The following is a 55625-nucleotide window of genomic DNA, read 5'->3' on the forward strand; positions in this document are numbered from 1 at the left end:
GATGAAGCCCCAGGCGATGAAGGCCGCGATGTTCGGCATGACCATTCCCGAGAGGAAGGTGCCGAAGCGCTGGACGTCGACGCGCGGTGGAGCGCGCGTCCACGTCCAGCGCTTCGGCACCTTCCTCTCGGGAATGGTCATGCCGAACATCGCGGCCTTCATCGCCTGGGGCTTCATCACGGCCCTCTTCATCCAGACCGGATGGCTCCCGCTCCTCGGCATCGACGCCACCTGGGTCCAGCAGTTCGGCGGCTGGAGCACGGATCCCGACGTCGTCAATACCGGCCTCGTCGCCCCGATGATCACCTACCTCCTCCCGCTCCTCATCGCGAACACCGGCGGCCGCATGGTCTACGGCGCCCGCGGAGGCGTGGTCGGCACCATCGCGACCATGGGCGTCATCGTCGGCGCCGGCATCCCGATGTTCATCGGCGCCATGATCATGGGCCCGCTGTCGGCGTGGCTCATGAAGAAGGTCGACTCGATCTGGGACGGCAAGATCAAGCCCGGCTTCGAGATGCTGGTCAACAACTTCTCCGCCGGAATCCTCGGCCTCCTCCTCGCGCTCCTCGCCTTCGCGGGCGTCGCGCCGCTCGTGGTCGGCCTCTCGACCGCCCTCGGTGCGGGCGTGGAGTTCCTGGTCAACGCGGGCCTGCTCCCGCTGACCTCGCTCTTCATCGAGCCGGCGAAGATCCTCTTCCTGAACAACGCCATCAACCACGGCATCCTCACGCCGCTGGGCGTCCAGCAGGCGGAGGAGGCGGGCAAGTCCTACCTCTTCCTCCTCGAGGCCAACCCCGGCCCCGGCATGGGCGTGCTCCTGGCCTTCGCGTTCTTCGGCGTCGGCGCGGCCCGCGCCTCCGCTCCCGGTGCGGCGATCATCCACTTCATCGGCGGCATCCACGAGATCTACTTCCCGTACGTGCTGATGAAGCCGGCGCTGCTCGCGGCCGTCATCCTCGGCGGTGCGACCGGTGTCGCGACGAACGTCGCGTTCAACTCCGGCCTCCGCGCCCCCGCCTCGCCCGGCTCGATCATCGCGGTGCTCCTGCAGACCGCGAACGACAGCTTCCTCGGCGTCATCCTCTCGGTGATCCTCGCGACCGCCGTGTCGTTCCTGGTGGCCTCGGTCATCATCCGGTCCGGCCGCAAGCGCGACCTGGCCGCGGAGCAGGAGGGCGACGACAAGCTCGCCGCCGCCGTCGCCGCCAACGAGGCGAACAAGGGCAAGGAGAGCGCCGTCGGCTCGCTCATCAACGCCCGCGGCGCCAACGCTCCGCAGGACTCGGCCGGCGCCTCGACCGCGGGGGCCACGGCCACCGCGACCCAGGTCCGGAACATCGTCTTCGCCTGCGACGCCGGCATGGGCTCGTCCGCGATGGGCGCCTCGGTGCTGCGGAACAAGATGAAGAAGGCGGGCTTCGAGGACGTCACGGTCACCAACAAGGCGATCGCCGCTCTCGAGGACGACGTGGACCTGGTCATCACCCAGGCCGAGCTCACGGAGCGCGCCCGCCAGCGCACCCCGGGCGCGATCCACGTCTCCGTGGACAACTTCATGAACAGCCCGAAGTACGACGAGGTCGTCTCGCTGGTCGCGGAGCAGCACGGCAAGTAGTACGCCAACCATTCGGAGGGAACCCGTAGGGTGCGACAGGGCGGACACGCTCCGCTCGCCCCTGCGGGTTCCCTCGCTGTCAGCACCTCCACGGAAGGACGCACCCCATGAGCGACGTGCTCACCATCGGACAGATCGACGCCTCCGGCACCGCTACCACGAAGGAGGCCGCCATCAAGGAGGCCGCCGACATGCTGGTCGGCGTCGGCGCGGTCACCCCCGCCTACTACGAGGCCATGCTCGCCCGCGAGGCGACCGTCTCGACCTACATGGGCAACCTGCTCGCCATCCCGCACGGCACCAACGACGCGAAGGACGAGATCCGCTCCTCCGCCCTCTCGTTCGTGCGCTATGCGCAGCCGATCGACTGGGACGGCAACGAGGTGCGCTTCGTCGTCGGCATCGCCGGCGTCGACAACGAGCACCTCGAGATCCTCTCCAAGATCGCGATCATCTTCTCGGAGGAGGACGAGGTGCAGAAGCTCCTCGACGCCCCGGACGCGCAGTCGCTCTACAGCCTGCTGGGCGAGGTCAACTCCTGATGCCCACCGCCGTCCACTTCGGCGCCGGCAACATCGGCCGCGGCTTCGTCGGCCTGATCCTGCACGGCGCCGGCTACGAGCTCGTCTTCGCCGACGTCAACTCCGAGCTGATCGGCCGCCTCGGCGCTGCCGACAGCTACGAGGTGCACGAGGTGGGGGAGGAGGCGGCCACGCACGTCGTCGACCGCTTCCGCGCGATCGACTCGGCCGCCGACGAGGAGGCGCTCGTCCGCGAGATCGCCGCCGCCGACATCGTCACCACGGCCGTCGGCCCGAACATCCTGCGCTTCGTCGCCCCCGTGATCGCGAAGGGCCTCGCGGCCCGCGACGAGTCGGCGCCGCGGCTGGCGGTCATGGCCTGCGAGAACGCGATCAACGCCACGCGCCTCCTGCAGACCGAGGTCGCCGCGAACCTCGGCGCGGACGAGTGGGAGCGCCTGCGCACCCGCGCCGTCTTCGCCGACACCGCGGTGGACCGCATCGTCCCGAACCAGGACCCGGGCCAGGGCCTGGACGTGACGGTGGAGAGCTTCTTCGAGTGGGTCGTCGACCGCACTCCGTTCGAGGGCACCGAGCCGGAGATCCCGGGCGCGACCTGGGTCGACGACCTCGAGCCCTTCATCGAGCGGAAGCTCTTCACGGTGAACACCGGCCACGCGACGGCCGCCTACACCGGCTTCGCGGCCGGAGCGCACAAGCTCTCCGACGCGCTGGGGATGCCCGAGGTGCACGACGCGGTCAAGGCCGCGCTCGAGGACACCAAGGAGCTCATCGTGGCCAAGCACGGCTTCAGCGACGAGGAGCAGCAGGCCTACCTCGAGAAGACGCTGAAGCGCTTCGCCAACCCGTACCTGACCGACACGGTCGACCGGGTGGGACGCCAGCCGCTGCGGAAGCTGTCGCGGCACGAGCGCTTCATCGGACCGGCGGCCGAGCTCGCCGAGCGCGGGCGCACGCCGGAGGGCCTGCTCACCGCGATCGGCGCCGCGCTGCGCTTCGACGTGCCCGAGGACCCCCAGAGCGTGGAGCTCCACGAGAAGCTGGCCGCGCTCAGCCCGGAGGAGTTCGTGGCGGAGGTCACCGGCCTCACGGCCGAGCACCCGCTCTTCGACCGGGTCGTGGCGGTCGTCCGCGGCTAGTCCCGTGGCCGCACGGCGGTGAACGACGACGAGGTCCCCTGCTTCCGGCGGGGGACCTCGTCGTCTGCGGCGGCTCGGGTGGAGCGCTAGAACAGCCGCCAGCGGGTGAGCGGCCAGGCCACGGCGAAGACGCGTCCGGTGACCCTGTCGATCGGCACGGTCTTCACGCACGTGTCGATCGGCCCGCCGGCGCCGCGGCACTCGCCGAGCGAGTCGTTGGAGTTCGACCGGTGGTCGCCCAGGACGAAGAGGGAGCCCTCGGGGACGGTGTACTCGTCGAAGCAGCGGAGGGACGCGGGGCTCGTCGTGCAGTCGAGGGTCCCGGGGGTGAAGGGGAAGTCCTCGAACACGTAGGACTCGTCCAGCGGCTTCCCGTCGACCAGCACGTGCCCCTCGGCGTCGCAGCAGGAGACGGTGTGGCCGCCCTCGGCGATCAGCCTCTTGACGAGGAACTCCTCGTGGGAGGGGCCGATGCTGGTGACGTCGCCGAAGGTCTTCACGATCTCGGAGAGGGGGCTGCCGGCCTCGTCGCTCGCGCCCCAGTCGGCGTCGCGCGAGAAGACGACGATCTGCCCCTCCTCCGGCCCGCCCTGGAGGGCGAGGGTGCGGTCGACCAGGATGCGGTCGCCGAAGAACCCGCCGCCCTGGAGGGTGTTCTCCATCGAGCCGGTCGGCACCGTGTACACCTTCACGAAGAAGGTCTGCACCAGGGCGATGACCGCGATCGCCGCCAGGATCGTCACCACCGGGTGCGAGTACCAGCTCCGCCTCGCGGTCGCTGACCTCGTCGTGCGCGCCATGTGCTCTCCCTCCGGCTCGACGGAGCCAGCCTAGGCGGCGGCGGACGCGGGGCCCGGCAGGGGGCGCGCGTCGGGCGCGGAGGCGGAGGAGGGGGCGACACGCCCGAGGTGGCGGAACGGCCGCGATTCGCGTAGCATCGACCCTTGGTGTTTTGCGCGTGCTCCGGCATGCCCGCGAACCCCGATCCGGGCTCTCGCCCGGTGGTGGCTCGTCGCGGAAACATTCGCACGACCAGTACACACACTACTTCCGAACGACAGTGAGGCTATGGCCAAAAAAGACGGTGTCATCGAAATCGAAGGTGCGGTTGTCGAGGCGCTCCCCAACGCGATGTTCCGCGTGGAGCTGACCAACGGACACAAAGTTCTCGCCCATATCTCGGGCAAGATGCGTCAGCACTACATCCGGATCCTCCCCGAGGACCGGGTGATCGTGGAGCTGAGCCCCTACGACCTGACCCGCGGCCGGATCGTCTACCGCTACAAGTAGGCGTTCGCTCCGCTGACGTTCGCGACGTGCGTGTCCTGTAAGGAACGGCCCCGGCATCCGCCGGGAGCACGACGCCAGCGAAAACAAGGACAAGAACAATGAAGGTCAACCCCAGCGTCAAGCGCATCTGCGACCACTGCAAGATCATCCGCCGCCACGGCAACGTGATGGTCATCTGCAGCAGCAACCCCCGCCACAAGCAGCGCCAGGGCTAGTCCCGCTGCTTCCGCGAGGGAGCGCAGGGGCGGCGTGCCGCCCCCACTGCACAACTGAACACACCCGCAGCACCAGAAATCGCGCAGCACCCCGGCGACCCCGGGGTGGACGGCGAGGACACCTTCGGTCGGAGGCCGAGGCACCGGTGCTGCTTCACACCTCCACTCACTCACAGGAGAAGCCACAATGGCACGTCTGGCAGGAGTAGACATCCCGCGCGAGAAGCGCGTGGAGGTCGCACTGACCTACATCTACGGTGTCGGCCGCACTCGCGCGCTCAAGACCCTGAGCGACACCGGGATCGACGGCAACATCCGCGTCAAGGACCTCAGCGACGACCAGCTCGTCTCGCTCCGCGACTACATCGAGGGCAACTACAAGGTGGAGGGCGACCTCCGCCGCGAGGTCGCCGCCGACATCCGCCGCAAGGTCGAGATCGGCTCGTACGAGGGCCTCCGCCACCGTCGCGGCCTCCCGGTCCGTGGACAGCGCACCAAGACGAACGCGCGCACCCGCAAGGGACCCAAGCGCACCGTCGCCGGCAAGAAGAAGGCCGGCCGCAAGTAACGCGGGCGACACGGACCTAGAGGAGATACAGAATTGGCTACCCCCAAGTCGGCCGCGCGCAAGCCGCGCCGCAAGGAGAAGAAGAACATCGCTGTGGGCCAGGCCCACATCAAGTCGACGTTCAACAACACCATCGTCTCGATCACCGACCCCTCCGGGGCCGTCATCAGCTGGGCCTCGTCCGGTGGAGTCGGCTTCAAGGGCTCGCGCAAGTCGACGCCGTTCGCCGCCCAGCTCGCCGCCGAGTCGGCCGCGCGCCAGGCTCAGGAGCACGGCATGAAGAAGGTGGACGTCTTCGTCAAGGGCCCCGGCTCGGGTCGTGAGACCGCGATCCGCTCGCTCCAGGCCGCAGGCCTCGAGGTCGGCTCGATCAACGACGTCACCCCGCAGGCGCACAACGGCTGCCGCCCGCCCAAGCGTCGTCGCGTCTAAGCAGCACTCGCAGCCGTCGGTCGGCCGCACGAACCGCCTCCGGGCGGGGAGTGCGGCCGACCGGCGGATCGCGCATTTCTTTCACAACTCCACACCTCGCAAACGCACGTGTCATATAGCGGACACGTGATCGAAAGGAATCATCAGTGCTTATCGCACAGCGTCCGACGCTCACCGAGGAGAACATCTCGGAGTTCCGTTCCCGCTTCGTCATCGAGCCCCTCGAGCCCGGCTTCGGCTACACGCTCGGCAACTCGCTGCGTCGCACCCTGCTGTCCTCCATCCCCGGCGCCGCTGTCACCAGCATCCGGATCGACGGAGTCCTGCACGAGTTCACGACCGTTCCGGGCGTCCGCGAGGACGTCACCGAGATCATCCTGAACATCAAGGGACTCGTCGTCTCCTCCGAGCACGACGAGCCGATCACCGCCTACCTGCGCAAGCAGGGAGCCGGCCAGGTCACCGCCGCGGACATCTCGGCGCCGGCCGGTGTCGAGATCCACAACCCTGAGCTCGTCATCGCCACGCTGAACGACAAGGCGAAGTTCGAGCTCGAGCTCACGATCGAGCGCGGCCGCGGCTACGTCTCGGCGACCCAGAACCGCAGCGAGTTCTCCGAGGCCGGCCAGATCCCGGTCGACTCGATCTACTCGCCCGTGCTGAAGGTCACCTACCGCGTCGAGGCCACCCGTGCCGGCGAGCGCACCGACTTCGACCGCCTGGTCGTGGACGTGGAGACGAAGGCCGCGATCTCGCCGCGCGACGCCATCGCCTCCGCCGGACGCACGCTGACCGAGCTGTTCGGTCTCGCCCGCGAGCTGAACAACGCGGCCGAGGGCATCGAGATCGGCCCCGCGCCGGTCGACGCGGTCCTCTCGACCGAGCTGTCCATGCCCATCGAGGACCTCGACCTCTCGGTGCGCAGCTACAACTGCCTCAAGCGCGAGGGCATCAACAACGTCAATGAGCTCGTCGCCCTCTCGGAGACGCAGCTCATGAACATCCGCAACTTCGGTCAGAAGTCGGTGGATGAGGTCAAGGAGAAGCTGACGGAGCTCGGCCTGTCGCTCAAGGACTCGGTCCCCGGGTTCGACGGCGCCCACTTCTACAGCTACGACGACGAGAGCATCTAGGTCCTCCGCTCCGGAGCCCCGGCTCCTCGCGTCCGACCTGCTGACACCCCTTTAGTACTGGAGTAAACCCATGCCCAAGCCCACCAAGGGCCCCCGCCTCGGAGGCGGACCCGCACACGAGCGCCTGCTGCTGGCGAACCTGGCCGCGGCCCTGTTCACGCACAAGAGCATCAAGACGACCGAGACCAAGGCCAAGCGCCTTCGTCCGCTCGCCGAGCGCCTGGTGACCTTCGCCAAGCGCGGCGACCTGCACGCCCGCCGTCGCGTCCTCGCGACGATCGGCGACAAGTCGGTCGTCCACGAGCTCTTCACCGAGATCGCTCCGCTCGTCGCCGAGCGCGAGGGCGGCTACACCCGCATCACCAAGATCGGCCCCCGCAAGGGAGACAACGCGCCCATGGCCGTGATCGAGCTCGTCCTCGAGCCCGTCACGCCCAAGGCGAAGAAGTCGCGCACCGCCACGGCGCCCGTGTCCGCTCCGGTGGACGAGGCCCCCGCCGAGGAGACCCCCGTCGAGGAGGCGCCCGTGCAGGACGCTCCCGTCGAGGACGCCGCGCAGGACGCTCCTGTCGAGGAGACCGGCGCGACCAAGTAGTCACGCCCCCTCTGCCGAGAGCCCTCCGTCCCCTCCGGGGCGGGGGGCTCTCGTCGTTCCACGGGGCCGAGTGGCGCGAATCGTCGCTTACGATGGCACGGGTGCGCTCGTCGGGTGCGGCCGCGTCACGACCGGCGCTCCCGGGGTCCGCCCCGACGATCCTCGGAGGACTCCTGTGCGACTGCCCTCCTCGGCTGCTGCGGCGCTCCTCGCCCTGGCACTCGCGGGCGGAGTGAGCGGCTGCGCCTCCGGCGAGGTGATCGACGTGCCGGAGTCGGCGGGCCTCGCGAGCACGCCTCCGGTACCGTCGGCCGCACCGACCGTGCCCTCCGTGCCCTCCGTGCCGTCGAGCGAGGGCGTGGACTGCGCGACCGCTCTCCCCGCCTCCCTCGTCGAGCAGGAGGCCGGCTCGACGGCGGGCACCGTGTCGATCACCGCCGCGGAAGACACGTGCTCCTACGCCGTCGACGGCGGCGATCCGGTCGTCGTGCTGACGCTGCACCGCGGGCCCCTCGTCGAGACCTTCACCGGTGCGGGCGAGGCGCTCGGCGCCGTGCCGGTCTCGCTGGGCACGGCCGCCTACGGGGTGCAGGGCATCGCCTCCGCTCCCTCCGAGCTGGCCGTGCTCGCAGGCGGCGGGGAGGCGCGGATCGTCTCCTCGGTCGGCGAGCAGTCGACGCTGGTCGGCTGGGCGGTCTCGGCCCTGGCGACTGTCGACGTCCCGCTCGCGGTCGCCTGAGCCGCGACCACGGCGCGCTCTACACTCGTCTGATGCTCCACCGCGTCCGCCTCGACCTGGCCTACGACGGCTCGCACTTCTCCGGGTGGGCCAAACAGCCCGGCCTCCGCACCGTGCAGGGGGTGCTCGAGGAGTCGCTCGCCCTGGTGCTGCGCTCCGAGCAGCACCCGACCGTGACGGTCGCCGGGCGCACCGACGTCGGCGTGCACGCCAGCGCCCAGGTCGCCCACGTCGACCTCACCCCCGAGCAGTGGGGCCGCATCAGCACCGGCCGGCGCCGACCGGGGGAGGAGCCGTTCCCGCCCGCGTCGATCCTGGAGCGGCGGCTCCGCGGGATCCTCGGGCAGTACACCGACGTCTCGGTGCACCGGGTGACGGAGGCGCCGGAGGGGTTCGACGCGAGGTTCTCGGCGCGCTGGCGGCGGTACGAGTACCGGCTGGCCGACGCCTCCTCGATGCGCCACCCGCTCGACCGCACGTACACCACCTGGATCACCGACTCCCTCGACCTCGACGCGATGTCGGCCGCGGCCCGCTCGCTCCTGGGCCTGCACGACTACGCGTCGTTCTGCCGTGCCCGCGCAGGGGCCACCACCATCCGGAGCCTGCTCGACTTCACCTGGGAGCGAGACGCCGACGGAGTCCTGCACGCCCACCTGCGCGCGGACGCCTTCTGCCACAGCATGGTGCGGGCCCTCGTGGGGGCGTGCGTCGCGGTCGGCGCCGGGAAGCTCGAGGCGGGGGCGGTCCCGCTGCTCCGGGACGCCGCCAGACGGACCAACGCGTTCGCGGTGATGCCGGCACGCGGCCTCATCCTCCGCGAGGTCGACTACCCCGAGGACGACGCGCTCGCCGAGCGGGCCCTGCTCACCCGCGCGAAGCGCACCGTGCGGACCGAGGGGCGTGACCCGGAGGACTCGGAGTGAGGCGAGGGCGCGCGCCCGCGCCCCGCGACCCGTGGCGGCTCGGGTCGCACCTCCCGCTGCCGGAGCCCCTGCCGCCACGATCCGTGCTTGGCCGCACGAGGGCTTTGCTGTAATGTCGACCCTTGGTGTTTTCGGCCGTGTGCCGAGCGCCCGAAGTTGAGCCCTCCACCGGATCGGTTCGTCCCCCTCGAGGGTCGAACGGCCACGGAGCGGGATCCACGAACACCTCACTCCGACCAGAAAGCAGCACTCACGTGACTCGCACTTTTTCTCCGAAGCCGGCTGACGTCCAGCACGACTGGATCGTCATCGACGCGTCCGACGTCGTGCTCGGCCGTCTCGCCACCCACGCCGCGGCGCTCCTGCGCGGCAAGCACAAGGCCACCTTCGCGCCGCACATGGACATGGGCGACTTCGTCATCATCGTCAACGCGGAGAAGGTCGCCCTCACCGGCCAGAAGCTCCTCCAGAAGAAGGCCTACCGCCACTCCGGCTACCCGGGCGGCCTCTCGGCCACCACGTACGCCGAGCTCCTCGAGAAGAACCCGGTCCGCGCCGTCGAGAAGGCCATCCGCGGCATGCTCCCCAAGAACTCCCTCGGCCGCGCCCAGCTGCGCAAGCTGAAGGTCTACACGGGATCCGAGCACCCCCACGCGGCCCAGCAGCCGCAGGCGTACGCCTTCACCCAGGTCGCCCAGTAGGCTCCGGCCCTCCCCGACACCCCAGACTTCGAAGACAAAGGATCACCTACACCGTGGCGAAGATCGCAGACCAGATCGACGTGGCTCCCGAGAGCTACTCCACCGAAAGCCCGGCCACCGAGGCGTCCACGACGCCCCGCGCCGTCCTCAACGTCTCCGGCGCAGCCGTGGGCCGACGCAAGCAGGCCATCGCCCGCGTGCGCCTCGTCCCCGGCAACGGCGGCATGACCGTCAACGCCCGCGAGTTCGCGGAGTACTTCCCCAACAAGCTGCACCAGCAGCTGATCACCGACCCCTTCAAGGTGCTCGACCTGATCGGCTCCTACGACGTGGTCGCCAAGATCACCGGCGGCGGCCCCTCCGGTCAGGCCGGCGCGCTGCGCCTCGCCATCGCCCGTGCACTCAACGAGATCGACCGCGAGAACAACCGCGCGATCCTGAAGAAGGCGGGCTTCCTGACCCGCGACGCCCGCGTCATCGAGCGCAAGAAGGCCGGTCTCAAGAAGGCCCGCAAGGCGTCCCAGTTCTCGAAGCGCTAGTCGACGCGGCCTGACGGCCGCACGACCAGCAGCTCGAGAAGGGACTGCGCACCATGCCGCGCCTGTTCGGAACAGACGGCGTCCGTGGCCTCGCGAATCGCGAGGTCACGGCCGACCTGGCTCTCGGCCTCGCCCAGGCGGCCGCCCGTGTACTCGGAGCGGCCGCCCGGGCCGAGGGCCGTCGGCCCGTCGCCGTGCTCGCCCGCGACCCCCGCATCTCCGGTCAGTTCATCGGAGCCGCGGTCGCGGCGGGTCTCGCGAGCGCGGGAGTCGACGTGCTCGATGCGGGCGTCATCCCGACGCCCGCCACCGCCTACCTCATCGCCGACGAGAACGCCGACTTCGGCGTGATGATCTCGGCCTCGCACAACCCCGCCGCCGACAACGGCATCAAGTTCTTCGCCGCCGGCGGACGCAAGCTCCCGGACGAGCTCGAGAACCGCATCGAAGCGGCCCTCGGGGTCCCCCCGCTCACGCCGACCGGAGCCGACGTCGGCCGCATCACCCGCTTCTCCGACGCGGAGGACCGCTATGTTCTCCACCTGCTCGGATCCCTCGAGGGCACCCGTCTCGACGGCCTGCACGTGGTCATCGACTGCGCGCACGGCGCTGCCGCCGGCATCTCGCCTCAGGTGTTCACCGACGCCGGAGCGACCGTCACCGTCATCGGCAACGACCCCGACGGCCTCAACATCAACGACGGAGTGGGCTCCACCCACCTCGACAACGTCGCCGACGCCGTCCGCGCGGCCGGCGCCGACATCGGCATCGCCCACGACGGCGACGCCGACCGCTGCCTCGCAGTGGACGCCGAGGGCCGCATCGTCGACGGCGACCAGATCATGGCGATCCTCGCGACAGCCATGGCCCGCCGCGGCGCCCTCCGCGACGACGTCCTCGTGGCCACCGTCATGAGCAACCTCGGCCTCAAGCTCGCCATGCGCGCCGCCGGCATCCGCGTCATCGAGACCGCGGTCGGCGACCGCTACGTCCTCGAGGCGATGAACGACGGCGGCTACTCGCTCGGCGGGGAGCAGTCCGGCCACGTCATCATGAGCCGCTACGCCACTACCGGCGACGGCGTGCTCACCGGCCTCCAGCTCGCGGCCGAGATGGCCCGGACCGGACGCACGATCGCCGACCTGGCCGCAGTCATGTCCGTCTTCCCGCAGACCCTCCTCAACGTGCGCGGCGTCGACCGCGAGGGCGTCCGCGACGACGAGGTCATCGCCTCCGCCGTCGCCGACGCCACCGCCGAGCTCGGCAGCGACGGCCGCGTGCTCCTGCGCCCCTCCGGCACCGAGCCGATGGTGCGCGTCATGGTCGAGGCGAAGACGCAGGAGACGGCCGACCGCCTCGCCGAATCGCTCGCCGCGGTCGTGCTCGAGCGGCTGCGCTCTTAAGGAGCCGCTCCCTGCGCGGCTCCTCGCGGTCGGCCTGGAGAGGTGGTCGCGATGGGTGGAGCGGGGTGCGTTCGCCGCGCGGGAATCGCTTGGCACGCGATTCCCACGACGGCTCGTGGGTTGGGCCGCTCCCTGCGCGGCTCCTCGCGGTCGGCTTGGGGAGGTGGTCGCGATGGGTGGAGCGGGGGGCGTTCGCCGCGGGTGAATCGCTTGGCACGCGGCTGTGTTTGTTGCGGGGCCGCTCCCTGCGCGGCCCCTCGCGGTTGGCTTCGCGAGGTGGTTGCGATGGGTGGAGCGGGGCGCGTTCGCCGCGGGTGAATCGCTTGGCACGCGGCTGTGTTCGTTGCGGGGCCGCTCCCTGCGCGGCCCCTCGCGGTCGGCTTCGCGAGGTGGTTGCGATGGGTGGAGCGGGGCGCGTTCGCCGCGGGTGAATCGCTTGGCACGCGATTCCCGCGACGGCTGTGTTCGTTGCGGGGCCGCTCCCTGCGCGGCCCTTCGCGGTCGGCTTGTGGAGGTGGTCGCGCTGGGTTGAGCGGGTCGCGGTCGCCGCGCGTGAATCGCTTGGCACGCGATTCTCGCTGACGGCTGTGTTCGTTGGTGGGCTGCTACTTGCGCGGCCCCTCGCGGTCGGCTTCGCGAGGGGGTTGCGCGGGCGGAGCGTGTCGCGGTCGCCGCGCGGGAATCGCTTGGCACGCGATTCACGCTGACGGCTCGTGGGTGGTGGCGAGCCTGCGCCGATCGTGCGGTGAAGGGGTTCGAGGTCGGTGGCTGCGCGGTGCGCGCGGCGGCGAACAGCGACCGGGGGCGCGGTCAGATCTTGCGGAGGAGGACCGAGGAGACCGTGTGATCGGCCTGCTTGCGGAGGACCAGGCTCGCGCGGGAGCGGGTGGGGCGCACGTTCTGCAGCAGGTTCGGCTCGTTGATCGCGGCCCAGATGCTCCGCGCGCGCTCACGGGCCTCGTCCGGACTGAGCGCCGCGTAGCGGTGGAAGTAGGAGTTCGGATTCGCGAACGCGCCCTGCTGCAGGGTGAGGAAGCGCTCCTCGTACCAGCGCGCGATGTCGCTGGTCCGGGCGTCGACGTAGACGGTGAAGTCGAACAGGTCGCTCACCGCCAGGCCGTGACCGGGCACCGGCGGCTGCAGCACGTTCAGGCCCTCGACGATCAGCACGTCCGGCCGCCGCACGACGATCTCGGCGTCGGGGACGATGTCGTAGGACAGGTGCGAGTAGAACGGCGCGCGCACCTCCGCGGCCCCGCCCTTCACCTCCGAGACGAAGCGCAGCAGCGCTCGCCGGTCGTACGACTCGGGGAAGCCCTTGCGGCTCATCAGACCGCGGCGCTCCAGCTCGCGGTTGGGCAGCAGAAAGCCGTCGGTGGTCACCAGCTCGACGCGGGGCGTGTCCTCCCAGCGGGCGAGCAGCTCCCGAAGCAGGCGCGCGATCGTCGACTTGCCCACCGCGACCGACCCCGCGACGCCGATCACGAACGGAGTCGGCTGCGCGCGCTCCCCGAGGAACGTGCTCGTCGCGCGGTGCAGGTGCCGCGCGCCACCGGCGTACAGGCTCAGCAGGCGCGAGAGCGGCAGGTAGACCTCCGCGACCTCGGTGAGGCTCAGCCGGTCGCCCAGCCCCCGCAGCTGCACGACCTCGGTCTCCGACAGCGGCAGCTCCGTGGTGCGGGCGAGCTCGGCCCAGTCGGAGCGGACGATCTCGACGAAGGGGGAGGGGTGCGCGTCGCGCGCGGGATCGCGAGGAGACGACGGCATGGGGACCGATCCTAGCGTCCGCCCCGCCGGGTGCCCGACGCCGCGGGAGGCGCCTCCGCGCCGCTTAGAATCGAGCGCATGTGTGGAATCGTTGGATACGTCGGTGAGCGCGACAGCCTGGCCGTGCTGCTCGGGGGCCTGAAGCGTCTGGAGTACCGCGGCTACGACTCGGCCGGCGTGGCCGTGATCGACGCCGACGGGCAGCTCGACAGCCGCAAGCGCTCGGGCAAGCTCAGCGTCCTCGTCGACGACCTCGAAGCGCACCCGCTGGCCGAGGGCACCACGGGCATCGGCCACACCCGCTGGGCGACGCACGGCGGCCCGACCGACCGCAACGCCCACCCCCACCTCGCGGACGAGGGCAGGCTCGCCGTCATCCACAACGGCATCATCGAGAACTTCCAGCCGCTCAAGGAGCAGCTGCTCGCCGAGGGCGCCGTCTTCGAGAGCGAGACCGACACCGAGGTGGCCGCGCACCTGATCGCCCGCGAGTACCGCCGCACCGGCGACCTCGTGCTCGCCTTCCAGGCCGTCGTCGCGCACCTCGAGGGCGCGTTCACCCTGCTCGCCCTGCACCAGGACCAGCCCGGCGTGGTCGTCGGCGCGCGCCGCAACTCGCCGCTCGTGATCGGCCTGGGCGACGGGGAGAACTTCCTCGGCTCCGACGTCGCGGCGTTCGTCGAGTTCACCCGCCGCGCGGTCGCCATCGGCCAGGACCAGATCGTCACGATCACCCCGGAGCTCGTCACGGTGACCGACTTCTTCGGCAACCCCGTCGAGACCGAGCCGTTCGAGATCGCCTGGGACGCGTCGGCGTCCGAGAAGGGCGGCTGGTCGAGCTTCATGGCCAAGGAGATCACCGAGGGTCCCGAGGCCGTCGCGAACACGCTCCGCGGCCGCATCCACGAGGGCGCGATCACGCTGCCGGAGCTCGACGCGCTCGGTCCGGTGCTGACGGAGATCGACCGCATCACGATCATCGCCTGCGGCACGGCCGCCTACTCGGGCATGGTCGCCAAGTACGCGATCGAGAAATGGGCGCGCGTCCCCGTCGAGGTCGAGCTCAGCCACGAGTTCCGCTACCGCGACCCGGTGCTCACCCCGCGCACCCTCGTCGTCTCGATCAGCCAGTCCGGCGAGACGATGGACACGCTGATGGCGGTCAAGTACGCCCGCGAGCACGGCGCCAAGACGCTCTCGGTCTGCAACACCCAGGGCGCGACGATCCCACGCGAGTCGGACGCCGTGCTCTACACGCACGCGGGACCGGAGGTGGCGGTCGCCTCGACCAAGGCCTTCGTCGCCCAGATCGCGGCGCTCTACCTTTTCGGGCTGCACCTCGCCGCGGTGCGCGGAGCCGCCTCCACCGAGCTCGTCGCCTCGCAGGCGGCCCAGCTCGCCGCGATCCCGGAGAAGCTCTCCCGCGTGCTCGACGCCTCCGACGACATCGCCCAGCTGGCCGGCTGGATGGCCGACACCCGGGCGGTGCTGTTCCTCGGTCGCCACGTCGGCTACCCGGTGGCGCTCGAGGGTGCGCTGAAGCTCAAGGAGCTCGCCTACATCCACGCCGAGGGCTTCGCGGCGGGCGAGCTCAAGCACGGCCCGATCGCACTGATCGAGCCGGGCCAGGTCGTCTTCGTGATCGTGCCGAGCCCGAGCGAGTCGTACGAGCTCCAGCGCAAGGTGATCTCGAACATCCAGGAGATCAAGGCTCGCGGCGCCCGCGTCATCGCGATCGCGGAGCAGGGCGACACGGCCGCGATCCAGATCGCCGACGAGGTCGTGCCGATCCCGCTCGCCGACCCGCTGTTCGAGCCGCTGCTCGCTGTCACCCCGCTGCAGATGTTCGCGATGGAGCTCGCCGCCGCCAAGGGCCTCGACGTCGACCAGCCGCGCAATCTCGCCAAGTCGGTCACGGTCGAGTGATCGAGCCGTGATCGTGGGGATCGGGGTGGACGTCGTGGACCTCGCGCGCTTCGAGCGCTCGCTGACGCGCACGCCCCGGCTCCGCGACCGGCTGTTCGCCGAGAGCGAACGCTCGCTCCCCGTCGCCTCGCTGGCGGGCCGCTTCGCCGCCAAGGAGGCGCTGATCAAGGCGCTCGGCGACTCCGTGGGCGCCCGCTGGCACGACATGGTCGTCGAGCGGGACGAGCACGGGAATCCGTCCTTCGCGCTGCACGGCCCGGCCCGGGCGGCCGCGGAGGCGCGGGGGATCACGCGCGTGCACCTCTCGATGACGCACGACGCGGGCGTGGCCTGCGCGTTCGTGGTGGCCGAGTCGTGAGCGTCCCTGCGTCGTACCGCGAGGCGGTGATCGACGTCGACGCGATGGCGGCGAACGCCGCGCGTCTGCGCGAGCTCACCGGCGCTCGCCGGCTCATGGCCGTCGTCAAGGCCAACGGCTACGGGCACGGCGCCCTGGCCGCGGCGCAGGCGGCGCTCGACGGCGGCGCGGACGCCCTCGGCACCGCGGAGCTGCGGGAGGCCGTGGCCCTGCGCGAGGCAGGCGTCGTCGCTCCGATCCTCTGCTGGCTGCACGACCCCGGCGAGGACTTCGACGCGGCGCTCGAGCACTCGATCGACGTCGCCGTCTCCTCGGTCGACCAGCTCGACACGCTCGCGCAGTCGGCGGAGGACCGCGGCGTGCGCGCGGCCGTGCAGCTCAAGGTCGACACGGGCCTCAGTCGCAACGGCGCCGCGGAGGAGGAGTGGCCGCACCTGGCGGAGGCGCTCGCCCGTCACAGCGCTCGCGGCACCGTCCACCTCACCGGGCTGTTCTCGCACCTGTCCAACACCTCGCGCGAGGACGACCTCGCCCAGCTCGCGCTCCTCCGCCGCGCCGAGGCCGTGCTGGCGGCGCACGGGGTGCAGGCGCCGGTCCTGCACCTCGCGGCGACGGCGGCGGCGCTGCGCCTCCCGGAGGCCCGCCTCGACATGGTGCGCAGCGGCATCGCCCTCTACGGACTCTCGCCGTTCGAGGACGAGACCTCGCTCCAGATCGGGCTCGTCCCGGCGATGACGCTGCAGGGCCGCGTCGCCGGCGTCCGCCGGGTGCCCCACGGGACCGGCGTGAGCTACGACTACACCTGGCGGGCCGAGGGCGGGACGACCCTCGCGCTCGTGCCGTTCGGCTACGCGGACGGCATCCCGCGGAGCGCCTCCGGCGTCGCGGAGGTCTCGATCGGCGGCCGCCGCCACCGGATCGCCGGGCGGGTCGCGATGGACCAGTTCGTCGTCGACGTGGGGGATGCGAGCGTCGCGACGGGCGACCCGGTGACGCTCTGGGGCGACCCGACGACCGGCGTCCCCTCGGTAGACGAGTGGGCGCGGTGGTGCGGCACCATCAACTACGAGCTGGTCACCCGGCTCGGGCCGCGGGTCCAGCGGCGGCTGCTGAGCGCGGCGGACGGCCGTGCCTGAGCGCTCCTGGTTCGCGGACCGCGTCGTCGAGGTCGCCGATCCGGAGGCCATGGCGGAGCTCGGCCGCGAGCTCGGCCGAGTGCTGCGCGCCGGCGACCTGCTGGTGCTGACCGGGCCGCTCGGCGCGGGCAAGACGACCTTCACGCGCGGGCTCGGCGAGGGCCTCGACGTGCGGGGTCCCGTGACGAGCCCCACCTTCGTGATCGCGCGGACGCACCCGCCGCTGCACGACGGGCCGCCGCTCGTGCACGTCGACGCCTACCGCGTGGGCTCGCCGGTCGAGCTCGACGACCTCGACCTCGATCCGGCGCGCTCGGTGGTCGTCGTGGAGTGGGGCGCCGGGATGCTGGACGGCGTCGCGGAGTCCTGGCTCGACGTGGTCATCGAGCGGCCGACCGCCGGCTCCGACGCCGAGGAGGGCGAGGAGCCGATCGAGCCGCGGACCGTCCGCTTCCGCGGCACCGGCTGGAGCTGAGCCCGCGGGTACCCTGGACGCGTGCTCCTCGCGATCGACACCTCCTCCGGAACCTCCGTCGCCGTCGTCGACTCCGCGGGCGCCGTGCGCTCGGAGCGCACCGAGACCGACACCATGCGCCACGCGGAGGTGGTCGGCCGGCTGATCCAGGAGGCGCTCGAGGCGGCCGACGTGGCTCCCGGGGGCATCGAGGCGGTCGCCGTGGGCATGGGCCCCGGCCCCTTCACCGGCCTCCGGGTCGGGATCGCCGCCGCCCGGGCCTTCGCGCTCGGCCGCGGCGTCCCCACCCTCCCCGTGGTCTCGCACGACGCGATCGCGCTCGCCGCGCTGCGGCACGGGCGCGCCGCGGGCTTCCTCGTCGTCACCGACGCCCGCCGCCGAGAGCTGTACTGGAGCGCCTACGACGGGCTCGACGACCAGGGCCTCCCCGTCCGTCTCGCCGGCCCGGGCCTGGACAAGCCGCCGGCCCTCCCGCATCCGGAGCTCCCGCGCCTGGAGGCCGAGACGGTCTCCGCCGGCGAGCTCGGAGTCGTGGCCGCCCGCCTGCGCGCGGCCGGTCGGCCCGGCGCCGCGGACGAGCCCCTCTACCTCCGCTCGCCCGACGTCACGCTGTCCGCCGGCCCCAAGCGGGTGACCGCATGAGCGAGGCCGTGCTCCGCGACGCGCAGGCGGACGACCTCGACGCTGTCATGGCGATCGAGGAGTCCGAGTTCGCCGGCGACGCCTGGTCGCGCGGGATGATGGCGGAGGAGATCCGGAGCCGTCACACCCGGTACCTGGTCGCCGAGCAGGACGGCGAGGTGGTCGGCTACGCCGGGCTCCTCTGCCCCGTCGGCGCCCACGAGGGCGACGTGCAGACGATCGCGGTCGTCGCCCGGGTCCGCCGCACCGGCCTCGGCCGCCGACTGCTGCGCGCGCTCCTCGAGGCGGCCGGCGAACGCGGCGCCCGCGAGGTCTTCCTCGAGGTCCGCGCCGACAACCCCGCCGCGCAGACCCTCTACCGCTCGGAGGGCTTCGAGGAGATCGGCGTCCGCCCCGCCTACTACCAGCCCGACGGAGTGGACGCGATCGTGATGCGCCTGCCGCCGACCCCGACCCAGGAGACCCCGTGAGCACCGGACCCCTCGTCCTCGGCATCGAGACCAGCTGCGACGAGACGGGGATCGGCATCGTCCGCGGCACGACGCTGCTCTCGAACACCATCGCCTCCTCGATGGAGGAGCACGCCCGCTACGGCGGCGTCGTGCCCGAGGTGGCCGCCCGGGCGCACCTGGAGGCGCTCGAGCCCGCCCTGCACGCGGCGCTCTCCGAGGCCGGTGTCGCGCTCGGCGACCTGGACGCGATCGCGGTCACCAGCGGACCGGGACTCTCGGGCGCCCTCATGGTCGGCGTCGGAGCGGCGAAGGCGCTCGCCGTCTCGCTCGGCCTGCCGCTCTACGCCGTGAACCACCTCGTCGGCCACGTGGGAGCCGATGTCCTCCGTGCAGACGGCAGCGAGGGCAGCCCCGTCGAGGTGCCGACGATCGCGCTGCTGGTCTCGGGCGGGCACACCTCGCTCCTGCACGTGCGCGATCTGGTGTCGGACGTCGAGCTGCTCGGCGAGACCATCGACGACGCCGCCGGCGAGGCCTTCGACAAGGTGGCGCGAGTCCTGGGCCTGCCCTATCCGGGCGGACCGCAGATCGACCGGGTGGCGGCGGACGGGGACCCGAAGGCGATCCGCTTCCCCCGCGGGCTCAGCCTGCCGAAGGACCTCGAGCGCCACCGCTACGACTTCTCGTTCTCAGGGCTGAAGACCGCGGTCGCCCGCTGGGTCGAGAAGCGCCAGGACGCGGGGGAGGAGGTGCCCGTGGCCGACGTCGCGGCGAGCTTCCGCGAGGCGGTCGCCGACGTCCTGCTCACGAAGGCGCTCGCCGCCTGCCGCGACCGGGGCGTGCCGCGCCTCCTGCTCGGCGGCGGCGTGGTCGCCAACGCCCGGGTGCGCGCGCTGGCGGAGGAGCGGTGCGCGGCCGCGGGAGTGACCCTCCGGATCCCGGCGCTCTCGCTCTGCACCGACAACGGCGCGATGATCGCCGCACTGGCGGCGCAGCTGATCGAGGCGGGGCATCCGCCGTCGGGGCTCGGCTTCGGGGCCGACTCGACCCTCCCGGTCACCGAGATCCAGGTCCGCTGAGGCCTCTACCGGGCGGCGGCCGGGCCGCGCAAGCGCCGTCCAGCTTTTTGACAGGCGGATCGTGCCACTGCCACTCTTGGCCGCATCCGCTCGTTCCTGACCCTGGGGGATTCCATGACCACTCCGTACACGCCCGCGTCCGACCGCTACAACATCCTGGCGATCATCGGCTTCATCGCCTCGTTCTTCGTCTCCATCGTGGGCATCGTGCTGGGCTTCATCGCCCTGTCGCAGATCAAGCGCACGGGGGAGAAGGGCCGCGGCCTCGCCCTCGCCGCCGTCATCATCGGCTTCGTCGCGATCATCATCACCATCATCTCGTTCGTCGCGCTCTTCTCGATCGCGGCGACCATGCCCTCGACCGGGTACTGATCGACACGCCTCCGAGGCTCGGGGGCGCCCGCACCACCAGGAGGACACCGTGACCGACGACACCGCGCCCGGCCACCCCGCCGCCTACGCGGCCGCACCGGCGCCCGTCGTCCCCCGCACGCTGAGCCTCGTCGGGATGATCCTCGGCATCGTCGGCCTGGTCATCACGCTCTTCGCCGCCGGCTTCGGCTTCCTGCTGTCGGCTCCGGCCGTCGTGCTCGGCTTCCTCGGACGCCGGCGCGAGCCGGCCGCACGCGGCTTCGCGCTGACCGCGATCATCACCGGGTTCGCCGGCATCGCCGTCTCGCTGATCTACCTGGCGGTCTTCCTCGTCTTCGTCGTGGTCGCCCTCGCCGCCGGCACCTCCGGCTACTGAGCCGGCGCGGGCCGCTCGACGCGCTCTGCGAGCAGCGCGCGGTGGCGCCCGGCGATCCGCGTCAGGATCAGCACCGCGCTGCCGGTGCCGGAGAGGCCCAGCCGCTTGCGGAAGCGGGCGGGGTCGACGTCCACCCCGCGCTTCTTGATCTCGAGCACGCCGATGCCGCGGGTGCGCAGCTCCTTCGCCAGCGTGCGCTCGTCCAGCGGCAGCTCGGCGAGGACCCGGAAGCTGCGGAGGAAGGGCGAGGCGGCCGCATCGTCGCCCGTCAGGTAGGCGATGCCGGGCGAGAGCATCCGCGAGCCGCTGGAGCGCGCGAGCTCGCCCAGGAGGCGCGCGCGGATCGCGGAGCCGTCCGGCTCGTGCACGAACGCGCCGAGGGGGCCGACCTCCTCGTCCTCGCTGTCGCCCGCCGCGGTGAGCTCGGAGGAGCCGGACGCGCCGAGCAGCAGAGCGGAGCGGCGCACGCCCGGGCGCGCCAGAGAACCGAACCAGAGCCCGGTCTCGACCAGCTCCCCGTCGACCGAGACCCACTGCGCCTCGGCGTCCCGCGGCAGGCGCTCGCGGTCGAAGCCGGGACCCACCTTCACGCCCACGGGACGGTGCTCGGCCAGGCCGAACGCGAAGTCGAGGGAGGGGGAGTAGTCGTCCGGATCGTCGAGCCGGCGGGTCTCGCGGTGGCCGGCCGTGCGGCGTGCCGGGTCCAGGTAGACGGCGTCGAAGCCGTCGAGGTCGAAGGCCTCGGCCGTCGAGTGCACGGCGCTCGCCGCGGGGAACGGGGCGAGGTTGAAGCTGGCCAGGGTCGCGGTGACCTCGTCGGCCTCGACGGCGGTGACCGCCAGGTCGATCGCGGCCATCGCGAGGGCGTCGCCGCCGATCCCGCTGCCGAGGTCGGCGACGCGCGCCGCTCCCGCCGCGGCGAACCGGCCGGCGTGCAGGGCGGCGACGCGCAGCCGCGTCGCCTGCTCGAGTCCCGCGTCCGTGAAGAGCATCGAGCGGGCGAACTCGCCGAACTTCGCCTCCGCCTTCTGCCGGAGCCTCGCCTGGGTGAGCACCGCGGCGACGAGGACGGGGGAGTGGCCGGCGGCCCGGAGGCGTGCCACGGCCCGCACCAGGTCGTCGGACCGGTAGCCGTCGAGGGAGTCGAGGAGCCGGAGGCCCTCGGGGGAGAGGAGCTCGACCAGCTCGTCGCGTCGCATCCGGCCATGGTAGGCCACGGCCTCCCCGCGGGTCCGCCGCCCTGCTTGGCACTCTGATTGCACGAGTGCCAGCGGAGCCCCTACGATGGATCTAGCACTCTCGGAGCGTGTGTGCCAGAACCGCGTTCCGCCCACATCGTCGTCAAGAAAGAGGTCAACCGTGTCGGTGTCCATCAAGCCGCTCGAAGATCGCATCGTCATCAAGCAGGTCGAGGCGGAGCAGGTGACCGCTTCCGGTCTCGTCATTCCCGATACCGCCAAGGAGAAGCCGCAGGAGGGCGAGGTCGTCGCCGTCGGACCCGGTCGCATCGACGACAACGGCAACCGCGTGCCGCTCGACGTCGCCGTCGGCGACAAGGTGATCTACTCCAAGTACGGCGGAACCGAGGTCAAGTTCGGTGGCGAGGACCTGCTGGTCCTCTCCGCTCGCGACGTCCTCGCGGTCGTCGTCCGCTAGGCAGCATCCCTCGGAAGGGCCCGTCGACCTCGGTCGGCGGGCCCTTCCGTCGTTCCCGGTCCTCCTCGCGACCAGTGGCCTGATCCGCCCGCTGCGGGGCCGTCCTCCCACCCCGCGCCTGCGTAGCATCGGGGGAGTGACCAGCTCCCGCACCCCTGCCGAGTCCGTCTCGCCGTCCCCTTCGGACGTGCCCGTCGGCGAAGGAGTGGAGGCGCTCGGAGCGGCGGTACGCCCGGGCGGGATGTCCGGCACGGGGCTGCTGTTCGCGTTCTCCGCCTACCTGCTCTGGGGTGCGATGCCCCTCTACTTCATCGCGATGGCGCCGGCCTCGCCGTTCGAGATCGTCGCGTTCCGGGTGCTCTTCTCGCTCGTCTTCTGCGTGATCCTGCTCACGGTCCTCCGCGGCTGGCGCTCCTTCGGCGCGCTGCTGCGCCGCCCCCGCCTTCTCGGCGTGATGGCGATCGCGGGCGTGCTCATCTACGTCAACTGGCAGGTCTACGTGATCGCCACGACCACGGGCCACGTCATCGAGGCGGCCCTGGGCTACTTCATGAACCCGCTGGTCACGGTGCTGCTGGGCGTCCTGGTGCTGCGCGAGCGCCTCCGGCCCCCGCAGTGGGCCGCGATGGGCGTCAGCGCGGTCGCGGTGCTGGTCATCGCGGTGGGCTACGGATCCTTCCCGTGGATCTCGCTCGCCCTCGCCTTCTCGTTCGGCCTCTACGGCCTGGTGAAGAGCCGCGTCGGCGGCACGGTGGACGCGGTCGGCGGGCTGACGCTCGAGACGCTCTGGCTGACGCCGCTCGCCGTGGTGCAGCTGGCGGTCGTCGGCTCCACGGTGGGGCTGACCCTGACGACAGAGGGGACGGGGCACGCCCTCATCCTCGCCTCGGCCGGGATCGTCACGGCCGTCCCGCTGCTCCTGTTCGCGGGCGCCGCCCGGCGCCTCCCGCTGTCGATCGTCGGCTTCGTGCAGTACCTGACGCCGTTCCTGCAGTTCCTCGTCGGGGCCTTCGTCCTGCACGAGGAGATGCCGCTCGAGCGCTGGATCGGCTTCGCGCTGGTGTGGGCCGCCCTGGCGATCTTCTCAGGCGACCTCGTCGCCGCGGAGCGCAGACGGCGCCGATCCTCCGTCTGATCTGCGGAACGCGTCGTCCTGGCGCGGCGCGACAGCGGAATGGTAACGATCCGGTCGCGAAACGTATTGGTAACACCCCTGTATTGTTCACGGCTGCTTCGAAGGTTAGGTTGGCCGAGCGGTTGCCACCGGCGCCGCTCCCACTGACACACACCTCTCAAGGAGCAACATGGGCGTTTACGCGAAGGCCGGCTCGGCCCGCGCGCGGTCCCTCCGGGCAACCCTCGGCGGCGTCGCCATTCTGGGCGCCAGCGCTCTCGTCCTCGCCGGCTGCGCCGGCGGCGGCGACAGCGGATCGAGCGGCGACAGCGGCTCGGGCGACCTGTCCCTCAAGATCGGCACGATCCTCCCGCAGACCGGCACCCTCGCCGTCCTCGGCCCGCCCGAGATCGCGGGCGTCGACCAGGCGGTCGTCGACATCAACGACGCCAAGGCCGGCATCACGATCGACGTGGAGCAGAAGGACTCGGGCGACACCACGACCGACATCGCGACGCAGTCGGCCACGTCCCTCATCGCCGACAACGTCTCCGCCATCATCGGCGCGGCGTCCTCGGGCGTCTCGAAGACCTTCATCGACCAGGTGACCCAGGCGGGCGTCGTCCAGATCTCGCCGGCCAACACCTCGCCGGACTTCACGACCTACGACGACGACGGCTACTACTGGCGCACCGCTCCCTCGGACGTGCTCCAGGGCCGCATCCTCGGCAACAAGATCCTCGGCGACGGCAAGACCAACGTCTCGATCCTGTACATGAACGACGCGTACGGCACCGGCCTCGAGAAGAACATCAAGGAGACCCTCGAGGCGGGCGGAGCATCCGTCGCGGCGGAGGAGATCTTCGAGCCGGCCTCGACCGACTTCAACTCGGCGCTGACCTCGGTCCTCGCCCCGAACCCCGACGCGCTGGTCGTCATCTCGTTCGACGAGATCAAGACCATCGCGGAGCAGCTCTCGGCCAAGGGCTTCGACTTCTCGAAGCTCTACGGCACGGACGGCAACTACGGCGTCATCGGCGAGTCCGACACCAACGTCGACATCGCCGGCGCCCAGTTCACCAACCCGGGCGTCCAGGCGTCCGAGGACTTCCAGGGCAAGCTGCAGTCGCTCGTCGAGTCGCAGGGCAACGACGCGCTGACCGTGTTCAGCTACGCGCCGGAGTCGTACGACGCCACGGTCCTGACCGCTCTCGCCGCGCTCCAGGGCAAGGCGACGGACGGTGCGACCATCCGCGACAACCTCATGTCGGTCTCGGAGGGCGGCACCAAGTGCACGACCTTCGCCGACTGCGCGAAGCTCATCGCCGACGGCGAGGACGTCGACTACGACGGCCTCTCCGGCCCGATCTCGTTCGACGAGAACGGCGACACCAGCGAGGCCTCGGTCTCGATCTACAAGTACGGCACGGGCAACACCACCTCCTTCGAGGAGACCGTCGAGGGTTCGCTGAACTGACGACGCGGTGACGCGGCTCCTGCCGCATCCCTGAGGGGCTCGGTCTTCGGACCGGGCCCCTCCGCCGTTCCCGGAGCGGAGAGCAGGAGACGCGCCGGTCGTGCGGACGCAGCGAGGCGCGGCGGTCGTCCGGGAGGGTGGCCGCTGTCGGGTGCGGGCGGACGGCTCCGCGGCGTCCAGGGCCCGGCGTGGCGTCGAGGAGCCACCCGGGAGGAGGAGCGGCTCTGACGGCCTGTACGCGCCTCCGAGCGCCTCTCCCGGCCTCGAGGGGGCGCCCTGCCGAACCGCGGGCGGGAGCGACGACGTCGAGCGGGAACGCAGAAGCGCGCGCCCTCCAGTGGGAGGACGCGCGCTCGTGGAGTGCGGAGGGCCTAGGAGGCGCGGAGCAGCTCCGCCTCCTGCGCCAGGCGGTACGTGACGAAGGAACGGCTGTAGTTGCGGCGCTTGCCGCCGGTGGTCTCGGCGATGACGACCTGGGCGTAGACGCCGACGACGCGCCAGCGCTCGTAGTCGCCGATCGCACCGGTGCCGAAGCCGGCTCCGAGTTCCACAGGGGCGGGGGTGTATCTCTTCATGGTCGGCTCCTTCGAGGCGGACGACGCGGCGCTCGAGGCGCTGCGGGGAGGGGAGGAGATCGGCGGCCGATCGCGGTCCCTACCGGGGGAGAGGGGAGCGGGACGTCCCCCTGCAGGGCTGTCCCGTGTACCCAAAACTACGGCAGGCAGGGCGATATCCTGTCCCCCTCGTGGGTGTCGCTGGTGCGGAGAGACTCTCGCTGTCCTGCCCTCGTCCCGCGGACAGGAGACCGAGGGTCCGGCCCGCCGTTCCGCCGACTTCCCGGGGGTTCGGCGGGCATCGCGGAGAGACCGGTGAAGGCCTGTCCGCGCCGGGAGAGCGGCCCCCCCGCCTCCCTTCTGCGGCACCCCTTGCCGGCGCGTCTCCGGGCACCGAGCCGCCTGCCTTCCCGCCCTGCTCGGAGTGGTCTCCGAGCCGCCCGGCGCCCTGCTCGGAGTGGTCTCCGAGCCGCCGGGCGCCCTGCGCGAGCGGCCCCGCCTCCGCCCCGGAGCCGCACCGGCCCCTCGGCCCGCTCGCGCCCGCTCCGCGCCCCGGCAACGATGAAGGGCCCGCCGTCCGGAGACGACGGGCCCTTCGCAGCGGGGGTCAGCCGCCGACGGTCGGGGTGCTCGTGGTGACCTCGTTGGTCGTCGCGAGCGTGCCCAGGTAGAGCTCGATGACCTTCGGATCGTTCATCAGCTCCCGGCCCGCGCCCTCGTAGGCGTCGCGGCCCTGGTCGAGGACGTAGCCGCGGTCGCAGATCTGCAGCGCCCGCCGCGCGTTCTGCTCGACGATCATGATCGAGACGCCCGCGCGGTTGATCCGCTGCACGTTGACGAAGGTCTCGTCCTGCCGCATCGGGGACAGGCCGGCGCTGGGCTCGTCGAGCAGCAGCATCGACGGGTCCATCATCAGAGCCCGCGACATCGCCACCATCTGGCGCTCACCGCCCGAGAGCGACCCCGAGCGCTGCTTGAGCCGCTTGCTGAGCTCCGGGAAGAGCTCGGTGACGAACTCGAGCCGCTCCTTGTACAGCTTCGGCTTCTGGTACATGCCCATCTCGAGGTTCTCCTCGATGGTGAGCGACGGGAAGACGTTGTTGTTCTGCGGCACGAAGCCCACGCCCTTGGACACCAGCTTGTCGGCCTTGAGGCCGGTGATGTCCTCGCCGTTCAGCAGGACGGTGCCCTGGCGGATGTTGACCAGGCCGAACATCGCCTTCAGCAGCGTCGACTTGCCTGCACCGTTCGGGCCGATGATCCCGACGAGCTCGCCGCGCTTCACGTAGACGTTCGAGCCGTTGAGGATGTTGACCCCCGGCACGTAGCCCGCGTGCAGATCGTGCGTCTCGAGGGTGTTCGGAGTCGTCGTGTCGGCGGTCATCTCTCGTCCTTCTCGAATTCGACGGCCGGGGCGTCGGTCGTCGGGGCGACGCTCGTCGGCGCGGAGGCCGACGGGGACGCCGTTCCGGCGGCCGGAGCGTCGTGGCCGGGCGTCGGGACGCCGGCCTGCTCCGCCTGCCGCTCCACGTCCTCGCGGACGAGGTCGGAGTCCATCTCCTCGGCGATCTCGAGCTGGCCCTCGATCGTGCCCAGGTCGGTGTCGTGGTGCGCGCCCAGGTACGCGTCGATGACGGCCGGGTCGTTCATCACGGTCGAGGGCGGGCCCTCGGCGACGACCTTGCCCTCGGCCATCACGATCACCCAGTCGGCGATCGTGTTGACCATGTGCATGTCGTGCTCGACGAAGAGCACGGTCATGCCCTCGTCCTTCAGGTTCACGATGTGACCCAGGAGCGACTGCGTCAGCGCCGGGTTCACCCCGGCCATCGGCTCGTCGAGCATGACGAGCTCGGGCTCCGACATCAGCGCCCGCGCCATCTCGAGCAGCTTCTTCTGGCCGCCCGACAGGCTCGACGCGTAGTCGTCCCGCTTGGTGTCCAGCTTGAACTTCTCGAGCAGGCGGATCGCGCGCTGCTCGATCGAGTCCTCCTCCTTCGACCACAGCGGGCGGATGAGCGAGGTGAAGATGTTCTCGCCCTTCTGCCCCTTCGCGCCGAGCAGCATGTTCTCGAGCACCGTCATGCCGCCGAGCGCCTTGGTGAGCTGGAACGTGCGCACCATGCCCATCCGCGACACCCGGTAGGCCGGGACGTTGGCGAGGTTCTTGCCCTTGAAGTTCCACTTGCCGGTGTTGGGCTTGTCGAAGCCCGTCAGCAGGTTGAAGAACGTGGTCTTTCCGGCCCCGTTCGGGCCGATCAGGGCGGTGATGGATCCGCGGGGGATCTCGAGGTGCTCGACGTCGACCGCGGTCAGGCCGCCGAAGCGGCGGCTGACGTTGTCGGCGACGACGATGGGGTCCTTCTTCCTGACCCCGGGGACGATTGCTTCCTCGGTGATGTCCGAGACCGGCGTCTTAGGCAAAGTGCAGATCCTTCTTCTTGCCGAAGATCCCCTGGGGTCTGAAGATCACCAGGAGCATGAGGGCTACCCCCACCACGATGAACCGGATGGGCCCGGTCTGCACGGTGGTGAGGCGGATGAGGTCGTTGTTGAGGACCCCGGTGTCGATCCCGAGCGTGAGCAGTCCGTCGGTCAGACCGAGGACGACCCAGAAGATGATCGAGCCGACGACGGGTCCGAAGACCGTCGCGGCGCCGCCCAGCAGCATGATCGTGTAGAGGAAGAACGTGAGCTGGGTGCCGTAGTTGTCGGGCTGGAGCGAGCGGGGGAGGATGAACAGCGCTCCTGCGAGGCCTCCGAGCACGCCGCCCAGGATGAGCGCCTGGATCTTGTACGAGAAGACGTTCTTGCCGAGCGAGCGCACGGCGTCCTCGTCCTCGCGGATGCCCTTGATGACGCGGCCCCAGGGGCTGCGCATCAGGAGGAACACCAGGAGGCAGGCCAGGAGCACGAGGCCCCAGCCGACGATCCGCACCCACCACTGGTCCTGGCTGTAGGTGAGGACGCCGATGCCCCAGCGGCCCTCGGGGAGCGGGTTGAGGTCGTTGAACGCCTTCGCCGCGCCGTTGATGCCCTCCGAGCCGCCGGTGATCGCCGAGAACTCGGGGGTCTTGACCGAGAGCCGGATGATCTCCGCCGCCGCGATCGTCACGATCGAGAGGTAGTCGGCCCGCAGCCGGAGCGTCGGGATGCCCAGGATGAGCGCGAAGACGGTCGCCGCGACGATCGTCGCGAGGAAGGAGCCCCAGACGGGCCATTCGAACTTGACCGAGGTGATGGCGAAGGCGTAGCCGCCCACTGCCATGAAGCCGGCCTGTCCGAAGTTGAGCAGCCCCGTGAATCCGAAGTGGATGACCAGGCCGATGGTCGCCAGCGCGTACGCGGCGACAGTGGGATCGACGATCTGCCCGATCGCCAGCCAGATGAAGTTGAGGTTCATGGTGTCCTAGCCGATCCGTTCCTTGCGGCCCAGGATTCCCTGCGGCCTGACCAGGAGGATGATGATCATGAGAACGAGCGGAGCCACGTACTTGAGGTTCTCCGGGATCCAGATCGTCGAGATGTTCATCATCAGTCCGATGATGAGCGAGCCGACCAGCGCGCCGTAGGCGGAGCCGAGTCCGCCGAGCGTGATCGCCGCGAAGATCAGCAGCAGGATCGACGCTCCCGTGTCCCAGCGCAGCGACTGGTAGTAGCCGATGTAGACGCCCGCCAGCGCGGCGAGAGCGCCCGACATCACCCAGACGACGCGGATGACGCGCTCGACGTTGATGCCCGAGGCGGAGGCGAGGGCCCGGTTGTCCGAGACCGCCCGCATCGCCTTGCCGATCTTCGTCTTCGTGAGGACGTAGGCCACGGCGACGATGCAGACGACGCCGACGACGGCGCCGACGATGTCGGTGAACTTCAGGCTGATCCCGAGCTCCGGCACCGTGAAGAACGGAGCGGTGCTGTTGGGGAGCGAGAGGCGGTCGGCTCCGAAGAAGAAGACGAACACGTAGCGCAGGGCCAGCGAGAGGCCGATCGTCACGATCATCAGCGGGATGAGCTGGATGCCCTTCTTCCGCAGCGGCTTCCAGAGCAGTCCGTCCTGGACGAAGCCGAAGGCCCCGCCGAGGATCACCGCGATCGGGATGGCCAGCAGCGCCGGGAGTCCGAAGACCCCGGAGAAGAGGTACGCCATCAGCGCGCCGAAGGTGACCAGCTCGCCGTGGGCGAAGTTGTTCAGGCCGGTCACGCCGTAGATCAGCGAGGCGCCGATCGCCGCGAGGGCGATCAGGAGCCCGAAGATCAGGCCGGTGACGACCTTCGGCCAGAAGATGATCCAGAACGTGTCGGCCGACACCGGCTGGTTCACCGCATTGGACGTGCCGTCGGGGTTCGTCGCGTCGTTGCCGGTCGTGCCCTCGGTCGCGGGGCTCGTCGGAGCCGCGGAGTCCGTCGGGACCGGGACGGTCGCTCCGGAGCCCTTCGGGTTGGCCGTCGAGACGATGAAGTTGACGATCTGGTTCTGCGAGGCGACGATCTTCACCTGCTTCGGGTTCTGACCTGCGGCGGGGTAGCCCTTGTCGGCGGGCAGGGACTCCTCGTCGACGGTCACCGTGTAGGTGCCCGCGGCGTCGAGGGGGAACGTGGCCCGGCCGTCCTCGCCGGTGGTCACGGTCGCGGAGGCGTCGCCGCCGATCTCGACGGTCACCCCCGTCAGGTTCTCGTTCGTCCCCTGCACGCGGACCCAGGCGATGATCGACTGGTCGGCGGTGGTGGCGGCGAGTGCGGCGGGGGCCGCCGCGGCGATCCCGGTGAGGGTCGCGGCGAGCAGACCCAGGGCCAGGAGCCGGTCTCGGAGCCTCGGGCGTCTCCTATCCACGGGGCGCCTCCCGGTCCGTCGGATGCAGGGTCGTCGAGCGCTGGCGGCGCATCGAACGGCTGGCTGTGAGCAAGACGTCTACCTCTCGTCAGGGTGCACAGACGGATGGGGTCTCCGGGCACGCCCGAATCGCCGTCGTCAAACAACGTTGGTTGACCATACGTTCCGCATGTGTCGGCGGTGTTTCACCGTCCGCACTTACGCGTGACGACATTATGAGGGAGAGGAGAGCGCTCCAGCGCCCATCCGCGGCCCGGCGGCCGCGCCGTCGAGGAATACCGCGAGCCTCACGGCGCTTAAGATCGAACAACCGTGGCGCTCGTGAGCGGACTCCTCCCGTCCTCTCCGGGCTCCCGCACTCGACCTGCTAAGGGGCATTGATGGACCAGCCGGATCCCTTCGGATTCCTCGGACTCACCTACGACGACGTCATGCTCCTCCCGGGGCACACCGACGTCATCCCGAGCGAGGCCGACACGGCCTCCCGTCTCACCAAGCGCATCAGCGTGGCGACCCCGTTGCTCTCCGCGGCGATGGACACCGTCACCGAGGCGCGCATGGCGATCGCGATGGCCCGCCAGGGCGGCCTCGGCGTCCTGCACCGCAACCTCTCCATCGCCGACCAGGCCGACCAGGTCGACAAGGTGAAGCGGAGCGAGTCGGGCATGGTCTCGAACCCCGTCACCACCACCCCGGACGCCACCGTCGCCCAGGTCGACGACCTCTGCGGCCAGTACCGGATCAGCGGCCTCCCCGTCGTCGACTCCACCGGCGTGCTCGTGGGCATCATCACCAACCGCGACATGCGCTTCGTCTCGCCGTTCGAGAAGGCGACCACGCTCGTCCGCGACGTGATGACCAGCACCGGCCTGATCACGGGCCGCGTCGGCATCCCCGACAGCGAGGTCATCGCCCTCTTCGCGCAGCACAAGATCGAGAAGCTGCCGCTCGTCGACGCGCAGGGCAAGCTCGCCGGCCTCATCACGGTCAAGGACTTCGACAAGTCGGAGCAGTACCCCAACGCCACGAAGGACGACGAGGGCCGCCTCCGGGTCGGCGCCGCGATCGGCTTCTTCGGCGACGCCTGGCAGCGCGCCACCGCCCTGCTCGACGCGGGCGTCGACGTGATCGTCGTCGACACCGCCAACGGCGACTCCGCCGGCGTGCTCGACATCATCCGCCGCCTGAAGTCCGACTCCGCGTTCGCCGGCGTCGACGTCATCGGCGGCAACGTCGCGACCCGCTCCGGGGCGCAGGCCCTCGTCGACGCGGGCGCCGACGCCATCAAGGTCGGCGTCGGCCCCGGCTCGATCTGCACCACCCGCGTCGTCGCCGGCGTCGGAGTCCCGCAGGTCACCGCGGTCTACGAGGCGTCCCTCGCCGCGCGCGAGTCCGGCGTGCCGGTGATCGCCGACGGCGGCCTCCAGTACTCCGGCGACATCGCCAAGGCGCTCGTCGCCGGCGCCGACACCGTGATGCTCGGCTCGCTCCTCGCGGGCTGCGAGGAGAGCCCCGGCGACCTCGTGTTCCAGAACGGCAAGCAGTTCAAGACCTACCGCGGCATGGGCTCCCTCGGCGCCCTGCAGACCCGCGGCGAGCGGACCTCCTACTCGAAGGACCGCTACTTCCAGTCCGACGTGCCCACCGACGACAAGCTGATCGCCGAGGGCATCGAGGGCCAGGTGCCCTATCGCGGCCCGCTCGCCAACGTGGCGTACCAGCTCGCCGGCGGGCTCCGCCAGTCGATGTTCTACGTCGGAGCGCGCACCATCCCCGAGCTGAAGGAGCGCGGGAAGTTCGTGCGCATCACGGCGGCCGGGCTGAAGGAGTCGCACCCGCACGATGTGCAGATGGTGGTGGAGGCGCCGAACTACCGGCGCTGAGGGGTCTGGTGGGGGCCGGCGGCGGATCGGGATCGCGGCCCCTCTGCCCGATGGGCCTGCGGCCCATACGCCCACCACGCCGGAGGGGCCGCGATCCCGATCCGCCGCCTCCCTCCGGGAGACGAGCGCCGGTCCTCGGCTGAGGGGCGGGGGACGCAGCGCGAGCGGCGCGGGGCGCCGCCGCGACTGCGGGGGGAGGGCATCCGCCTTTGTTGATGCGGGGGAGTGGTTGTGCACCGTTTGCGAGCGCGACGGAGTGGGGACGGGCTTCCCGCGTTGCAGCGAATCGTGGTGGCGGCCGCGCAGGCTTCACCTGCTGGTGGTGTGCGCCCGCTCGCGTCGATCCCGGACTGGTGTGGAGCCCGGTAGGAGCGGTAGCCGGTGATCCGCGTTCCAGCGGATCGTCGTAGCGCGGACGCGACCCGCTCTTCGGAACGTGACCATCCGCTAGGGCCTACCGCGGGCGAGCGGCGAGCGGGCGGTCGTGAGCCACGGCTGACACCGCTCAGCGGTAGCCGGCGATCCGCGTGCGAGCGGATCGGCGTAGCGCGGACGCGGGACGCTCTGCGGAACGCGACCGCCCGCTCGGGCCGACCGCGGGCGAGCGGAGCGAGGAGCGAGCCACAGCTGACACCGCTCAGCGGTGACCGGCGATCCGCGTTCCAGCGGATCGGCGTAGCGCGGACGTAGGACGCTCTGCAGATCGCGACCGCCCATTCGGGCCGACCGCGGGCGAGCGGCGAGCGGAGCGAGGAGCGAGCCACGGCTGACGCCGCTCAGCGGTAACCGGCGATCCGCGTGCGAGCGGATCGTCGTAGCGCGGACGCGACCCGCTCCGCGGACCGCGACCATCCGCTCGGGCCGACCGCGGGCGAGCGACGAGCGGAGCGAGGAGCGAGCGGAGCGAGGAGCGAGCCACAGTAAACTCAGCGTCATGGAGATCGAGATCGGGCGCGCCAAGCGCGCCCGCCGCGCGTATGCCTTCGACGACATCGCCGTCGTCCCGAGCCGCCGGACGCGCGACCCCGAGGTCGTGTCGGTGAAGTGGTCGATCGACGCGTACCAGTTCGCGACGCCGATCCTCGCCGCGCCGATGGACTCGGTGGTGTCGCCGGCGACGGCGATCCGGCTCGGGCATCTGGGGGCGCTGGGCGTCCTCGACCTCGAGGGTCTGTGGACGCGGTACGAGGACCCGGAGCCGCTGCTCGAGGAGATCCGCCGGCTACCGGCCGAGACCGCGACGCAGCGGATGCAGGAGATCTACTCCGCTCCGATCCGCCCTGAGCTGGTGACCGCGCGCCTGGCCGAGATCCGCGCCGCGGGCGTCACCGTCGCCGGGGCCCTGTCGCCCCAGCGGACCGCGGAGCTGTACCAGACCGTCGTCGACGCCGGGGTCGACGTGTTCGTCATCCGCGGCACGACCGTCTCGGCCGAGCACGTCTCGCGCGACACCGAGCCGCTGAACCTCAAGAAGTTCATCTACGAGCTCGACGTGCCCGTCATCGTCGGCGGCGCCTCCACCTACACCGCGGCCCTGCACCTCATGCGCACGGGCGCCGCGGGCGTCCTCGTCGGGTTCGGCGGCGGTGCCGCCTCCACCACCCGCACGACGCTCGGCATCCAGGCTCCGATGGCGACCGCGGTCGCCGATGTCGCCGGCGCTCGCCGCGACTACCTCGACGAGTCGGGCGGACGCTACGTGCACGTCATCGCGGACGGCGGCCTCGGCACCTCCGGCGACATCGTGAAGGCCGTCGCGGTGGGCGCGGACGCCGTGATGCTCGGCTCGGCGCTGGCCCGCGCGACCGACGCTCCCGGCGGGGGCTGGCACTGGGGCGCGGAGGCGCACCACCCGCAGCTGCCGCGCGGCCGCCGCGTCGAGGTCGGCACCGTCGGCACCCTCGAGCAGGTCCTCTACGGCCCGGCCACCGGCGCCGACGGCACGGCGAACCTCATCGGCGCCCTGCGCCGCTCGATGGCGACGACCGGCTACTCCGACCTCAAGGAGTTCCAGCGGGTCGAGGTCGTCGTCGCGCCGTACCAGCCCAGCTGACGCTCACCGACCGAGGCGATCCTGACCGTCGAGGCCACCGCGAACAGCGGGCTCCCTCGACGGCCCGGGAGTCCCTGGACGCGGCGGACGCCGGCGCGGGCCGGCCGGACGTGCTGGCGTCGTAGGCCTCGCGCCAGCCCGGCGGACGACACTGCGGACCCGCGCGCGCGAATACGGTCTTCCCGGCGCTTCTGGGCGAGAAGCACGTGCTCGGGCGAGCGGCCCCCGAGGAACGCCGGGTCGGTTCGGATCGACGGCGGTCTGCGCGAGATCCGAGACGGCGAGTCCGTCGATCAGTGCGGGTGAGGGCGGACGCGCGCTCCGCGACGCCGTTCCACGTCCGGCTGCCCGGGTCCGTCGCCCCTCGACATGCACGGTCTCCGCAAGAGGCTCGACTAAGGGGAGTCCCGGACCGCCGCCGCCGCCGACTCGCGGAGGACGAAGGGCGCGCTCCAGGTCGCGGCTACGGCGTCGATCCGCGCCTGCTGCCGCTCGTCCGCGGAGGCCCCCGCCCACTCGCCGGTCGGCGCGTACCGCGGCGCAGCCGCACGGACTCGTCCGACCGGCGGCACGCCCCGTCTCGACAGATCCCCACTGCACGCTTCCGCCCCCTTTCCCTCCCTCCGCTCCTCCTGTGGAGACTCCCCCCACCACCTGTGGGCAGCGAGGGAACGCAGGACCGCCGAGCCGGCCGGGAACCGCGGGATCCCTCGACGGGTCGGGGTTCCCTCGGCAGGAGGGCTCCGCACGCGCCTAAGCTGGAAGTCCCGAGTGGGAGCGCCGCACGGCGCGGAGGGAGCACGCATGGTCGAGGTCCGCAGGGTCAAACTGCCCGGTGTCGGCGTTCTGCACACGTTCCTGACGGCCGACGGCGGCAAGGTCGGGGTCATCGCCCACCGCTCCGGCCACAGCGACCTGATCACGTTCGCCGAGGGCGACCAGGACGGCGCCAAGGTGTCCCTCCGCCTGAGCGACGACGAGGCGCACACCCTCGCCGAGCTGCTCGGCGGCACGCAGATCACGGAGTCGCTGACCGCGCTCGACCAGATCCCGGGCCTCTCGATCGACTGGTTCACCGTCGACTACGACGACCACATCGCCGGACAGCAGCTCGGCAAGCCCGCCGACCGAGGGATCGTCGGGCTGACCGTCGTCGCCGTGGTCCGGGGCGACGCCGCCAACCCGGCGCCGGCCCCCGACTTCCGCGTCTTCCCCGGCGACACCCTCGTGGTCGCCGGCAGCCCCGAGAAGGTCGCCAAGGCGTTCGCGTTCTTCCGCACCGGCAGCTTCGCCAAGACGGTCGACGCCCCGCCCGGAGCCTGAGGATGCACCACGGCGAAGACCTCATCGTCCTCGGCGTCCTGTTCGTCGTCGCCTACGTCCTCGGCCGGCTGGGGAGGACGATCGGGCTCCCGGCCATCCCGATCTACATGGTCGTCGGGCTCCTCGCGAGCCCGAACTTCCACCTCTTCCCGCTCGACTTCGAGTCGAGCTACATCGAGCTGACCGCGGTCTTCGGGCTGATACTCCTGCTGTTCAACCTCGGCCTGGAGTTCGACCAGGACGAGTTCTTCGGGAACGCCGGCCGCCTGATCCTCTCCGGCGGCTCCTACATCGCGGTCAACATGGCCGTCGGCCTCGGCTTCGGCTTCGCGCTGGGCTGGGGGAGCCGCGAGGCGCTGATCATCGCCGGCATCACGGCGACGAGCTCGAGCGCGATCGTCACCAAGCTGCTGATCGAGCTCAAGCGCCTGGCGAACCCCGAGACGCCGATGATCCTGGGCGTCACGGTCGTCGAGGACATCTTCATCGCGGTCTACCTGGCGATCGTGTCCGTCGTGCTCTCGGGCGAGACGGAGCCGTGGCCGGTGGTGCTCAAGCTCGTCATCGCGTTCGCGTTCCTCGTGGTGATGTTCGCGATCGCCCGCTGGGGCGGGAAGGTCGTCTCCCGCTTCTTCCGCACCCGCGACGACGAGCTGTTCACGATCCTGTTCTTCGGTCTCGCCATCCTGTTCGGCGGCATCGGCGAGGTCCTCGGAGTGACGGACGCCATCGGCGCGTTCCTGATCGGACTGGTCATCGGAGCGACGCGGTTCCGGTCGAGGGTCGAGCACATCGCGATCCCGCTGCGCGACGTGTTCGGAGCCTTCTTCTTCGTCAACTTCGGTCTCGGACTGGATCCCGGCGCGTTCCCGAGCGTCGTGGTCCCGGTGCTGATCGCCGCGGTGATGACCATCGTCCTGAACCTCGGCGCGGGGCAGTTCGTCGCGTGGCTCAACAAGCTCGGACCGCGCGCGGGCCTGAACGCGGCGTTCATCCTGCACAACCGCGGCGAGTTCGCGCTCATCCTGGCGACGCTCTCGCTCTCGGCGGGGCTCGACGAGCGGATCCAGCCCTTCGCCGGCCTCTACGTGCTGATCATGGCGATCGTCGGGCCGATCCTCGCCTCGCGCTCCGAGAGCATCGGCGCGTTCCTCTCGCGGCGGCGGCACCGCCCGGCACCCGCAGCGGCCACGGCCATGGACGAGGAGGACTTCGCGCTCGTGGAGGCGGCGATGGCCGCGCCCGCCGTCTCCGCGGAGGAGGTTCCCGCTCCTCCGAGGCGCCCCGCGGAGCCGGACGAGCTCGACGACGAGTTCCCCGATCCGATGCGCCAGGCGCTCATCGACCAGGCGATGCAGCAGTCCGACGGCGCCGACGACGCCCGGCCCCGCCGCCCGAGGGAGCCCGACTACTGATCCCACGGAGCTCCCACACTCACGGGTTAGGCTCGATCCGGCCCGCGGGACACCGCACGGATCGAGGGCGGACGAGGGACGAATGACGCAGAGCACGGTCGGGCAGGTGGCCCGGCGCCCGCGCTGGATCGCCGCGCTGGCGCTCGCACTCCTGATCGCCGGGCTCTTCGCCGCGCTCGGGCAGTGGCAGGTCGGCCGCGCGGTCGAAGCCGCCGCGCCCGACTCCGGAGTGTCGGAGACGACGCTCCCGCTCGCCGAGGTCGCGACCCCCTCCCGCTCGATCACGGCGACCGCCGACGGACAGCGTGTGGAGGGCTCGTCCGTCTTCGTGCCGGGCGGTGCCGAGATCCTCGGCGGCCGCCTGAACGGCGAGCAGCCGGGCTGGTGGGTCATCGCCCGCACCCGCACCGCCGACGCCGACCTGGTGCTCGCCTACGGCTGGACGCAGGACGAGGCGCAGGCGCAGTCCGTCGCGGACGCGCTGAACAGCGGGAGCGAGCAGGCGCCCTCCTCCTTCATCGGCCGCCTCGTGGCCAACGAGGCCGCGGAGGCGCCGGCGGAGGGCCTGGACCCCGCCACCCTCACCGCGCTCTCCGTCCCCGCGCTGATCAACCGCTGGCCGGACCCGCCCCAGGACGTCTACCAGGGCTACGTCGTCGTCGACGAGCCGGTCGCCGGCCTCGAGGCCATCGACTCCCCGGCGCGCGTGAGCGACGTCTCGCTGAACTGGCTCAACGTCTTCTACGCGATCGAGTGGGTCGTCTTCGCCGGCTTCGCCCTCTACCTCTGGTTCCGCCTCGTCAAGGACGCGTGGGAGCGCGAGGCCGAGGAGGCGCTCGACGCCGAGGAGCGCGCCCGCGCCGACCTGGGCGACCGGGCCGAGGCCCCCGCCCCCGCACCGTAAACTGGTCGTCATGCCCCTCGAGCCCAAGCCCGCGCAGTTCCCTGCGATCCGGAGCGCGCTGCGCTTCTACCGGGTGACCTCGATCATCACCGGCGTGATGCTGCTCCTGCTCTGCGCGGAGATGCTGCTCAAGTACGTCTTCCACCTCGAGCTGTTCGCCTTCGGCCAGCAGGGCGTCCTGCACTTCGCCCCGATGTACGAGGTGCCCGGAGGCGAGTTCACGTCGAGCGGCACCGGCGCGAACCTGTCCACCGGCATCCTGATCGCGCACGGCTGGTTCTACGTCGTCTACCTCTTCGCCGACTTCCGCCTGTGGAGCCTCATGCGCTGGCCGTTCACGCGCTTCGTGCTCATCGCGCTCGGCGGCGTGGTGCCCACCCTCTCCTTCTTCGTCGAGACCCGCATCGCCCGCGAGGTCGAGCAGTACCTCGAGCGCCGGACCGCCGGCACCGACCCGAAGACCCCGACCGACTCCGTGGAGGCCCCCCATTAGCGAGCAGCCCACCGCTCCCCAGCCGCACCTGGCCGCGCAGCCCGTCCTCGTCGTCGACTTCGGCGCGCAGTACGCGCAGCTGATCGCCCGCCGGGTCCGCGAGGCGAACGTCTACTCCGAGATCGTGCCCTCCAACGCCACGGCCGCCGAGATCGCCGCGAAGTCGCCCGTCGGCATCATCCTCTCGGGCGGCCCCTCCAGCGTGTACGAGGAGGGCGCCCCGCAGCTCGACCCCGCGATCTTCGACCTCGGGATCCCGGTCCTGGGCATCTGCTACGGCTTCCAGGTGATGGCGAAGACGCTCGGCGGCGAGGTCGCCAACACGGGGCTGCGCGAGTACGGAGCGACGGACGCCGCCCTCTCGACCGACGGTGGCGTGCTCCTCGGCGAGCAGCCCGCCGACCAGACGGTGTGGATGAGCCACGGCGACTCGGTCGCACAGGCGCCCGAGGGCTTCGAGGTCCTCGCCTCCACGAGCTCCACCCCGGTCGCCGCCTTCGGCAACGACGAGCGCCGCCTCTACGGCGTGCAGTGGCACCCGGAGGTCAAGCACTCCGCCTACGGCCAGGCCGTCATCGAGAACTTCCTCCACCGCGCCGCGGGCATCCCGGCCGACTGGAACTCCTCCAACGTGATCGACGACCAGGTCGCCGTGATCCGCGAGCAGGTCGGCACCGGACGCGTCATCTGCGGCCTGTCCGGCGGAGTCGACTCCGCCGTCGCCGCTGCGATCGTGCACCGTGCCATCGGCGACCAGCTCACCTGCGTCTTCGTCGACCACGGACTCCTCCGCAAGGACGAGCGCCGCCAGGTCGAGGAGGACTACGTCGCCGCGACCGGCGTCCGCCTGGTCACCGTCGACGCGCGCGAGCAGTTCCTCGACGCGCTCGCCGGCGTCAGCGACCCGGAGCAGAAGCGCAAGATCATCGGCCGCGAGTTCATCCGCACCTTCGAGGCCGCCGCCGAAGCGCTCGTGCTCGAAGCGCAGGGCGAGGGCGAGACGATCGACTTCCTCGTCCAGGGCACGCTCTACCCCGACGTCGTCGAATCCGGCGGCGGCACCGGCACCGCCAACATCAAGTCCCACCACAACGTCGGCGGACTCCCCGAGGACCTGCAGTTCGCACTCGTCGAGCCGCTCCGCACCCTCTTCAAGGACGAGGTCCGCGCGATCGGCCGCGAGCTCGGCCTCCCCGAGGTCATCGTCGGCCGCCAGCCCTTCCCCGGACCCGGCCTCGGCATCCGCATCGTCGGCGAGGTCACCCAGGAGCGGCTCGACCTCCTCCAGGACGCCGACGCCATCGTCCGCGCCGAGCTCACCGCCGCCGGCCTCGACACCGAGATCTGGCAGTGCCCCGTCGTCCTCCTCGCCGACGTCCGCTCCGTCGGAGTCCAGGGCGACGGCCGCACCTACGGCCACCCCATCGTCCTGCGCCCCGTCTCCTCGGAAGACGCGATGACCGCCGACTGGACCCGCCTGCCCTACGACCTCCTCGCCAGAATCTCCAACCGCATCACCAACGAGGTGAGCGGCGTGAACCGGGTGGTGCTGGATGTGACGTCCAAGCCCCCCGGCACCATCGAGTGGGAGTGATTCCGCGGGTCTCCGCACGGTCATCTGCGGCGTTGTCGGCGGTTGCGATACCTCCGGTATCGCGCCCTTCTCCGCCTTGCAGCTGACCGCGCGGAAACCCGCGGAACGTCAGGAACGGCTCCCTTCGAAGGGGGCCGTTTCTTGTTGAGGGGAGCGGGTGCGGAACGAGCCCCTGCGGGGCCGTTCCTGGGTGCAGGTAGAGGGGAACGAGCCCCTGCGGGGCCGTTCCCGGGTGCAGGTCGGGGAACGAGCTCGGGTGGCTGTTCAGGGAACGGGTGGCCGCGGTGCGGCCGGGGGATCGGTGAGGGGTGACCGGTGCCTGGCGAGGCATACCGAGTGGCGGTCAGGGGTTCGAGGCCCTGCGGGGACGTTCCGGGGGTGCCGATCGAGAGGCGGGCTTCTGCCGGGTGGTCGGGGAACGCGGGTCTGCGCTGGTCCGGGGGCCGTGGTGCAGGCGGAGGCGGCAGGCGCGCGAGCGCGGGTCAGGCGGGGGTGTCGAGCACGCCGATGAAGCGGGTGCCGATGCCGTCGTACTCGTCGCGGCGGTGGCCCTCGGGGTGGTGCGGCCAGGAGGCGGGGGAGTGGTCCTCGCAGACGAGGAACGTGAACTCGGGCCACCACTTCTTCGGGCGGGCGGCCTCGGAGCGGCCGCAGACGGCGCAGTCGAGGGTCACCCACACGGGACGCCTGCCGGTGCGGTTCGCGCGCGACTGGACGAGCCAGGCGGGCGGATCCTGCTCGAGGGCGGCGAGCTCCTCCTCCGACAGACGGGTGGGGATGCCGTGCCGCGTCGCCATCTCGAGGGGGATGTCGAGGCGCTGAGCGGCCTCGCGACGCGTGATCATCCGGCCACCCTAACCCAGCGCCGCGCGCGGACCCCGAGGCCGCAGCGACGCGCGCGCGAGCAGCCACTCCAGCGGGCCCTGCCCCACGAGCCGCCTCCAGAGGAGAGCGGCGACGATCGAGCCGACCACGAAGACGCCGAGCAGCGTCCAGCTGCGCCACGCCTCGAAGTCGAACGGCTCGTACGGGACCAGGTACACCGCCAGCGCCACGAGCTGCAGCGAGTAGATCGTCAGCGGCATCGCACCGACGGCCGCGATCGGAGTCGCCGCCCGCGCCAGGAGCGGCAGCCGCTGCAGAAGAGCCGTCAGCGCGCCGAGGACGACGCAGGCGACCCCGCCCGCCCCGAGCAGCTCGGCAGTGGTGCTGGCGTGCGCCTCCACCGCCTCCGGACCCCCGAGCAGCAGCCCGCCGCCGTAGCCGAGCACGGCCGAGACGGCGCCGCCGACGACGACCCAGCGCTGGGTGGTCGCGGACCGGACGTCGCAGCGCGCGATCAGGAGGCCGAGCACCACGTACGCCAGCCACGACGGCACCGGGTAGTACTGGGTGAACCAGATGAGGGGCTGCGCGGCCAGGAGCGCCTCGTCGGGCGACAGGGTCGAGAGCCAGGAGCCGCCGGCGCTGGTCAGCGCGTCGACCGCGAGGGGCCCGGCGATCGCCGCGGCCGCGACCAGCACAGCGAGGACCGCCCGCGGCAGGAAGAGCAGCAGCGCCGCGACGAGGAACATCACCCCGTAGTGCGGCAGGATCACCGCGATCGGCGTCCCGAGCAGGGTGAGGGCGACGCCGATGACGAGCAGGTACAGCCCGCGGAGCAGGATCGATCCCGTGTCGTGCCAGGGCCGCGAGGAGCGCTGTGCTCCGCCCGTCATCAGCCCGATCGACACTCCCGCCAGCACGGCGAAGAGGACGGAGCTGCGGCCGTTCCAGAGCATCTCGCTCTCGACCGGGGCGAGGTGGGCGGCGAACATGCCGAGGACGGCCAGGCCGCGTGCGACGTCGAGGCCGACGATCCGGGAGTCTGCGGCGCTCATCCCTCCATCGTGCCAGGCGCTCCCGGCAGTGCACCGGGAACGGCGCTGGGGCCGGGAACGACGACGGGCGCCCGACCCGGAGGTCGAGCGCCCGTCGGACGTGGTGCGCCGTGCTACTCGCGGAAGATCGCGACGAGGCGCAGGATCTCCAGGTACATCCAGACGACGGTGACCAGGATGCCGTAGGCGCCGGTCCAGCCGTAGATGCGGGGGAGGCGGTTGCGCACGCCCTGCTGGATGAACTCGAAGTCCATCACGAGCGAGTACGTGGCGAGCGCGACGGCGATGAGGCCGATCACGATGCCGATGAAGCCGGTGCGGAGACCGAAGCCGCCGCCGACGCCGAAGAGACCGAGGCCCAGGTTCACCAGCGAGAACACCGCGTAGCTGATCATGCCGATGAAGAAGATCTTGTTGAGCTTCGGCGAGGTGCGGATCTTGCCGTTCATGAACAGCGCCAGGGTGACGCCGATCACGATGACGGTCGCCATGAGGGCCTGGACGACCGCTCCGGCGTACGCGCTCTCGAAGAACTTCGAGATCGCACCGACCGCGATGCCCTGGGTCGCGGCGTAGCCGAGGATCAGGGCCGGCGACGGCTGCTTCTTGAAGGCGTTGACGATGCCCAGCACCAGCGCGACGAGCACGGCGGGGAGCATCAGGTCCGGGACGAACCAGCCGACGGCCGCACCCGCGAGGAGCACGACGAAGGCGAGGGCGGTCTTGGCGAGGGTGTCCTCGACGGTCATCCGGTCGGTCTCGACGGAGCCGGCGGCCGGACGGGAGTACATCTGGTCGAGTGTGCCGGGGGAGACGTCCGGGAGGTCCTGCACGCGGCCGGCGTAGCCGCGGTTGCTGAACTCCGGGCGTCCGAAGGCCGGATTGTTGCTTGCCATGGTTCCTCTTCTCTCAGGTGCGCTGGTCTCCGAGGGAACTCGCGGATCTGAGTCGCTGTGGGTGCGGGGTGCGCCGCGGATCCGAGAGGACTGCGACGATGGACACCACCATATCTGAGAGCACCTCTCAGAGTCTGGCTGTTCTCTTCGAGCGGACCTCGACTCCGCTGCGTGCCGCGCAGTGCCGCCCGTAGGATCGCGGCATGCCCGCGCGTCAGTCACCGCTCGTCATCGGCCACCGCGGAGCGAGCGGCTACCGACCGGAGCACACCCGCTCCGCCTATGAGCTGGCGATCGCGCTGGGCGCCGATGCGCTCGAGCCCGATCTGGTGGCGACCCGCGACGGCGTGCTCGTCCTCCGCCACGAGAACGAGATCTCCGGCACGACGGACGTCGAGAAGCGCCCGGAGTTCGCTGCGCGCCGCACCACCAAGCGGATCGACGGCCGCGAGATCACCGGCTGGTTCACCGAGGACTTCACCTGGGACGAGCTGTCGGAGCTGCGGGCCCGCGAGCGGCTGCCGGCGGTGCGCAGCTCCAGCGCCACGTTCGACGGCCAGTTCCCGCTGCTGCGCTTCAGCGAGCTGCTGGCGCTGCTGGACCGGGCGGCGGAGGACGATCCGCTCGCTCCGCCGGGGCTCGTCGCCGAGATCAAGCACGCGACGTACTTCGCCGGGATAGGGCTGCCGCTGGACGTGCTGCTGCGCGAGGAGCTCGCCGCCGCGGGCTGGGGTCCGCGCGACCCGCGGCTCACGATCGAGAGCTTCGAGAAGACCGTGCTGGAGCGGCTCGCGGTGAGCGGAGTCGGCACCCGCCGGATCTACCTGCTCGAGTCGCGCGGCGCCCCGCCCGACCTCGTGGCCGCCCACGGCGCCGACGCGGCCCCCTACTCCGCCTTCACCACGCCGGCGGGACTGCGGAACCTCGCCGGAGCCGTCGACGGGATCAGCGTCGACAAGAGCATGCTCTTCTCGCGGGACGCGGCCGGCCGGGCGACGGGGACCGGTCCGCTCGTCGAGGACGCCCACGCGGCCGGGCTCGAGGTCTACTGCTGGACGCTGCGCGCCGAGAACCGGTTCCTCGAGAAGGTGCACCGCCGCGGGAAGGACCCGGCGGAGTACGGCGGCTGGCAGGAGGAGTTCGCGATGATCCTCCGCTCGGGAGTGGACGGCGTCTTCGCCGACCAGCCCGATCTGGCGATCGAGGCGCGGGCGGCCGAGCAGGAGCGCCTGCTCCGCGGCTGACCGGTCCGCCGATCGGGTTCTCGTCCGGCGCGTGCCGAGCGGACGCGGAGGCTGCGCTGGCATCATCGGCTCACCACCGCCCGCCCGACCCTCGAGAGGAGGCCCCGTGTCCACCCGAGAGCGCATCACCCGCCGCTGGATCACCACCGCCGTCCTCGCCGTGATCGGCGTCGCCGTCGTCTACTGGCTCGCCGTGCTCACCCCTCAGGGCCAGGGCGTCGAGAACTCGGGGCTCCGGGGCGCCGACCTCGTCTTCGGCCGGGCCACCGGCGCCGCCGCGGGGGCGCTCGCGGACGTCACCCCGCTCTCCATGGTCGTCGGCGCCCTGCTCGTCGCGGCGATCGCGCTGATCCGGAGACGCCCGGCGCTGGCCGTCGCCTCCGTCGGCTCGATCGTCGTCACGGCCGGGCTCACCCAGCTGCTCAAGAACGTGGTCCTCGAGCGGCCCGAGCTGGTCGACACCGACTCCTGGTACACCGGCGGCAGCTTCCCGAGCGGGCACACCGCGGCGGCCGTCTCGGTGGTCTTCGCCCTGGCGATGGTCGTCCCCGGGCGCGCGCGGACCGTCGTGCTCGCGCTGGGCGGCGCGGTCGTGGTGCTGGTCGGCAACCTGACGATGGCCGCCTCCTGGCACCGGGCGAGCGACGTCCTCGGGGCCGACCTCGTCGCGCTCGCCTCCGCCTCCGCCGCCTGCGCGTGGCTGACCACCAGGGCCCAGGTGGGCCGAGCGCCGAAGAGGCCCGCGCGGCGCGGGGTGAACCGGCTGCTCCTGGTGTGCTCGGTGATCGTGGTGGTGCTGCTCGCGGCTCTCGCCGTCCAGGGCATCCAGTACTACCCCGACGACACGAAGGACCTCACCGCCTTCGCGCTCCTGCAGCTCCTGGCGGTGTCGACGTCGGCGCTCGCCGTGCTCGGCTTCTCCCTCGCGTGGCGCGGACTGGACGTCGGTGGGGCGCTCACCTCGCCCGCGCCGCGTCAGCGGACCGCCTGACCGCTCCCGGTGTCGGAGGGGCGATCTACACTCGGAGGGACATGATTTTCCTCTTCGATCCGAGCGGCTCCCGCGCCACCCCGGTCATCGTCGGTCCCCCCGGCGGCCCCGGGGACGCGCCCCGCACCGACCCGGCGCACGAGCAGCTCGTCGCGGGGCTGAACCCCCAGCAGCGCGAGGCGGTCGAGTACCGCGGAGACGCGCTGCTCATCGTCGCGGGTGCGGGCTCGGGCAAGACCAGCGTCCTCACCCGGCGCATCGCGAGCCTCCTGGGCAACGGCGAGGCCTGGCCGAGCCAGATCCTCGCGATCACGTTCACCAACAAGGCCGCGGCCGAGATGCGCGAGCGCGTCGAGAAGCTGGTGGGGCAGAGCGCCGAGGGGATGTGGATCTCGACGTTCCACTCCGCGTGCGTGCGGATCCTGCGCCGCGAGGCCGAGAACTTCGGCATGACCAAGTCGTTCACGATCTACGACTCGGGCGATCAGCGCGCCCTGCTCAAGCGCATCGTGAAGGACCTCGAGGCCGACTCGCTCGGGATCACCGTCGCGAGCGCCTCCGCGAAGATCTCCAAGCTCAAGAACGAGCTCGCCGACGTCGACTCCTACGCCCGCACCGCGAACCTCAGCGACCCGAACGAGGAGATGTTCCTCCAGGTCTTCCGGGCCTACTCGCGGGCGCTCGAGGGGGCGAACGCGTTCGACTTCGACGACCTGATCGCGCAGACCGTCTACCTCTTCCGCGCCTTCCCGCACGTCGCCGCGAAGTACCAGCGGCGCTTCCGCCACGTGCTGGTCGACGAGTACCAGGACACGAACCACGCCCAGTACTCGCTGATCCACGAGCTGACCCGGCCCGTGCCGCCGGCGACGATGGCCGCGGCGCAGTTCGACCGCCCCTACCGCGGACCGGTCACGGCCGACGGCTCCATCCCGGGGGCCTCGCTCACCGTCGTCGGCGATTCGGACCAGTCCATCTACGCGTTCCGCGGCGCCGACATCCGCAACATCGTCGAGTTCGAGCGCGACTTCCCGGGCTGCCGCGTGATCCTGCTCGAGCAGAACTACCGCTCGACGCAGAACATCCTCTCGGCGGCCAACGCCGTCATCTCGAACAACTTCGACCGTCGCGCGAAGAACCTCTGGTCCTCCAGCGGCGACGGGGAGAAGATCGTCGGCTACACCGGGTACTCGGGTCACGACGAGGCGCAGTTCGTGGTCGACGAGATCGCCCGCCTGCACGCGGCGGGCACCGGCTACGACGAGATCGCGGTCTTCTACCGCACCAACGCGCAGACCCGCGCGCTGGAGGAGATCTTCATCCGCTCCGCGCTGCCCTACCGGATCCTGGGCGGCACGAAGTTCTACGAGCGCGCCGAGATCAAGGACGCACTGGCGTACCTGATCACGGTGGCGAATCCGGCCGACGTGCTGGCGCTGCGGCGCATCATGAACACTCCGAAGCGGGGCATCGGCCCCGCGACGGAGGCGCAGCTGCAGTCGTTCGCCGACACCAACGCGGTGACCCTGCGGGAGGCGATGCGCAACGCCGGCTCGCTCGGGATGGGCCCGAAGGTGACGAAGGCGATCGTCGACCTCGCGACCCTCCTCGACGAGTGCGCGCTGATGCTCGACCCCGCACGGGAGGGCGGCGAGGCGAAGGTGCACGAGGTCCTGACGGCGCTCCTCACCCGCAGCGGCTACCTCGACATGCTCCGCGCCAGCCGCGACCCGCAGGACGAGGCCCGCGCCGAGAACGTCGACGAGCTCATCGCCGTCACCAAGGAGTTCGCGCGCAACAACCCGGACGGCGGGCTCGTGGACTTCCTCACCGAGGTCTCGCTGGTCGCCGCGGCCGACGACCTCGACGACGACTCCGGCACCGTCTCGCTGATGACGCTGCACACGGCGAAGGGCCTCGAGTACGACGCCGTGTTCCTCACCGGCATCGAGGAGGACCTGCTCCCGCACCGCATCTCGGCGAACGAGCCCGGCGGCCCGGCCGAGGAGCGGCGGCTGTTCTACGTGGGGATCACCCGGGCCCGCAAGCGCCTCTACCTCTCGCTCGCGATGACCCGCGCGCAGTACGGCGAGACGTCGGTCGCGATGCCGAGCCGGTTCCTGCAGGAGATCCCGGGAGAGCTGATCCAGTGGCGCCAGTCGCCCGGCGCGGCGACCTCACGCGGCGGCACGCAGCCCCGGGCCCTGAACGCTCAGCGGCCCGGCTTCGGCAAGTCGCGATCGAACACCGAGTTCCGGGAGGCGCTCGCCGCGGCGCCGAAGGCCAAGGGCGAGTTCCCGAACCGGATCACCGGCATGGTGCGCGACAACGGCGACCTCGAGCTGATCGCGGGCGACCGCATCCGGCACACCGACTTCGGCGAGGGGCGCGTGAACGCGGTGACGGGTGAGGGCTCGAAGCGCGTCGCGCACGTGCTCTTCGACCAGGTGGGCGCGAAGAAGCTGCTGATCAAGGTCGCGCCGATCGAGAAGATCTAGTCCGGTGGCGGCCGGATCGGCGGCCGCGCGGCTCGCGACGGAGGCGTTCTCCCCTGCGGTCCTCGCGGTGCTCGTGCCGGTCGTGGTCGGCGCGCGCGTCGCGGATCCGCCCCTGCTCGGCGTCGCGTGGGGAGCGCTCGCGGCGCTCTTCGTCGGCGTGGTGCCCTACCTCGTCATCCGCCTGCTGATGCGCACCGGCCGGATCCACGGCGACCATCACGTGCCCGACCGGCGCGAGCGGGCGCTGCCGATCGCGCTGGCGCTGGTGTCGATCGCGGCCGGCCTGGTACTGCTCGCCGTGCTCGGCGCTCCTGCCGCGGTGACCACGTTCGGTGTGGTGACGGTGGCCGTGGTGCTCGCCGTCGGCGTGGTCAACCTGGTCTGGAAGCTGTCCGGGCACGCGGCGGTGGTCGCCACCTGCGCCGTCGTCGTGCTGATCGCCTACGGACCGCTCTCCCTGCTGATCAGCGTGCCCATCGTCCTCTGGGTGCTCTGGTCGAGGGTGCGCCTCGGTGCGCACACCCCCGCTCAGGTCTTCGCGGGCGCCGCGGTCGGCACCGTCCTCGCCGGGACCGTCTGGTCCCTGCTCGGCTGACGTCCGTCCCTTCCCGTGTGCCCTCTGGTCGCCTTCCGCGAGATTCCACTCGAGTGGGAGGCACGCCGTGGCGGGCTCACCCGAGTGGCATCTCGCGGAAGGGGTCAGCCGGCGTAGCGCGCGACGAGCTCCCGCTTGAGGATCTTGCCGCTGGGCCCGAGCGGAAGGGCGTCGACGAACTCGACGCGGCGGGGGAACTTGAAGGCGGCGAGATGCTCGTTCGCGTAGGCGATCAGCTCCTCCGCGGTGGCGGTCGCCGACGGGGCGAGGATCACCGCGGCCATCACCTCCTGGCCGTGGCGCTCGTCCGGGATCCCGAAGACCGCCGCGTTCTGCACGGCCGGGTGCCCGATCAGCACCTCCTCGACCTCGCGCGGGTACACGTTGTAGCCGTTGCGGATGATCATGTCCTTCGTGCGGTCGAGGATGCGGATGTAGTCATCCTCGTCCTTCGTGCCCAGGTCGCCGGTGCGGAACCAGCCGTCAATCACCGCCTCCGCGGTCGCCGCCGGGTTGCCGAGGTACCCCTTCATCAGGTTGTGCCCGCGCACCACGATCTCGCCGAGCTCGCCCCGGGGGAGCAGCTCGACGCGGTCGGTCACGTCGGGGCGGGCGACCTCGACCTCGACGCCCCAGATCGGCGTGCCGACCGTGCCCGGCCGCGGCGGGACTCCGACGTGGTTGAAGGTGGCGACCGGGGAGGTCTCGGTGAGCCCGTAGCCCTCGTAGATCTCGACGCCGAACACCTCGCGGAAGCGCTCGATCACGGCGACGGGCAGGGCGGCGCCTCCCGAGACCGCGTAGCGCAGCGGCGGCCGGTCCTCGCGCCGGGTCGCGGCGTCGAGCAGGGCGACGTACATCGTGGGCACGCCCTCGAAGACCGTGCAGCCGTGGGCGATCATCGCCTCGAGCGCGGCGTCGCCGTCGAACTTCGGCACCAGGACGACCGTCGCGGCGGTGCGGAAGGCCGTGTTCATCGCGCAGACCTGCCCGAAGGTGTGGAAGAGCGGCAGCGCCCCGAGCACCACGTCGCCGCGGTGCAGGTCGAACGTGTTCATCAGCAGCACGTCCGACTGCGACACGATCGCGAAGTGCGTCCCCTCCGCCCCCTTCGGGCGGCCGGTGGTGCCGCTGGTGTAGAGGATCGTCGCCGTGTCGGAGGGGGAGCGGGGCACGTAGCCGTCGATCGGAGTCGCCTCCGCGGCGAGGTCCTCCAGGCGCGGAAGGGGCGAGGCGGTGCCGTCGGGCACCATCACGCTCAGCACGGGAACGTCGGCGAGGTCCGCTCCGGCGGCCCCCTCGGCGAGCAGCGGAGCGGCGCACACGAGCGCGACGGCTCCGGAGTCGCGCAGGACGTAGGCGATCTCGTCGTGCTTGAGCAGGGCGTGCACGGGGACCACCACGGCGCCGAGCGCGAGGACGGCGAAGTAGCCGCGGGGGAAGTCGGGGACGTTCGGGACGAGCAGGGCCACGCGGTCGCCCGGTCCGATCCCCTGGGCGCGCAGGGCTCCGGCGTAGGCACGGGTCTGCCGCCAGAGGGTCGCGTAGTCGACGGCCTGCTCGCCGACGCGGATGGCGATCGTGTCAGGGGTGCGCCGCGCCGCCTCCGCCAGGATGGCCGCGACGGAGAGGGTGCCGAAGCCGGCGGCGGGCGGGGGAGCGGCGGGGGCCTCGGCCGTGCGGGGTTCGGTGATGCTCATCAAGGCTCCAGTCGTCGTTGACCGCCGCGGCGGATGCCGGGTGCTTCACCGTAGATCCGCCGGGCGGCCGCGTCGAGCGATCCGCACCGGATGTTCAGCACGGACGGGCGGGGAGTGCGCATCCCGGCGCCGAGCGGAAGGGGGTGCGGGAGGCGCGGGCGGCTGCCTACAGTCGGACTGCTGCGGCCCGGTTCCGCGGGTCGGACGACGGGAGGCGCGATGCGCGGCGAGGCGACGCTCTACACGGATGCGGTGGTGACGGCTCCGTTCGCCCTCGCGGTGATCGCAGAGGCGACCGGCTCGCGAGTGGTCGGCGCGCGGACCGCGGACGCGCACGTCCCGCTCTACAGCGGTCCGACGAGCGCGCGGGTCGAGATCGCGGGGTTCGGCGACAGCGTGCCGGTCACCGTCGACGTGCGCGACGAGCGCGGGATCGACGAGGCGCGTGCGGCCGCGCAGGCGCTCGGGCTGGAGCTCGCCGCCTACGCGGGCTGGGAGGTCGTGGCCGGCTTCTGAGCGTCGCGTCGGACCCGGGCGAGGTAGTAGCGGCTGGGCGCCGTCCTCACGATCGCGGGAAGCAGGCGGTAGGCGGCGAAGGTGCGCGAGAGCGCCCGCTCGAACCGCGCCTCCTGCCGTGCGGTCCAGTGGAAGCCGAAGGGCTCGCGGAGCGCCGCCGGGAGCAGACCGGCGGTGATCAGGCGGAGGTAGGGGCCGAGCGGGCGCAGGTACCAGGCGGCGATGCTCGGGCCCAGCAGGTCGTGGGCGACCCGGCGGGCCGCGGGCGTGACCTCGAGGCGCTCCAGCTCCCGCTCCCAGTAGGCGTCGAACGCGGTGCGGGAGTCGGGCCAGAGGTCCGCGGGCATCTGCAGGGCCGCGCCGACGACGACGGAGCGGCGCACGATGTCGTCCGCCTCCTCCTCGCTCAGCGCACCGAAGGCGCCCTCGTAGAGCTGCAGCATCGACTGGGTGAGCGTCGCCGCGACCCAGCGCTGCAGCTCCGGGTCGAAGGCCGTATAGCCGGGGCCGCGCACGGGCACGTGCGCCCTGTTCACGCGGCGGCGGACGGCGCGCACGTCCTCGGGAGTGCCGTAGTGCAGGACGTAGAGGTAGGAGAGCGTCCCGTGCAGGCGGTTCACGGCCCGGTGCACGAAGTCGGAGTGGTCGGCGACGCCCTGCCCGACCGCCGGGTGCGCGATCTGGAGGAGGATCGCGCGCGCGCCCGCCAGCAGGAACACGCCCTCGCGGAAGACGTCCGGGGTGCGGGAGGCCGACGACATGGCTCCACGCTACGCGGGAGCGGCGGGCGGAATAGGAGCCGGTGCCCCCGGCGGGCGTCCGGCGGGCGCGGAGCGACCGCACGGGAAGCCCCCGGCGGGTGCGGAGTAGACTCGGCGCGGCCCAGGGACAGTGCCGAGACTCCGGCGTCGTCCGGGCCACCTCGAACTCGAAACGCAAGCGCGCTCGGCGCGGAATGGGAATGCAGCGTGGATCTCTTCGAATACCAGGCCCGTGATCTGTTCGAGAAGTACGGCGTCCCCGTGCTCCCGGGCATCGTCGCCGACACGCCGGAGGAGGTGCGCGCCGCGGCGGAGAAGCTGGGCGGCGTCACCGTCGTCAAGGCGCAGGTCAAGATCGGCGGCCGCGGCAAGGCGGGCGGCGTGAAGGTCGCGAAGACCCCCGAGGACGCGTTCGCCGCGGCGCAGTCGATCCTCGGCCTCGACATCAAGGGCCACGTCGTCAAGCGCGTCATGGTCGCCGGCGGTGCGCGCATCGACCGCGAGTTCTACTTCTCGGTGCTGCTGGACCGGGCCAACCGCTCCTACCTCTCGCTCACCTCCTACGAGGGCGGCATGGAGATCGAGCAGCTCGCCGTCGAGCGCCCCGACGCCCTCGCGCGCGTCGAGGTCGTCCCCGGCCGGGGCATCGACCAGGCCAAGGCCGAGGAGATCGCCCGCGCGGCGAAGTTCCCGGAGGAGCTGATCGCCAAGGTCGCGCCCGTCCTGGTGAAGCTCTACGACGTCTACACCGGCGAGGACGCCACGCTCGTCGAGGTGAACCCGCTCGTGCTCACCGAGGAGGGCGACATCGTCGCGCTCGACGGCAAGGTCTCGCTCGACGAGAACGCCGGCTTCCGCCACGCGGACCACGCCGCGCTCGAGGACAAGGACGCCGCCGACCCGCTCGAGGCGAAGGCCAAGGAGAACGACCTCAACTACGTGAAGCTCGACGGCGAGGTCGGCATCATCGGCAACGGCGCGGGCCTGGTCATGTCGACCCTCGACGTCGTCGCCTACGCCGGAGAGAGGCACAACGGCGTGAAGCCGGCCAACTTCCTCGACATCGGCGGCGGAGCCTCCGCCCAGGTGATGGCGAACGGCCTCGACGTGATCCTCGGCGACGAGCAGGTCAAGAGCGTCTTCGTCAACGTCTTCGGCGGCATCACCGCGTGCGACGCGGTAGCCAACGGCATCCTCCAGGCGCTCGAGATCCTCGGCGACTCGGCCACGAAGCCGCTCGTCGTCCGCCTCGACGGCAACAAGGTCGAGGAGGGCCGCGCGATCCTCCAGGCCGCCGCCAACCCGCTCATCACGCTCGCCGCGACCATGGACGAGGGCGCCGACAAGGCCGCCGAACTCGCCGCCGCGTAACGGACCCGACGACTCAAGGAATCAGAGAACAAGCATGTCGATCTTCCTCACCAAGGACTCCAAGGTCATCGTCCAGGGCATCACCGGCGGCGAGGGCACCAAGCACACCGCGCTGATGCTCAAGGCCGGCACGAACGTGGTCGGCGGCGTCAACGCCCGCAAGGCCGGCACGACCGTCACCCACGGCGACGTCGAGCTCCCCGTCTTCGGCACCGTGAAGGAGGCGATGGAGGCCACCGGCGCCGACGTCTCCATCGCGTTCGTGCCGCCCGCCTTCTCGAAGGACGCCGTCATCGAGGCGATCGACGCCGAGATCGGCCTCCTCGTCGTCATCACCGAGGGCATCCCGGTGCAGGACTCCGCGGAGTTCTGGGCGTACGCGCAGGAGAAGGGGAACAAGACGCGGATCATCGGCCCCAACTGCCCCGGCATCATCACGCCGGGCGAGTCGCTCGTGGGCATCACCCCCGCGACGATCACCGGCAAGGGCCCGATCGGCCTCGTCTCGAAGTCGGGCACCCTGACCTACCAGATGATGTACGAGCTGCGCGACCTCGGCTTCTCGACCGCCATCGGCATCGGCGGCGACCCGATCATCGGCACGACGCACATCGACGCGCTCGCCGCGTTCGAGGCCGACCCCGAGACGAAGGCGATCGTGATGATCGGCGAGATCGGCGGCGACGCCGAGGAGCGCGCCGCGGACTTCATCAAGGCGAACGTCACGAAGCCCGTCGTCGGCTACGTCGCGGGCTTCACCGCCCCCGAGGGCAAGACGATGGGCCACGCCGGCGCCATCGTCTCCGGCTCCGCCGGGACCGCGCAGGCCAAGAAGGAGGCCCTCGAGGCCGCGGGCGTGAAGGTCGGCAAGACGCCGTCCGAGACGGCCGCCCTGCTCCGCGAGGTCTACGCGGCGCTCTAGCGCCCGTCCTCCCCGCACCACCGTCGGAACGGACGGTGCCCCTGCTCCGGCGGGCGGCGCCGTCCGTTCCGTCGTCGGGGCGGGTCCGGCCGGAGTAGCGTCGCAGAGTGACCCGCCGCCTCGGACTCGACCTGCTGACCTTCGTGCCGTACCCGGAGGGCCCCGAGCAGCCCGGCGACGCCGCGCGGAGCCTCGAGGACGGGCTCGCTCTGCTCGAGCTCGCCGAGGAGCTCGGCTACGGCACCGGCTGGGTCCGCGTGCGGCACTTCGAGCGCTACCTCGCGTCTCCGATGACCTTCTTCGCGGCCGCCTCCCAACGGACCCGCCGCCTCCGCCTCGGGACCGCGGTCATCGGCGCCCGCTACGAGTCGCCCGTGCGCCTCGCCGAGGACGCCGCGACCGTGGACCTGCTCTCGGGCGGACGCCTCGACCTCGGCGTCAGCAGCGGCTTCGCGCATCTCGCCTCCGTCTTCGACGGGGTATTCGGGCAGGCCGAGCGCGACTTCCGCGAGGAGGCGCAGGAGCGCATCGCGCGACTCCGCGAGGCGCTCTCGGGCGCCGTGCTCGGCGTCGCGGAGTCGGCCCTGATGTCGGTCCCGGTCGGCGCTCCGCTGGTTCAGCAGCCGCACGCGCCCGGCCTCGCCGACCGGCTCTGGTACGGGGCGGGAACGGTGTCCTCCGCGGTCCGGGCAGGCGAGCAGGGCATGCACCTGCAGGTGTCCACGCTCAACACGGAGGAGACGGGCCTGCCGTTCGCCGAGCAGCAGGCGGTGCAGATCCGCGCCTACCGCGAGGCCTTCGCCGCAGCGCACCCGGGGCGCACGTCGAGGGTGACGGCGGGCCGGATCGTGCTGCCGCTGCTCGACGCCGCCGACGAGGAGGCGCACCGCCCCTTCATCGAGGGCTACCTCGCGCGGATGGACGACGAGGGCCGCCCCCGCACGGCCGACCGGTCGATCATCGCCGCCCCGATGCGCTTCAGCCCCCTCCACGTCGGGAGCCCGGAGCGGATCGTCGCATCGCTCGCCGCGGATCCGGCGCTCGCGGAGGCGGACGCGCTCACGGTGACGCTCCCGGCGGTCGGCGGGGTGGAGTCGCACCGGCGCATCCTGCGCGCCGTCGCCGAGCGCATCGCCCCTCAGCTGGGCTGGACGCCCGGGGCTTGAGGATCAGCGCCGCGCGAGCAGTGCCCGGACGGGCCGCTGCAGAAGGAGCAGAAGCAGCCACCAGAGCCCGACCGACGGGACCAGCAGCGCCAGCGCCAGTGCGACGAGGAGCAGCGCGAGAGGCAGCAGGGCGGGCGCGAGCGGCAGGGGCCCTGTGCCGGGCCGCCTGAGCTCCGGGTGCCGGGAGAGGCGCAGCTCGATCAGGACCAGCGCCCCGCTCATCGCGGCCATCGTGCCGATGTAGAGCCCGAACGTCGCCCGGGAGTCCGGGAACAGCGCCAGCGCGCTCGTCGAGAACGGGAAGAACGCCAGCGCGGCCAGCCAGAGCAGGTCCAGCCACACCAGGGCGCCGTCGTAGTCCCCGGCGATCTCGAAGACGCGGTGGTGGGGGATCCAGAAGACGGCGATGACCGCGAAGGAGAGCGCGAAGGCGAGGACCGAGTCCAGGTGCTCCGCGAGCAGCGCCGGGACTCCGCCGCCCTCCCGGGCGACCTCTGGAGCCAGCTGCACCAGCGGCAGGACGAGGACGGTGATGGCGATGGCGGCGGTCGCGTCCGAGAAGTTGACGAGCCGGTCGAGCCCGCGCTCCGTCCGGCGGTGGGCCGCTCGTCCTCCGGGGCGACCGCGGTGCACCAGGCGCTCGATCGGACCCGAGAGCAGGAGCAGCAGGAGCGCGAACATGTTGACGGCCGGCACGGCGACGGCGAGCACGAGGGCCGCGAGGAGGACGCTGATCACGATCAGCGACCTCGAGAGGGAGCGCCGCGGTTCCGCCCCCAGGGCCAGGAGATCCGGGTCGCGGCGCACGATGAGCTGCATCGCGAGGGTCGCCGCGCTCGCCGCGATCATCGTGCCGATGTAGAGCGCGATGACGCTGCCGTCGGTGTCGAGCACGTTCGAGATCAGGTTCGCCGCGAAGGGGAGCAGCACGACCGCGGCCAGCCAGACGAAGTTCGCGACGACGAGCGCGGGCGAGTACCGGGCCACGCCCTCGAAGACGGAGTGGTGGACCGCCCACAGCCGCCCGATCACGGCGAACGTGATGAAGAAGGCGGAGAGGGTGCCGTAGTGACCTGTGAGGAGGGACCCCAGATCGGCCGCGCGGCCCTCCTCGACCACGTCGACCAGGGGGAGGACGAGGAACGTGATGGCGATGGCGACGACGGCGTCGGAGAAGTTCACGAGGCGGTCCAGGCCGCGCTCCGTCCGTGCGTCCGAGGTCCCCGTCATGGCTCCGACACTAGAGGGCCGGGCGGCGCGCCCCTGACCCTCCTCCGAGCGCGCCGCCGCTAGGCTCGTCAGGCCCATGAACCGGATCACCGTCGCCCTCCTCGCCGCCTTCGACGCCGCGCTGTCGGCGCTGAT

General features: G+C 71.4%; 56 protein-coding genes (1 of these 56 running past the window's edge). 42 read left to right on the forward strand and 14 right to left on the reverse strand.

The window, feature by feature from the left end; genetic code table 11:
- Nucleotides 1–133: 133 nt before the first annotated feature.
- The 3 genes from C5C44_RS12430 (at nucleotide 134) to C5C44_RS12440 (ending at nucleotide 3299) form a co-directional block, all read left to right on the forward strand.
- Nucleotides 134–1618, forward strand: a complete 1485-nt coding sequence (locus C5C44_RS12430) for a PTS mannitol transporter subunit IICBA (protein ID WP_258066737.1) — start codon at nucleotides 134–136, stop codon at nucleotides 1616–1618.
- Between the two features lie 107 nt (nucleotides 1619–1725).
- A complete protein-coding gene (locus tag C5C44_RS12435) occupies nucleotides 1726–2160 on the forward strand; it encodes a PTS sugar transporter subunit IIA (protein ID WP_104224996.1) in 435 nt (144 codons plus the stop codon).
- Nucleotides 2160–3299: a mannitol-1-phosphate 5-dehydrogenase gene (locus tag C5C44_RS12440; protein WP_104335949.1), complete on the forward strand. Its 1140-nt coding sequence runs from the start codon at nucleotides 2160–2162 to the stop codon at nucleotides 3297–3299. The genes C5C44_RS12435 and C5C44_RS12440 overlap by 1 nt, the downstream gene beginning before the upstream one ends.
- An 86-nt stretch (nucleotides 3300–3385) precedes the next feature.
- Here C5C44_RS12440 and lepB read toward each other — a convergent pair whose 3' ends face one another.
- Nucleotides 3386–4099, reverse strand: coding sequence for a signal peptidase I (gene lepB, locus C5C44_RS12445; RefSeq protein ID WP_104224998.1), 714 nt, complete (start codon nucleotides 4097–4099; stop codon nucleotides 3386–3388).
- Nucleotides 4100–4367: 268 nt separating this feature from the next.
- Here lepB and infA point away from each other — a divergent pair, with 268 nt between their 5' ends.
- From infA to glmM, 11 genes are all read left to right on the forward strand, one after another.
- Nucleotides 4368–4589: a translation initiation factor IF-1 gene (gene infA, locus C5C44_RS12450; RefSeq protein WP_022883252.1), complete on the forward strand. Its 222-nt coding sequence runs from the start codon at nucleotides 4368–4370 to the stop codon at nucleotides 4587–4589.
- A 98-nt stretch (nucleotides 4590–4687) separates the two neighbouring features.
- Nucleotides 4688–4804, forward strand: coding sequence for a 50S ribosomal protein L36 (gene rpmJ / locus C5C44_RS12455; protein WP_055787164.1), 117 nt, complete (start codon nucleotides 4688–4690; stop codon nucleotides 4802–4804).
- Nucleotides 4805–4991: 187 nt separating this feature from the next.
- Nucleotides 4992–5372, forward strand: a complete 381-nt coding sequence (gene rpsM, locus C5C44_RS12460; protein WP_068251511.1) for a 30S ribosomal protein S13 — start codon at nucleotides 4992–4994, stop codon at nucleotides 5370–5372.
- A 33-nt stretch (nucleotides 5373–5405) separates the two neighbouring features.
- Nucleotides 5406–5804: a 30S ribosomal protein S11 gene (gene rpsK, locus C5C44_RS12465; protein ID WP_055787170.1), complete on the forward strand. Its 399-nt coding sequence runs from the start codon at nucleotides 5406–5408 to the stop codon at nucleotides 5802–5804.
- Nucleotides 5805–5950: 146 nt separating this feature from the next.
- Nucleotides 5951–6937: a DNA-directed RNA polymerase subunit alpha gene (locus C5C44_RS12470; protein WP_104224999.1), complete on the forward strand. Its 987-nt coding sequence runs from the start codon at nucleotides 5951–5953 to the stop codon at nucleotides 6935–6937.
- Between the two features lie 70 nt (nucleotides 6938–7007).
- Nucleotides 7008–7532, forward strand: coding sequence for a 50S ribosomal protein L17 (gene rplQ, locus C5C44_RS12475; protein ID WP_104335950.1), 525 nt, complete (start codon nucleotides 7008–7010; stop codon nucleotides 7530–7532).
- A gap of 175 nt (nucleotides 7533–7707) precedes the next feature.
- A complete protein-coding gene (locus C5C44_RS12480; protein ID WP_104327880.1) occupies nucleotides 7708–8271 on the forward strand; it encodes a hypothetical protein in 564 nt (187 codons plus the stop codon).
- 32 nt (nucleotides 8272–8303) lie between these two features.
- Nucleotides 8304–9197: a tRNA pseudouridine(38-40) synthase TruA gene (locus tag C5C44_RS12485; protein ID WP_104335951.1), complete on the forward strand. Its 894-nt coding sequence runs from the start codon at nucleotides 8304–8306 to the stop codon at nucleotides 9195–9197.
- 254 nt (nucleotides 9198–9451) lie between these two features.
- Nucleotides 9452–9898, forward strand: coding sequence for a 50S ribosomal protein L13 (gene rplM / locus C5C44_RS12490; RefSeq protein ID WP_104225003.1), 447 nt, complete (start codon nucleotides 9452–9454; stop codon nucleotides 9896–9898).
- 53 nt (nucleotides 9899–9951) lie between these two features.
- Entirely contained in the window at nucleotides 9952–10437 is a 486-nt protein-coding gene (rpsI, locus tag C5C44_RS12495) for a 30S ribosomal protein S9 (protein WP_104225004.1), read from the forward strand.
- 53 nt (nucleotides 10438–10490) lie between these two features.
- Nucleotides 10491–11840, forward strand: a complete 1350-nt coding sequence (gene glmM, locus C5C44_RS12500; protein WP_104248196.1) for a phosphoglucosamine mutase — start codon at nucleotides 10491–10493, stop codon at nucleotides 11838–11840.
- Nucleotides 11841–12650: 810 nt separating this feature from the next.
- Here the strand turns inward: glmM and coaA are convergent.
- The gene (coaA, locus tag C5C44_RS12505) at nucleotides 12651–13607 is read right to left on the reverse strand and encodes a type I pantothenate kinase (RefSeq protein WP_104234153.1); all 957 of its coding nucleotides are present in this window, start codon (nucleotides 13605–13607) and stop codon (nucleotides 12651–12653) included.
- Between the two features lie 78 nt (nucleotides 13608–13685).
- Between coaA and glmS the strand changes: the two genes are divergently transcribed.
- From glmS to C5C44_RS12550, 9 genes are all read left to right on the forward strand, one after another.
- On the forward strand, nucleotides 13686–15533 hold the full coding sequence (glmS, locus tag C5C44_RS12510) for a glutamine--fructose-6-phosphate transaminase (isomerizing) (RefSeq protein WP_104227413.1): 1848 nt from the start codon (nucleotides 13686–13688) through the stop codon (nucleotides 15531–15533).
- Between the two features lie 7 nt (nucleotides 15534–15540).
- Nucleotides 15541–15891, forward strand: a complete 351-nt coding sequence (locus C5C44_RS12515) for a holo-ACP synthase (protein WP_104225009.1) — start codon at nucleotides 15541–15543, stop codon at nucleotides 15889–15891.
- Nucleotides 15888–17027 carry an alanine racemase gene (gene alr, locus C5C44_RS12520; protein WP_104335952.1) on the forward strand — a complete coding sequence of 380 codons (1140 nt, stop codon included), beginning with the start codon at nucleotides 15888–15890 and terminating at the stop codon, nucleotides 17025–17027. The genes C5C44_RS12515 and alr overlap by 4 nt, the downstream gene beginning before the upstream one ends.
- 49 nt (nucleotides 17028–17076) lie before the next feature.
- The gene (gene tsaE / locus C5C44_RS12525; protein WP_104225016.1) at nucleotides 17077–17502 is read left to right on the forward strand and encodes a tRNA (adenosine(37)-N6)-threonylcarbamoyltransferase complex ATPase subunit type 1 TsaE; all 426 of its coding nucleotides are present in this window, start codon (nucleotides 17077–17079) and stop codon (nucleotides 17500–17502) included.
- 21 nt (nucleotides 17503–17523) lie between these two features.
- Complete coding sequence (tsaB, locus tag C5C44_RS12530; RefSeq protein ID WP_104327882.1) at nucleotides 17524–18144, forward strand: tRNA (adenosine(37)-N6)-threonylcarbamoyltransferase complex dimerization subunit type 1 TsaB; 621 nt, start codon at nucleotides 17524–17526, stop codon at nucleotides 18142–18144.
- Complete coding sequence (gene rimI, locus C5C44_RS12535) at nucleotides 18141–18614, forward strand: ribosomal protein S18-alanine N-acetyltransferase (protein WP_104227416.1); 474 nt, start codon at nucleotides 18141–18143, stop codon at nucleotides 18612–18614. The genes tsaB and rimI overlap by 4 nt, the downstream gene beginning before the upstream one ends.
- On the forward strand, nucleotides 18611–19675 hold the full coding sequence (tsaD, locus tag C5C44_RS12540) for a tRNA (adenosine(37)-N6)-threonylcarbamoyltransferase complex transferase subunit TsaD (RefSeq protein WP_104225013.1): 1065 nt from the start codon (nucleotides 18611–18613) through the stop codon (nucleotides 19673–19675). The genes rimI and tsaD overlap by 4 nt, the downstream gene beginning before the upstream one ends.
- A gap of 114 nt (nucleotides 19676–19789) precedes the next feature.
- Nucleotides 19790–20047: a DUF4190 domain-containing protein gene (locus C5C44_RS12545; protein ID WP_104225014.1), complete on the forward strand. Its 258-nt coding sequence runs from the start codon at nucleotides 19790–19792 to the stop codon at nucleotides 20045–20047.
- A gap of 49 nt (nucleotides 20048–20096) precedes the next feature.
- Nucleotides 20097–20423 (forward strand): hypothetical protein, encoded by a 327-nt coding sequence (locus C5C44_RS12550; RefSeq protein ID WP_104335953.1) that lies wholly within the window; start codon nucleotides 20097–20099, stop codon nucleotides 20421–20423.
- Here C5C44_RS12550 and C5C44_RS12555 read toward each other — a convergent pair.
- Entirely contained in the window at nucleotides 20417–21622 is a 1206-nt protein-coding gene (locus tag C5C44_RS12555; RefSeq protein ID WP_104335954.1) for an SAM-dependent methyltransferase, read from the reverse strand. The two genes, C5C44_RS12550 and C5C44_RS12555, sit on opposite strands and share 7 nt — an antisense overlap.
- Nucleotides 21623–21782: 160 nt before the next feature.
- Between C5C44_RS12555 and groES the strand changes: the two genes are divergently transcribed.
- The 3 genes from groES to C5C44_RS12570 all read left to right on the forward strand — a co-directional run bounded on the left by groES (nucleotide 21783) and on the right by C5C44_RS12570 (nucleotide 24670).
- Nucleotides 21783–22079, forward strand: a complete 297-nt coding sequence (gene groES, locus C5C44_RS12560; protein ID WP_097167691.1) for a co-chaperone GroES — start codon at nucleotides 21783–21785, stop codon at nucleotides 22077–22079.
- A gap of 241 nt (nucleotides 22080–22320) precedes the next feature.
- On the forward strand, nucleotides 22321–23214 hold the full coding sequence (rarD, locus tag C5C44_RS12565) for an EamA family transporter RarD (RefSeq protein WP_104335955.1): 894 nt from the start codon (nucleotides 22321–22323) through the stop codon (nucleotides 23212–23214).
- Between the two features lie 169 nt (nucleotides 23215–23383).
- On the forward strand, nucleotides 23384–24670 hold the full coding sequence (locus C5C44_RS12570; RefSeq protein WP_104234163.1) for an ABC transporter substrate-binding protein: 1287 nt from the start codon (nucleotides 23384–23386) through the stop codon (nucleotides 24668–24670).
- 371 nt (nucleotides 24671–25041) lie between these two features.
- On the opposite strand, the gene C5C44_RS12575 is transcribed toward C5C44_RS12570, so the two are convergent.
- The 5 genes from C5C44_RS12575 to C5C44_RS12595 all read right to left on the reverse strand — a co-directional run bounded on the left by C5C44_RS12575 (nucleotide 25042) and on the right by C5C44_RS12595 (nucleotide 30055).
- Complete coding sequence (locus tag C5C44_RS12575; protein WP_146076626.1) at nucleotides 25042–25245, reverse strand: hypothetical protein; 204 nt, start codon at nucleotides 25243–25245, stop codon at nucleotides 25042–25044.
- Nucleotides 25246–25831: 586 nt separating this feature from the next.
- A complete protein-coding gene (locus tag C5C44_RS12580) occupies nucleotides 25832–26608 on the reverse strand; it encodes an ABC transporter ATP-binding protein (RefSeq protein WP_104224729.1) in 777 nt (258 codons plus the stop codon).
- Nucleotides 26605–27648 carry an ABC transporter ATP-binding protein gene (locus C5C44_RS12585; protein WP_104224730.1) on the reverse strand — a complete coding sequence of 348 codons (1044 nt, stop codon included), beginning with the start codon at nucleotides 27646–27648 and terminating at the stop codon, nucleotides 26605–26607. The genes C5C44_RS12580 and C5C44_RS12585 overlap by 4 nt, the downstream gene beginning before the upstream one ends.
- Complete coding sequence (locus C5C44_RS12590; RefSeq protein WP_104224731.1) at nucleotides 27641–28627, reverse strand: branched-chain amino acid ABC transporter permease; 987 nt, start codon at nucleotides 28625–28627, stop codon at nucleotides 27641–27643. Before C5C44_RS12590 ends, C5C44_RS12585 begins: the two co-directional genes overlap by 8 nt.
- A gap of 6 nt (nucleotides 28628–28633) precedes the next feature.
- On the reverse strand, nucleotides 28634–30055 hold the full coding sequence (locus C5C44_RS12595; protein WP_104224732.1) for a branched-chain amino acid ABC transporter permease: 1422 nt from the start codon (nucleotides 30053–30055) through the stop codon (nucleotides 28634–28636).
- 380 nt (nucleotides 30056–30435) lie between these two features.
- Here C5C44_RS12595 and guaB point away from each other — a divergent pair, with 380 nt between their 5' ends.
- From guaB to guaA, 7 genes are all read left to right on the forward strand, one after another.
- Nucleotides 30436–31938: an IMP dehydrogenase gene (guaB, locus tag C5C44_RS12600; protein ID WP_104335956.1), complete on the forward strand. Its 1503-nt coding sequence runs from the start codon at nucleotides 30436–30438 to the stop codon at nucleotides 31936–31938.
- A gap of 934 nt (nucleotides 31939–32872) precedes the next feature.
- A complete protein-coding gene (locus C5C44_RS12605; RefSeq protein WP_104224734.1) occupies nucleotides 32873–33991 on the forward strand; it encodes a GuaB3 family IMP dehydrogenase-related protein in 1119 nt (372 codons plus the stop codon).
- A gap of 804 nt (nucleotides 33992–34795) precedes the next feature.
- Entirely contained in the window at nucleotides 34796–35314 is a 519-nt protein-coding gene (locus tag C5C44_RS12610; protein ID WP_068256939.1) for a cation:proton antiporter regulatory subunit, read from the forward strand.
- Nucleotides 35315–35316: 2 nt separating this feature from the next.
- Complete coding sequence (locus tag C5C44_RS12615) at nucleotides 35317–36729, forward strand: cation:proton antiporter (protein ID WP_104224735.1); 1413 nt, start codon at nucleotides 35317–35319, stop codon at nucleotides 36727–36729.
- A gap of 82 nt (nucleotides 36730–36811) precedes the next feature.
- A complete protein-coding gene (locus C5C44_RS12620) occupies nucleotides 36812–37633 on the forward strand; it encodes an SURF1 family cytochrome oxidase biogenesis protein (RefSeq protein WP_104292891.1) in 822 nt (273 codons plus the stop codon).
- Between the two features lie 10 nt (nucleotides 37634–37643).
- Complete coding sequence (locus C5C44_RS12625; protein ID WP_104234169.1) at nucleotides 37644–38126, forward strand: DUF3817 domain-containing protein; 483 nt, start codon at nucleotides 37644–37646, stop codon at nucleotides 38124–38126.
- A gap of 28 nt (nucleotides 38127–38154) precedes the next feature.
- Nucleotides 38155–39720, forward strand: coding sequence for a glutamine-hydrolyzing GMP synthase (guaA, locus tag C5C44_RS12630; protein ID WP_104335957.1), 1566 nt, complete (start codon nucleotides 38155–38157; stop codon nucleotides 39718–39720).
- Between the two features lie 482 nt (nucleotides 39721–40202).
- On the opposite strand, the gene C5C44_RS12635 is transcribed toward guaA, so the two are convergent.
- The 3 genes from C5C44_RS12635 to C5C44_RS12645 all read right to left on the reverse strand — a co-directional run bounded on the left by C5C44_RS12635 (nucleotide 40203) and on the right by C5C44_RS12645 (nucleotide 42496).
- Nucleotides 40203–40565: a DUF5997 family protein gene (locus tag C5C44_RS12635; RefSeq protein ID WP_104224739.1), complete on the reverse strand. Its 363-nt coding sequence runs from the start codon at nucleotides 40563–40565 to the stop codon at nucleotides 40203–40205.
- A 9-nt stretch (nucleotides 40566–40574) separates the two neighbouring features.
- A complete protein-coding gene (locus C5C44_RS12640; RefSeq protein ID WP_104335958.1) occupies nucleotides 40575–41600 on the reverse strand; it encodes a DUF418 domain-containing protein in 1026 nt (341 codons plus the stop codon).
- A gap of 113 nt (nucleotides 41601–41713) precedes the next feature.
- Nucleotides 41714–42496 carry a Bax inhibitor-1/YccA family protein gene (locus tag C5C44_RS12645; RefSeq protein WP_104263479.1) on the reverse strand — a complete coding sequence of 261 codons (783 nt, stop codon included), beginning with the start codon at nucleotides 42494–42496 and terminating at the stop codon, nucleotides 41714–41716.
- A gap of 203 nt (nucleotides 42497–42699) precedes the next feature.
- Between C5C44_RS12645 and C5C44_RS12650 the strand changes: the two genes are divergently transcribed.
- The 4 genes from C5C44_RS12650 (at nucleotide 42700) to C5C44_RS12665 (ending at nucleotide 47824) form a co-directional block, all read left to right on the forward strand.
- On the forward strand, nucleotides 42700–43740 hold the full coding sequence (locus C5C44_RS12650) for a glycerophosphodiester phosphodiesterase family protein (protein ID WP_104224742.1): 1041 nt from the start codon (nucleotides 42700–42702) through the stop codon (nucleotides 43738–43740).
- 106 nt (nucleotides 43741–43846) lie between these two features.
- Complete coding sequence (locus C5C44_RS12655) at nucleotides 43847–44731, forward strand: phosphatase PAP2 family protein (RefSeq protein WP_104224743.1); 885 nt, start codon at nucleotides 43847–43849, stop codon at nucleotides 44729–44731.
- A gap of 41 nt (nucleotides 44732–44772) precedes the next feature.
- Complete coding sequence (locus C5C44_RS12660; protein ID WP_104335959.1) at nucleotides 44773–47229, forward strand: ATP-dependent helicase; 2457 nt, start codon at nucleotides 44773–44775, stop codon at nucleotides 47227–47229.
- Between the two features lie 4 nt (nucleotides 47230–47233).
- A complete protein-coding gene (locus C5C44_RS12665; protein ID WP_104335960.1) occupies nucleotides 47234–47824 on the forward strand; it encodes a phosphatase PAP2 family protein in 591 nt (196 codons plus the stop codon).
- Nucleotides 47825–47928: 104 nt separating this feature from the next.
- Here the strand turns inward: C5C44_RS12665 and C5C44_RS12670 are convergent, their stop codons facing one another.
- Nucleotides 47929–49524 carry a long-chain fatty acid--CoA ligase gene (locus C5C44_RS12670; protein WP_104335961.1) on the reverse strand — a complete coding sequence of 532 codons (1596 nt, stop codon included), beginning with the start codon at nucleotides 49522–49524 and terminating at the stop codon, nucleotides 47929–47931.
- A gap of 219 nt (nucleotides 49525–49743) precedes the next feature.
- On the opposite strand from C5C44_RS12670, the gene C5C44_RS12675 reads away from it, so the two are divergent.
- A complete protein-coding gene (locus C5C44_RS12675; protein WP_104224926.1) occupies nucleotides 49744–50040 on the forward strand; it encodes a hypothetical protein in 297 nt (98 codons plus the stop codon).
- Here C5C44_RS12675 and C5C44_RS12680 read toward each other — a convergent pair.
- Nucleotides 50007–50801 (reverse strand): oxygenase MpaB family protein, encoded by a 795-nt coding sequence (locus tag C5C44_RS12680; RefSeq protein WP_104227297.1) that lies wholly within the window; start codon nucleotides 50799–50801, stop codon nucleotides 50007–50009. The two genes, C5C44_RS12675 and C5C44_RS12680, sit on opposite strands and share 34 nt — an antisense overlap.
- Nucleotides 50802–51008: 207 nt before the next feature.
- Between C5C44_RS12680 and sucC the strand changes: the two genes are divergently transcribed.
- The 3 genes from sucC (at nucleotide 51009) to C5C44_RS12695 (ending at nucleotide 54260) form a co-directional block, all read left to right on the forward strand.
- The gene (gene sucC, locus C5C44_RS12685; protein WP_104227296.1) at nucleotides 51009–52172 is read left to right on the forward strand and encodes an ADP-forming succinate--CoA ligase subunit beta; all 1164 of its coding nucleotides are present in this window, start codon (nucleotides 51009–51011) and stop codon (nucleotides 52170–52172) included.
- Between the two features lie 34 nt (nucleotides 52173–52206).
- Nucleotides 52207–53094 (forward strand): succinate--CoA ligase subunit alpha, encoded by an 888-nt coding sequence (sucD, locus tag C5C44_RS12690; RefSeq protein WP_104224929.1) that lies wholly within the window; start codon nucleotides 52207–52209, stop codon nucleotides 53092–53094.
- A 107-nt stretch (nucleotides 53095–53201) separates the two neighbouring features.
- Nucleotides 53202–54260 carry an LLM class flavin-dependent oxidoreductase gene (locus C5C44_RS12695; protein WP_104324678.1) on the forward strand — a complete coding sequence of 353 codons (1059 nt, stop codon included), beginning with the start codon at nucleotides 53202–53204 and terminating at the stop codon, nucleotides 54258–54260.
- Between the two features lie 3 nt (nucleotides 54261–54263).
- Here the strand turns inward: C5C44_RS12695 and C5C44_RS12700 are convergent, their stop codons facing one another.
- The gene (locus C5C44_RS12700; protein WP_181065558.1) at nucleotides 54264–55490 is read right to left on the reverse strand and encodes a TMEM175 family protein; all 1227 of its coding nucleotides are present in this window, start codon (nucleotides 55488–55490) and stop codon (nucleotides 54264–54266) included.
- A gap of 76 nt (nucleotides 55491–55566) precedes the next feature.
- Between C5C44_RS12700 and C5C44_RS12705 the strand changes: the two genes are divergently transcribed.
- Nucleotides 55567–55625: the 5' end (the start) of a DUF6350 family protein gene (locus C5C44_RS12705; protein WP_104327992.1), read on the forward strand. Its footprint extends 1156 nt past the window's final position; the window shows 59 of its 1215 coding nt (coding positions 1–59); it begins with the start codon at nucleotides 55567–55569; its stop codon lies off the right edge, out of view.

The sequence above is a fragment of the Rathayibacter sp. AY1F6 genome, assembly GCF_002932035.1.
In the GTDB taxonomy this organism is placed as follows: Bacteria; Actinomycetota; Actinomycetes; order Actinomycetales; family Microbacteriaceae; genus Rathayibacter.

What these genes read in the sequence shown, in the direction of transcription:
- C5C44_RS12430 (WP_258066737.1), top strand. Translation starts at nt 134, where the DNA reads ATGGTCATGCCGAACATCGCGGCCTTCATCGCCTGGGGCTTCATCACG.
- C5C44_RS12435 (WP_104224996.1), top strand. Translation starts at nt 1,726, where the DNA reads ATGAGCGACGTGCTCACCATCGGACAGATCGACGCCTCCGGCACCGCT.
- C5C44_RS12440 (WP_104335949.1), top strand. Translation starts at nt 2,160, where the DNA reads ATGCCCACCGCCGTCCACTTCGGCGCCGGCAACATCGGCCGCGGCTTC.
- lepB (WP_104224998.1), bottom strand. Translation starts at nt 4,099, where the DNA reads ATGGCGCGCACGACGAGGTCAGCGACCGCGAGGCGGAGCTGGTACTCG.
- infA (WP_022883252.1), top strand. Translation starts at nt 4,368, where the DNA reads ATGGCCAAAAAAGACGGTGTCATCGAAATCGAAGGTGCGGTTGTCGAG.
- rpmJ (WP_055787164.1), top strand. Translation starts at nt 4,688, where the DNA reads ATGAAGGTCAACCCCAGCGTCAAGCGCATCTGCGACCACTGCAAGATC.
- rpsM (WP_068251511.1), top strand. Translation starts at nt 4,992, where the DNA reads ATGGCACGTCTGGCAGGAGTAGACATCCCGCGCGAGAAGCGCGTGGAG.
- rplQ (WP_104335950.1), top strand. Translation starts at nt 7,008, where the DNA reads ATGCCCAAGCCCACCAAGGGCCCCCGCCTCGGAGGCGGACCCGCACAC.
- C5C44_RS12485 (WP_104335951.1), top strand. Translation starts at nt 8,304, where the DNA reads ATGCTCCACCGCGTCCGCCTCGACCTGGCCTACGACGGCTCGCACTTC.
- glmM (WP_104248196.1), top strand. Translation starts at nt 10,491, where the DNA reads ATGCCGCGCCTGTTCGGAACAGACGGCGTCCGTGGCCTCGCGAATCGC.
- coaA (WP_104234153.1), bottom strand. Translation starts at nt 13,607, where the DNA reads ATGCCGTCGTCTCCTCGCGATCCCGCGCGCGACGCGCACCCCTCCCCC.
- glmS (WP_104227413.1), top strand. Translation starts at nt 13,686, where the DNA reads ATGTGTGGAATCGTTGGATACGTCGGTGAGCGCGACAGCCTGGCCGTG.
- tsaE (WP_104225016.1), top strand. Translation starts at nt 17,077, where the DNA reads ATGGCGGAGCTCGGCCGCGAGCTCGGCCGAGTGCTGCGCGCCGGCGAC.
- rimI (WP_104227416.1), top strand. Translation starts at nt 18,141, where the DNA reads ATGAGCGAGGCCGTGCTCCGCGACGCGCAGGCGGACGACCTCGACGCT.
- C5C44_RS12545 (WP_104225014.1), top strand. Translation starts at nt 19,790, where the DNA reads ATGACCACTCCGTACACGCCCGCGTCCGACCGCTACAACATCCTGGCG.
- C5C44_RS12555 (WP_104335954.1), bottom strand. Translation starts at nt 21,622, where the DNA reads ATGCGACGCGACGAGCTGGTCGAGCTCCTCTCCCCCGAGGGCCTCCGG.
- rarD (WP_104335955.1), top strand. Translation starts at nt 22,321, where the DNA reads ATGTCCGGCACGGGGCTGCTGTTCGCGTTCTCCGCCTACCTGCTCTGG.
- C5C44_RS12570 (WP_104234163.1), top strand. Translation starts at nt 23,384, where the DNA reads ATGGGCGTTTACGCGAAGGCCGGCTCGGCCCGCGCGCGGTCCCTCCGG.
- C5C44_RS12575 (WP_146076626.1), bottom strand. Translation starts at nt 25,245, where the DNA reads ATGAAGAGATACACCCCCGCCCCTGTGGAACTCGGAGCCGGCTTCGGC.
- C5C44_RS12580 (WP_104224729.1), bottom strand. Translation starts at nt 26,608, where the DNA reads ATGACCGCCGACACGACGACTCCGAACACCCTCGAGACGCACGATCTG.
- C5C44_RS12590 (WP_104224731.1), bottom strand. Translation starts at nt 28,627, where the DNA reads ATGAACCTCAACTTCATCTGGCTGGCGATCGGGCAGATCGTCGATCCC.
- guaB (WP_104335956.1), top strand. Translation starts at nt 30,436, where the DNA reads ATGGACCAGCCGGATCCCTTCGGATTCCTCGGACTCACCTACGACGAC.
- C5C44_RS12605 (WP_104224734.1), top strand. Translation starts at nt 32,873, where the DNA reads ATGGAGATCGAGATCGGGCGCGCCAAGCGCGCCCGCCGCGCGTATGCC.
- C5C44_RS12610 (WP_068256939.1), top strand. Translation starts at nt 34,796, where the DNA reads ATGGTCGAGGTCCGCAGGGTCAAACTGCCCGGTGTCGGCGTTCTGCAC.
- C5C44_RS12615 (WP_104224735.1), top strand. Translation starts at nt 35,317, where the DNA reads ATGCACCACGGCGAAGACCTCATCGTCCTCGGCGTCCTGTTCGTCGTC.
- C5C44_RS12620 (WP_104292891.1), top strand. Translation starts at nt 36,812, where the DNA reads ATGACGCAGAGCACGGTCGGGCAGGTGGCCCGGCGCCCGCGCTGGATC.
- C5C44_RS12625 (WP_104234169.1), top strand. Translation starts at nt 37,644, where the DNA reads ATGCCCCTCGAGCCCAAGCCCGCGCAGTTCCCTGCGATCCGGAGCGCG.
- C5C44_RS12635 (WP_104224739.1), bottom strand. Translation starts at nt 40,565, where the DNA reads ATGATCACGCGTCGCGAGGCCGCTCAGCGCCTCGACATCCCCCTCGAG.
- C5C44_RS12640 (WP_104335958.1), bottom strand. Translation starts at nt 41,600, where the DNA reads ATGAGCGCCGCAGACTCCCGGATCGTCGGCCTCGACGTCGCACGCGGC.
- C5C44_RS12645 (WP_104263479.1), bottom strand. Translation starts at nt 42,496, where the DNA reads ATGGCAAGCAACAATCCGGCCTTCGGACGCCCGGAGTTCAGCAACCGC.
- C5C44_RS12650 (WP_104224742.1), top strand. Translation starts at nt 42,700, where the DNA reads ATGCCCGCGCGTCAGTCACCGCTCGTCATCGGCCACCGCGGAGCGAGC.
- C5C44_RS12660 (WP_104335959.1), top strand. Translation starts at nt 44,773, where the DNA reads ATGATTTTCCTCTTCGATCCGAGCGGCTCCCGCGCCACCCCGGTCATC.
- C5C44_RS12670 (WP_104335961.1), bottom strand. Translation starts at nt 49,524, where the DNA reads ATGAGCATCACCGAACCCCGCACGGCCGAGGCCCCCGCCGCTCCCCCG.
- C5C44_RS12675 (WP_104224926.1), top strand. Translation starts at nt 49,744, where the DNA reads ATGCGCGGCGAGGCGACGCTCTACACGGATGCGGTGGTGACGGCTCCG.
- C5C44_RS12680 (WP_104227297.1), bottom strand. Translation starts at nt 50,801, where the DNA reads ATGTCGTCGGCCTCCCGCACCCCGGACGTCTTCCGCGAGGGCGTGTTC.
- sucD (WP_104224929.1), top strand. Translation starts at nt 52,207, where the DNA reads ATGTCGATCTTCCTCACCAAGGACTCCAAGGTCATCGTCCAGGGCATC.
- C5C44_RS12700 (WP_181065558.1), bottom strand. Translation starts at nt 55,490, where the DNA reads ATGACGGGGACCTCGGACGCACGGACGGAGCGCGGCCTGGACCGCCTC.